At 60.3% G+C, this 57,671-nt stretch carries 50 protein-coding genes (1 of these 50 running past the window's edge); 45 read left to right on the top strand and 5 right to left on the bottom strand.

Annotation, left to right across the window (positions count from 1 at the left end; all coding sequences use genetic code 11):
- The 44 genes from rfbA to VJR90_11085 form a co-directional block, all read left to right on the top strand.
- Window positions 1-763, top strand: partial view of a glucose-1-phosphate thymidylyltransferase RfbA gene (gene rfbA / locus VJR90_11300; GenBank protein HKV98056.1) — the 3' portion only. Its footprint begins 119 nt before the window's first position; 763 of the gene's 882 nt are visible here — the last part of the coding sequence; its start codon lies off the left edge, out of view; its stop codon occupies window positions 761-763.
- Window positions 763-1,311, top strand: coding sequence for a dTDP-4-dehydrorhamnose 3,5-epimerase (gene rfbC / locus VJR90_11295; GenBank protein ID HKV98055.1), 549 nt, complete (start codon window positions 763-765; stop codon window positions 1,309-1,311). The genes rfbA and rfbC overlap by 1 nt, the downstream gene beginning before the upstream one ends.
- Entirely contained in the window at window positions 1,308-2,174 is an 867-nt protein-coding gene (gene rfbD / locus VJR90_11290; GenBank protein HKV98054.1) for a dTDP-4-dehydrorhamnose reductase, read from the top strand. Before rfbC ends, rfbD begins: the two co-directional genes overlap by 4 nt.
- Window positions 2,167-3,237 carry a dTDP-glucose 4,6-dehydratase gene (gene rfbB / locus VJR90_11285; protein HKV98053.1) on the top strand — a complete coding sequence of 357 codons (1,071 nt, stop codon included), beginning with the start codon at window positions 2,167-2,169 and terminating at the stop codon, window positions 3,235-3,237. Before rfbD ends, rfbB begins: the two co-directional genes overlap by 8 nt.
- Window positions 3,238-3,651: 414 nt before the next feature.
- Window positions 3,652-4,869, top strand: a complete 1,218-nt coding sequence (locus tag VJR90_11280) for an MFS transporter (GenBank protein HKV98052.1) — start codon at window positions 3,652-3,654, stop codon at window positions 4,867-4,869.
- Between the two features lie 359 nt (window positions 4,870-5,228).
- Window positions 5,229-5,687: a single-stranded DNA-binding protein gene (ssb, locus tag VJR90_11275; protein HKV98051.1), complete on the top strand. Its 459-nt coding sequence runs from the start codon at window positions 5,229-5,231 to the stop codon at window positions 5,685-5,687.
- A gap of 336 nt (window positions 5,688-6,023) precedes the next feature.
- Window positions 6,024-7,301 (top strand): Wzz/FepE/Etk N-terminal domain-containing protein, encoded by a 1,278-nt coding sequence (locus VJR90_11270; protein HKV98050.1) that lies wholly within the window; start codon window positions 6,024-6,026, stop codon window positions 7,299-7,301.
- A 2-nt stretch (window positions 7,302-7,303) separates the two neighbouring features.
- On the top strand, window positions 7,304-9,037 hold the full coding sequence (locus tag VJR90_11265) for a bifunctional sulfate adenylyltransferase/adenylylsulfate kinase (GenBank protein ID HKV98049.1): 1,734 nt from the start codon (window positions 7,304-7,306) through the stop codon (window positions 9,035-9,037).
- Between the two features lie 195 nt (window positions 9,038-9,232).
- Entirely contained in the window at window positions 9,233-9,376 is a 144-nt protein-coding gene (locus tag VJR90_11260; protein HKV98048.1) for an adenylyl-sulfate kinase, read from the top strand.
- 334 nt (window positions 9,377-9,710) lie between these two features.
- Window positions 9,711-10,664, top strand: coding sequence for a Gfo/Idh/MocA family oxidoreductase (locus VJR90_11255; protein ID HKV98047.1), 954 nt, complete (start codon window positions 9,711-9,713; stop codon window positions 10,662-10,664).
- Window positions 10,665-10,672: 8 nt separating this feature from the next.
- On the top strand, window positions 10,673-11,260 hold the full coding sequence (gene wbpD, locus VJR90_11250) for a UDP-2-acetamido-3-amino-2,3-dideoxy-D-glucuronate N-acetyltransferase (protein HKV98046.1): 588 nt from the start codon (window positions 10,673-10,675) through the stop codon (window positions 11,258-11,260).
- 64 nt (window positions 11,261-11,324) lie between these two features.
- The gene (locus tag VJR90_11245) at window positions 11,325-12,419 is read left to right on the top strand and encodes a DegT/DnrJ/EryC1/StrS family aminotransferase (protein ID HKV98045.1); all 1,095 of its coding nucleotides are present in this window, start codon (window positions 11,325-11,327) and stop codon (window positions 12,417-12,419) included.
- Window positions 12,404-13,852: a lipopolysaccharide biosynthesis protein gene (locus tag VJR90_11240; protein ID HKV98044.1), complete on the top strand. Its 1,449-nt coding sequence runs from the start codon at window positions 12,404-12,406 to the stop codon at window positions 13,850-13,852. Before VJR90_11245 ends, VJR90_11240 begins: the two co-directional genes overlap by 16 nt.
- Window positions 13,747-14,403 carry a DapH/DapD/GlmU-related protein gene (locus VJR90_11235; GenBank protein HKV98043.1) on the top strand — a complete coding sequence of 219 codons (657 nt, stop codon included), beginning with the start codon at window positions 13,747-13,749 and terminating at the stop codon, window positions 14,401-14,403. Before VJR90_11240 ends, VJR90_11235 begins: the two co-directional genes overlap by 106 nt.
- A gap of 50 nt (window positions 14,404-14,453) precedes the next feature.
- Entirely contained in the window at window positions 14,454-15,866 is a 1,413-nt protein-coding gene (locus VJR90_11230) for a hypothetical protein (GenBank protein ID HKV98042.1), read from the top strand.
- Window positions 15,863-16,960 carry a glycosyltransferase gene (locus VJR90_11225; protein ID HKV98041.1) on the top strand — a complete coding sequence of 366 codons (1,098 nt, stop codon included), beginning with the start codon at window positions 15,863-15,865 and terminating at the stop codon, window positions 16,958-16,960. The genes VJR90_11230 and VJR90_11225 overlap by 4 nt, the downstream gene beginning before the upstream one ends.
- Window positions 16,957-18,054 (top strand): UDP-N-acetylglucosamine 2-epimerase (non-hydrolyzing), encoded by a 1,098-nt coding sequence (gene wecB / locus VJR90_11220; protein HKV98040.1) that lies wholly within the window; start codon window positions 16,957-16,959, stop codon window positions 18,052-18,054. Before VJR90_11225 ends, wecB begins: the two co-directional genes overlap by 4 nt.
- Window positions 18,051-19,280 carry a glycosyltransferase family 4 protein gene (locus tag VJR90_11215; protein ID HKV98039.1) on the top strand — a complete coding sequence of 410 codons (1,230 nt, stop codon included), beginning with the start codon at window positions 18,051-18,053 and terminating at the stop codon, window positions 19,278-19,280. The genes wecB and VJR90_11215 overlap by 4 nt, the downstream gene beginning before the upstream one ends.
- A gap of 76 nt (window positions 19,281-19,356) precedes the next feature.
- Entirely contained in the window at window positions 19,357-19,992 is a 636-nt protein-coding gene (locus VJR90_11210) for a class I SAM-dependent methyltransferase (protein HKV98038.1), read from the top strand.
- A 318-nt stretch (window positions 19,993-20,310) separates the two neighbouring features.
- Entirely contained in the window at window positions 20,311-21,468 is a 1,158-nt protein-coding gene (locus tag VJR90_11205) for a DegT/DnrJ/EryC1/StrS aminotransferase family protein (protein HKV98037.1), read from the top strand.
- 4 nt (window positions 21,469-21,472) lie between these two features.
- Entirely contained in the window at window positions 21,473-22,090 is a 618-nt protein-coding gene (locus VJR90_11200) for a sugar transferase (GenBank protein HKV98036.1), read from the top strand.
- Window positions 22,091-22,677: 587 nt separating this feature from the next.
- Window positions 22,678-24,570 (top strand): nucleoside-diphosphate sugar epimerase/dehydratase, encoded by a 1,893-nt coding sequence (locus VJR90_11195; protein ID HKV98035.1) that lies wholly within the window; start codon window positions 22,678-22,680, stop codon window positions 24,568-24,570.
- Window positions 24,571-24,750: 180 nt separating this feature from the next.
- Window positions 24,751-26,133 (top strand): tRNA (N6-isopentenyl adenosine(37)-C2)-methylthiotransferase MiaB, encoded by a 1,383-nt coding sequence (miaB, locus tag VJR90_11190; GenBank protein ID HKV98034.1) that lies wholly within the window; start codon window positions 24,751-24,753, stop codon window positions 26,131-26,133.
- 226 nt (window positions 26,134-26,359) lie between these two features.
- Complete coding sequence (locus VJR90_11185; GenBank protein HKV98033.1) at window positions 26,360-26,599, top strand: type II toxin-antitoxin system prevent-host-death family antitoxin; 240 nt, start codon at window positions 26,360-26,362, stop codon at window positions 26,597-26,599.
- Between the two features lie 174 nt (window positions 26,600-26,773).
- Complete coding sequence (locus VJR90_11180; protein HKV98032.1) at window positions 26,774-26,995, top strand: AbrB/MazE/SpoVT family DNA-binding domain-containing protein; 222 nt, start codon at window positions 26,774-26,776, stop codon at window positions 26,993-26,995.
- A gap of 109 nt (window positions 26,996-27,104) precedes the next feature.
- The gene (locus VJR90_11175; protein ID HKV98031.1) at window positions 27,105-27,431 is read left to right on the top strand and encodes a putative toxin-antitoxin system toxin component, PIN family; all 327 of its coding nucleotides are present in this window, start codon (window positions 27,105-27,107) and stop codon (window positions 27,429-27,431) included.
- A 4-nt stretch (window positions 27,432-27,435) separates the two neighbouring features.
- A complete protein-coding gene (locus VJR90_11170) occupies window positions 27,436-28,425 on the top strand; it encodes a PhoH family protein (protein HKV98030.1) in 990 nt (329 codons plus the stop codon).
- Window positions 28,426-28,983: 558 nt separating this feature from the next.
- A complete protein-coding gene (gene ybeY / locus VJR90_11165; protein ID HKV98029.1) occupies window positions 28,984-29,382 on the top strand; it encodes an rRNA maturation RNase YbeY in 399 nt (132 codons plus the stop codon).
- A 71-nt stretch (window positions 29,383-29,453) separates the two neighbouring features.
- Window positions 29,454-30,335, top strand: a complete 882-nt coding sequence (locus VJR90_11160; GenBank protein ID HKV98028.1) for a transporter associated domain-containing protein — start codon at window positions 29,454-29,456, stop codon at window positions 30,333-30,335.
- A gap of 343 nt (window positions 30,336-30,678) precedes the next feature.
- The gene (lnt, locus tag VJR90_11155; GenBank protein ID HKV98027.1) at window positions 30,679-32,151 is read left to right on the top strand and encodes an apolipoprotein N-acyltransferase; all 1,473 of its coding nucleotides are present in this window, start codon (window positions 30,679-30,681) and stop codon (window positions 32,149-32,151) included.
- A 490-nt stretch (window positions 32,152-32,641) separates the two neighbouring features.
- Window positions 32,642-34,444 carry an O-antigen ligase family protein gene (locus VJR90_11150; GenBank protein ID HKV98026.1) on the top strand — a complete coding sequence of 601 codons (1,803 nt, stop codon included), beginning with the start codon at window positions 32,642-32,644 and terminating at the stop codon, window positions 34,442-34,444.
- Entirely contained in the window at window positions 34,444-37,029 is a 2,586-nt protein-coding gene (leuS, locus tag VJR90_11145) for a leucine--tRNA ligase (protein ID HKV98025.1), read from the top strand. The genes VJR90_11150 and leuS overlap by 1 nt, the downstream gene beginning before the upstream one ends.
- Window positions 37,029-37,544: an LPS assembly lipoprotein LptE gene (lptE, locus tag VJR90_11140; GenBank protein ID HKV98024.1), complete on the top strand. Its 516-nt coding sequence runs from the start codon at window positions 37,029-37,031 to the stop codon at window positions 37,542-37,544. Before leuS ends, lptE begins: the two co-directional genes overlap by 1 nt.
- Window positions 37,541-38,551, top strand: coding sequence for a DNA polymerase III subunit delta (gene holA / locus VJR90_11135; protein ID HKV98023.1), 1,011 nt, complete (start codon window positions 37,541-37,543; stop codon window positions 38,549-38,551). The genes lptE and holA overlap by 4 nt, the downstream gene beginning before the upstream one ends.
- A gap of 16 nt (window positions 38,552-38,567) precedes the next feature.
- Complete coding sequence (gene nadD, locus VJR90_11130) at window positions 38,568-39,215, top strand: nicotinate-nucleotide adenylyltransferase (protein ID HKV98022.1); 648 nt, start codon at window positions 38,568-38,570, stop codon at window positions 39,213-39,215.
- Entirely contained in the window at window positions 39,215-39,589 is a 375-nt protein-coding gene (gene rsfS, locus VJR90_11125) for a ribosome silencing factor (protein ID HKV98021.1), read from the top strand. The genes nadD and rsfS overlap by 1 nt, the downstream gene beginning before the upstream one ends.
- 2 nt (window positions 39,590-39,591) lie before the next feature.
- A complete protein-coding gene (gene rlmH / locus VJR90_11120) occupies window positions 39,592-40,062 on the top strand; it encodes a 23S rRNA (pseudouridine(1915)-N(3))-methyltransferase RlmH (protein HKV98020.1) in 471 nt (156 codons plus the stop codon).
- Window positions 40,063-40,372: 310 nt separating this feature from the next.
- Window positions 40,373-40,957 (top strand): Maf family protein, encoded by a 585-nt coding sequence (locus tag VJR90_11115; protein HKV98019.1) that lies wholly within the window; start codon window positions 40,373-40,375, stop codon window positions 40,955-40,957.
- Between the two features lie 30 nt (window positions 40,958-40,987).
- Entirely contained in the window at window positions 40,988-42,454 is a 1,467-nt protein-coding gene (rng, locus tag VJR90_11110) for a ribonuclease G (GenBank protein ID HKV98018.1), read from the top strand.
- Window positions 42,455-42,847: 393 nt separating this feature from the next.
- Window positions 42,848-46,705, top strand: coding sequence for a YhdP family protein (locus VJR90_11105; protein HKV98017.1), 3,858 nt, complete (start codon window positions 42,848-42,850; stop codon window positions 46,703-46,705).
- Between the two features lie 12 nt (window positions 46,706-46,717).
- Window positions 46,718-47,053, top strand: a complete 336-nt coding sequence (locus VJR90_11100; GenBank protein HKV98016.1) for a hypothetical protein — start codon at window positions 46,718-46,720, stop codon at window positions 47,051-47,053.
- Window positions 47,050-47,865, top strand: coding sequence for a carbon-nitrogen hydrolase family protein (locus VJR90_11095; protein HKV98015.1), 816 nt, complete (start codon window positions 47,050-47,052; stop codon window positions 47,863-47,865). Before VJR90_11100 ends, VJR90_11095 begins: the two co-directional genes overlap by 4 nt.
- 57 nt (window positions 47,866-47,922) lie before the next feature.
- Window positions 47,923-49,362 (top strand): metalloprotease TldD, encoded by a 1,440-nt coding sequence (tldD, locus tag VJR90_11090; protein HKV98014.1) that lies wholly within the window; start codon window positions 47,923-47,925, stop codon window positions 49,360-49,362.
- A 386-nt stretch (window positions 49,363-49,748) separates the two neighbouring features.
- The gene (locus VJR90_11085) at window positions 49,749-51,731 is read left to right on the top strand and encodes a S53 family peptidase (GenBank protein HKV98013.1); all 1,983 of its coding nucleotides are present in this window, start codon (window positions 49,749-49,751) and stop codon (window positions 51,729-51,731) included.
- A 185-nt stretch (window positions 51,732-51,916) separates the two neighbouring features.
- Here the strand turns inward: VJR90_11085 and VJR90_11080 are convergent, their stop codons facing one another.
- From VJR90_11080 to yjgA, 5 genes are all read right to left on the bottom strand, one after another.
- Window positions 51,917-52,585 (bottom strand): hypothetical protein, encoded by a 669-nt coding sequence (locus tag VJR90_11080; GenBank protein ID HKV98012.1) that lies wholly within the window; start codon window positions 52,583-52,585, stop codon window positions 51,917-51,919.
- Window positions 52,582-53,349: a nucleotidyl transferase AbiEii/AbiGii toxin family protein gene (locus VJR90_11075; GenBank protein HKV98011.1), complete on the bottom strand. Its 768-nt coding sequence runs from the start codon at window positions 53,347-53,349 to the stop codon at window positions 52,582-52,584. The genes VJR90_11080 and VJR90_11075 overlap by 4 nt, the downstream gene beginning before the upstream one ends.
- A 95-nt stretch (window positions 53,350-53,444) precedes the next feature.
- Complete coding sequence (locus tag VJR90_11070) at window positions 53,445-54,560, bottom strand: 5-(carboxyamino)imidazole ribonucleotide synthase (GenBank protein ID HKV98010.1); 1,116 nt, start codon at window positions 54,558-54,560, stop codon at window positions 53,445-53,447.
- Between the two features lie 259 nt (window positions 54,561-54,819).
- Window positions 54,820-55,308: a 5-(carboxyamino)imidazole ribonucleotide mutase gene (gene purE, locus VJR90_11065; protein ID HKV98009.1), complete on the bottom strand. Its 489-nt coding sequence runs from the start codon at window positions 55,306-55,308 to the stop codon at window positions 54,820-54,822.
- A 44-nt stretch (window positions 55,309-55,352) separates the two neighbouring features.
- Complete coding sequence (gene yjgA, locus VJR90_11060) at window positions 55,353-55,847, bottom strand: ribosome biogenesis factor YjgA (GenBank protein ID HKV98008.1); 495 nt, start codon at window positions 55,845-55,847, stop codon at window positions 55,353-55,355.
- 40 nt (window positions 55,848-55,887) lie between these two features.
- On the opposite strand from yjgA, the gene pmbA reads away from it, so the two are divergent.
- Window positions 55,888-57,240 (top strand): metalloprotease PmbA, encoded by a 1,353-nt coding sequence (gene pmbA, locus VJR90_11055; protein HKV98007.1) that lies wholly within the window; start codon window positions 55,888-55,890, stop codon window positions 57,238-57,240.
- Window positions 57,241-57,671 lie beyond the last annotated feature (431 nt).

Raw genomic sequence — 57,671 nt, 5'->3', positions numbered from 1 at the left:
CACCACCCTGATGCTGGCGGGTATCCGCGAGATTCTGGTGATCTCGACGCCCCACGATCTGCCGCGCTATCAGGAACTGCTGGGCGACGGTAGCCAATGGGGCCTCGCGTTCAGCTATGCGCCGCAGCCGAAACCCGAAGGCCTGGCGCAGGCGTTCATCATCGGCGAGCGTTTCATCGGCGCGGGACCGGTGGCGCTCGTTCTCGGCGACAACATTTTCTACGGCACCGGCCTGGCGCAGCAGTTGACGGCCGCCGCCCGGCAGGACCGCGGCGCCACGGTTTTTGCCTACTACGTCAATCATCCCGAGCGCTACGGCGTGGTGCAATTCGACGCGGCCGGCAAAGTGCTTGGTATCGAGGAAAAACCGCAGCAGCCCAAATCCAGCTACGCGGTGACCGGCCTGTATTTTTACGACCACAGCGTGGTGGGCATCGCCAAATCCCTGAAGCCCTCGGCGCGCGGCGAGCTTGAAATCACCGACGTCAACGAACGCTATCGCCGGCAAAGCAGTTTGCGCGTGGAGTTGATGGGGCGAGGGATTGCCTGGCTCGACACCGGCACCCATGAGTCGTTGCTCGATGCCGCGAATTTCATCGCCACCATCGAAAACCGTCAGGGCCTGCAAGTCGCCTGTCCCGAGGAGATCGCCTTCAGCCAGGGATTCATTGACCACGAGCAGGTGCTGAAGCTCGCCGCGCCACTGAAGCAGACCGCTTATGGCGAATATCTCCTACGCCTGGTCAAAGCGGGCGACCGCTGATGGAATTCCTGCCGACGGCTATTCCGGATGTGATTCTGGTCAAACCGCGCGTATTCGGCGATGCGCGCGGATTTTTCATGGAAACCTGGGAAGCAAAAAAATTTACTGCTGCAGGGCTGGATGTAAAGTTTGTCCAGGACAACCATAGTTTGTCAGTTAAAAATACCCTGCGCGGCTTGCATTACCAGATTCAGCATCCCCAGGGAAAACTGGTGCGCGTCGTAGCGGGCGAGGTGTTCGACATCGCCGTGGATCTGCGCCGCAGCTCGCCAAGCTTCGGCAAATGGGTAGGCATGATTTTGTCGGCCGGGAACAAGCAGCAGCTCTGGGTACCGCCGGGATTTGCTCACGGCTTCATGGTACTGAGCGATACGGCGGAGTTTGTGTACAAGTGCACGGATTATTACGCGCCGCAGCACGAACGCACGCTCCTGTGGAACGATCCGGGCGTCAAGATTGCCTGGCCGCTCGCACCCGGACAGGCGCCGATCCTGTCGGACAAGGATCAGGCGGGCAAGCCGCTGCGCACGGCGGAGACTTATCCGTGAGAGTGCTGATTACCGGCGCCAACGGTCAGCTGGGTAGCGCCTTGCTCAAGACCGCGCCGGCCGCCGCCGAGATCAAGGCGGCAGGCCGCGAGCTGGATATCTGCGCGCCGGCCGCGCTGCAAAAGGCCGTGCAGGCATTCAAGCCTGCGCTCATCGTGAATACAGCCGCCTACACGGCCGTGGACCGGGCCGAGTCGGAGCGTGAGCGGGCGTTCGCGGTAAATGCAACCGGCGTGGAAAATCTGGCGCGCACGGCACGTGCAGGCGGTGCACGCCTGATCCATGTCTCGACCGATTTTGTATTTGACGGGCACAAGTCTTCGCCATATCTGCCGCAAGACGAAATGCGGCCGCTGGGCGTGTATGGTGCCAGTAAAGCCGAAGGTGAAAAGCGCCTGCGAGCGGTGTTGGGGGACGCGGCGGTCATCGCGCGTACCGGGTGGCTCTACGCGGACAAGGGTCAAAACTTCGTCAACACCATGCTGTGCCTGATGCGCGAGAAAGACAGCCTCGGCGTGATTGCCGATCAGGTCGGCACGCCGACCTGGGCGGGAAGTCTGGCGGAAGTCATCTGGATAATTGCCGGGGATCCGAAGATAGCCGGCACGCATCACTGGAGCGACGCTGGAGTGGCAAGCTGGTACGACTTTGCCGTGGCCATCCAGGAAGAAGCGCTCGCAGCCGGATTGCTTGCTCGCGCCATCCCGATCCGGCCGCTCGCGACTTCCGAATACCCGTTGCCCGCCCGGCGCCCCGCGTACAGCGTGCTCGATAAACGCTCCCTGATTTCGGCCACCAATCTGCAGCCCGTCCACTGGCGGGTGAATCTGCGACGCATGCTCGGGGATCTTCGCCATGCGTAGGCTGCTGGTCACCGGCGGCGCCGGTTTCATCGGTGCGAATTTCGTGCACTACTGGATCGCGCAACATCCGCAGGATCGTATTGTGGTGCTCGACGCGCTCACCTATGCCGGCAATCCGGCGAGCCTCGATGCCGTGCGCGATCACCCGCAATTCCACTTCGTGCACGGCAACATCTGCGATGAGGCTCTCGTCAACGCCCTCATGGGCGAAGAGCGGATAGATACCGTAGTGCATTTCGCCGCCGAGTCGCACGTGGACCGTTCCATCACCGGCCCGGATGCCTTCGTTGAGACCAACGTGGTCGGCACGCACGTACTGTTGAAAGCTGCACGGCGCGCCTGGCTGGATACCAAGAGCGCGGCCAGGGCGCACCGCTTTCACCATGTTTCCACCGACGAGGTGTACGGCAGTCTCGGATCGGGCGATCCGCCGTTCACGGAGAGCACGCCGTACGCGCCGAACTCCCCGTATTCCGCCAGCAAGGCGGCCTCGGACCATCTGGTGCGTGCTTACCACCATACCTACGGTCTGCCGGTCACGATCAGCAACTGTTCCAATAACTTCGGACCGTACCAGTTTCCGGAAAAACTCATCCCGCTGATGATCGTGAATGCGCTGCACGCCAAGCCGCTGCCGGTGTACGGCGACGGCGGCAACGTGCGCGACTGGCTGTACGTCACCGATCACGTGCGCGGCATCGAGCGGGTGCTGGAACGGGGCCGCGTGGGCGAAACCTACAACATCGGTGGCAACAACGAACGCCGCAATATCGAGCTGGTCGAGGAGATTTGCGGGCTGCTGGATCGCGCATTCCAATCCTCACCCAAGCTGGCGGGGACTTTTCCGGATTGCCCGGCGGCACACGAAGCCAGCACGTGCGAGCTGATCACTTACGTTACGGACCGTCCCGGACATGACCGCCGCTATGCGATTGACGCCGGCAAGATTTCCCGTGAATGCGGCTTTCAGCCTGCCGGCCGGCCTGCAGCAGCACTCGAAGCCACCGTGCACTGGTATCTCGCCAACCGTCAATGGTGGCAACCGCTGTTGCAACGCGCCTGACTGCGCGGGGCACGTACGCGGAGTGGTAAAACTTTGAATGAAAATGTTTGTGGGAGCGGTGGTCCCCACCGCGATGCCTTTGACTCCCCCCCTTTGCAAAGGGGGGTGAGGGGGGGGTTGATGGTTTGGAATCGCGGCGAGTATCGCCGCTCCCGACGGGGTCGTGGTGGCAATGATTCAGTGGGAGCGACGTTCCCCGTCGCGATGCCTTTGGCTAAGAATCGCGGCGAATATCGCCGCTCCCACCAGACGGATGCTGCCGTAATGATTGGGTGGGAGCGGTAGTATTGGATTTTGTGGGAGCGACGGTCTCCGTCGCGATGTCTTTGATTCCCATCCCCCCTTTGCAAAGGGGGGCGAGGGGGGATTTTACGAACACGGCTGGCAATCGGCGTACATTTGCTTAGACGCTCCATGACAAAAACCGCTTCCATGACCGGCACCGAACGCCGCGCCGCCTTGTCGCTGGCCGGCATTTTCTCGCTGCGCATGCTCGGGCTGTTCATGATCTACCCGGTGTTTGCGCCCTGGGCCCGGACCCTGCCGGATGCCACGGCCGTCACCATCGGCCTCGCGCTCGGCATCTACGGCCTTACCCAGGCGTTGCTACAGATTCCCTTCGGTTTTCTTTCCGACCGCATTGGCCGCAAGCGCGTGATTGCCGCGGGCCTGGTGCTGTTCGTGATCGGCAGCGTGATTGCGGCGCTTTCGCCCTCGATCTACGGCATCGTGCTTGGCCGCTTGTTGCAGGGCGCGGGCGCGGTAGGCTCGGCGGTGCTGGCGCTCGCCGCGGATCTCACGCGTGCGGAACATCGTACCAAAGCCATGGCGATCATCGGCATGACCATCGGTGCGTCCTTCGGCCTGGCGGTGGTCGTGGGCCCAGTGCTGAACGGATGGATCGGGGTGCGCGGCATCTTCTGGCTGACCGCGGTGCTCGCGGCGCTCGGCATCCTGGTGCTCTACGCGCTGGTGCCGCGTCCGGCCGCCCCCAAACTGCATGCCGAGACGGAAGCGGTGCCGGCGCTCTTCAAGCGCGTACTCGCGGACCGCGAACTGCAACGCCTGGATTTCGGCATCTTCATCCAGCACGCGATACTGACCGCGAGTTTCCTGAGCGTGCCCTTCGTGCTCCGCCAGGCCGGCATCGCGCTGCCCGATCAGTGGTACGTGTATCTGCCGGTGCTTGTCGTCTCGGTGGCATTTCTTGTGCCGCTGATTATTTTGGCGGAGCGCGGGCGCATGAAAGCCGTATTCCTCGTCTCGGTCGCACTGCTGGCCGCCGGCCAGCTGCTGTTGCTGTTCGGGCGCGCGAGCCTGCCGCTGGTGGTCCTGGCCTTGCTGGTGTTCTTCACCGGCTTCAACGTGCTCGAATCGGTACTGCCGTCGCTCATCTCGCGCCGCGCGCCGGACGATGCCAAGGGCACGGCTATGGGCGTGTATTCTTCCTCGCAGTTTTTCGGGATATTCGTCGGCGGCGTGCTCGGCGGCTGGGTCGAAGGCACGTGGGGCCTGAACGGCGTGTTCGGATTCTGTGCCGCGCTCGCGGCGCTCTGGTGGCTGGCGGCCTGGTTCATGCGGCCGCCCGCAGCCAGACGCTCTCCCCCTTTGGAAAAGGGGGATGAGGCGTGAATCGCGTTTCCCCCCTTTGAAAAAGGGGGGCGAGGCGCCAAGCGCCGAGCGGGCAGCCACGACGGCTGCCCTGGACTTTCGGATGAAGCAGGGTAAGCGGCAACGCCGCGAACGCCCATGCAGGACGCATGGGCCGGACTTTTGGCGGAGCACGACTGCGCAGCCAACAAGCGAAGTCCGAAAGGGGGGATTTGCAATGTCCGGCATTTATAGTTGGCAACTTCTGCGACTCCCCATGCCATCTTTTGGCAGTGGCTTTCACCTGCATCACCTGTTCAACCCGGGGTTTTCCCGTAAAATAGCCACCCCCGGCGCAAAACAGATGCACGGTCATACTACCGACCGGCGAGGGACAAGCCATGGCACGCGGCGTAAACAAAGTCATTTTGATCGGTAATCTGGGTGCGGACCCCGAAACCCGCTACATGCCTTCGGGCGGCGCGGTCACCAACATCCGCATGGCCACCAGCGAGTCCTGGAAGGACAAGCAGACGGGCGAGCAGAAGGACCGCACCGAGTGGCACCGCATTACCTTTTATGGGCGGCTGGCGGAAGTCGCCGGCGAGTACCTGAAAAAGGGCTCCCAGGTGTACATCGAAGGCAAGTTGCGCACCCGTACCTACGAAAAGGAAGGCCAGACGCACTATTCAACGGAAATCATCGCCGACAACATGCAGATGCTGGGCTCACGCGCCGGTGCCGGCGGCGCGGAGCGCATAACCGGCGACACTCATGGTGAACCGGAGCCGGCGGCCGCGCCGGCCGGCAAGCCAGCCAAAGCCGCCAATGATTTCAGCGACGACGATATTCCGTTCTGAGAACGCCTGACAGAATGAACAGCTGTGACAAATCCCCCCGCGCGCCAAGCGCGCTCCCCCCTTTGCAAAGGGGGGCGAGGGGGGATTTGATGATTTGGGATCGCGGCGTCGCGATGCCTTTGACTAAGAATCGCGGCGAGTATCGCCGCTCCCACAGGGTCGCTGTGGTGGCAATGATTCGGTGGGAGCGATGGTCTCCATCGCGATGGTTTTGGAATCGCGGCGAATATCGCCGCTCCCACCTGACGGATGCTGGCGGTCATTGCCACTCCCACAAGCGGCGCCGCGGCGGACTCGGTCAAGGATTGAAAATTCACTTTGAAGGTATCTTTGCAGATGACTACAGATCCGAAACAATCCGATAAAACTGCCATCCAGAATCCTGCTTCTTCCCCGGTTAGCCCGCAGTCTTGGGCGGGGGATTATCCGCCCGGCGGCGAGATTGATCTCGTGGATCTGGGCGTGCTGCTCTGGCGGCGCTGGCGCCTGATGCTCACGGTGTTTGTGGTGATAGTGGTGCTGGCCATCCTTGCGGCCGTGTTCAAGAGCCCGAGTTATGAATATACGGCCGGCATCCGTCTGGGTTACCTGATCACGTCAAACGGCACCGCCGTGCCGCTCGTGTCTTCTCAGTCCGCGGTCAATGCCCTGCAGAATGTCTATATTCCGGAGGCCTCACTGCAATATCTGCAGGAACCGCAGGCATCGGCGAATATCCCCAAGTTCACGGTGAACGCGGGGACGGACACCGGCAACAGCAGCACCGTGCTGTTGACTTGCCGCAGTGCCGGAAAACTGGGGCAGGCCTGCGCCGCCATCGAGAAGCTGGCCAGCCAGAATTTCGTCCGCGACAATTCCGGCGCCGGCGCCGCGGAACGCGCAAACCTGCAGGCGGAACTGAACGGCTCCAACCTGAATTTGCAGGCCTTGCAGAATCCCGCGGTCTTCGCGGTGCAGAAGCTGGCGGCGGAAAAGGCCATCGCCGACGCCAGGAACACTCTGGCGAGCCTGAAGGCGAACGCTCAGGTGCTGGCGGTACGCAAGAGCAAGCTCGAGGCCTCCGCGGATTTGTTGACCAAGCAGGCCGCGCAATTGCAGGCGCATATTGATGCGGCGCGCAAAGCCTCGATTGCCTCGGCTCAAAACGCGACCAGTCCCACCGAGGCCATGTCCAATCTGGTGCTCAGCACCGAAGTGCAGCAGAGCGTGAATCTGCTGAATCAGACCGAGCAGCAGTTGAACGTGACGCTGCCCCAGCAGCTCGCCGGCGTGCAAAAAGACATCACCGACAATACCCGTGCGCAGGCCTTGCAGGACCAGGTGATCGTGCAGAACCAGACCGCCTTGCAGAAGCTGCTGTTCAGTCACGGCCAGGATATCCAGAGTCAGAAGAACAATATCACCAATATCCAGGCCCAGCTCGACAACATTCAGGACAACAAAGTGCTGGGCGATCCTGTGCGTTCGGTCAAACCCGTGGGTCTCGGCCGCGGCGCGATGGTGGGGCTCGGCATCGTGATCGGCACCATTCTTGCCATCTTTGCCGCGCTGGCTGCGAATTACGTCGAGCAGGTGCGTGAGCGCCTGCGTTTCACCCGGGCCGCAGGGAAGTAGATATGGCCTCCAGTCCGGCGACGGCTGCGCCCGCGACCGCAATTGATAAGGGTTCACCGAAGGATTTGTTCGTGCCCGCCGACCGGCAGGACGCACTCAAAGCGGCCGCGCAGGCCTTTCCTTCCTGGGATCTCACCCCGCGCCAGCTTTGCGATCTCGAGCTGCTGTTGAACGGCGGCTTTGCGCCGCTCACCGGTTTTCTGACACGCGCCGATTACGATCGCGTGGTGGACGGGATGCGGCTCGCGGACGGCACGCTCTGGCCCATGCCGATTACCCTGGATGTCACGCACGAGTTCGCGCGCAAGCTCACGACCGGCGGTTCCGTTGCGCTGCGCGATCCGGAGGGTGTCCTGATCGCAGTGCTCGATGTGGAGGATTGCTGGGAACCGGACCTGCAGCGCGAAACTCTTGGGGTGTTCGGCACCGAAGACGAGCGGCATCCCTCGGTGTTCTATCTCAAACATCACACCAATCCCGTATATATAGGTGGGCATCTGCAAGGCATCGAGCCGCCGACGCATTACGATTTCAAACACCTGCGCCGCACACCGGCCGAGTTGCGCCAAGTGTTCGCGGAAATGGGCTGGAAGCGCATCGTCGCTTTCCAGACGCGCAATCCCATGCACCGCGCGCACCTGGAACTCACGCACCGCGCGGCAGAGCGGGTGGGCGCGAAGCTGTTGATCAATCCGACCGTCGGCATGACCAAGCCGGGCGACATTGACCACTACACCCGCGTGCGCTGCTACGAGCACCTCATCAAGCGTTATCCGCCCAACTCGGCTTTGCTGAGCCTCCTGCCGCTCGCCATGCGCATGGGCGGGCCGCGCGAGGCGCTGTGGCACGCGCTGGTGCGCAAGAACCACGGCGCCACGCATTTCATCGTGGGGCGCGACCACGCCGGTCCCGGTAAGGACAGCAAGGGCAAGCCGTTCTATGGCCCTTACGACGCGCAAACGCTGTTCAAGAAATATCAGGACGAGATGGACATCGAAATGGTGCCGTTCCGCATGATGGTGTACGTGAAAGAGCGCTCTGGCTATGCACCGGAAGACGAAGTCAAGCCCGGTGAAACCGTCATGACCATCTCCGGAACCCAGCAGCGCCAGCTTTTGCAGGAAGGCAGGGATATTCCCGACTGGTTCACCTATCCCGAGGTCGTGGCGGAACTGCGCAAGACCCATCCGCCGCGGAGCAAGCAGGGGTTCACGGTGTTTTTTACCGGGCTGTCCGGCTCGGGAAAATCCACCATCGCCAACGCGCTCATGGTGAAACTGCTCGAGATCGGCGGGCGTCATGTCACGATGCTGGACGGCGACTTGGTGAGAAAGCACCTATCGAGCGAACTCGGGTTCTCGAAAGAACACCGCGATCTGAACATCCAGCGCATCGGCTACGTGGCGAGCGAAATCACCAAGAACGGCGGCATCGCCATCTGCGCGCCCATCGCGCCCTATGCCGCCACGCGCCGCAAAGTGCGAGAGATGATCGAGCCGGTGGGCGGATTTTTTGAAGTATACGTGTCCACGCCGCTCGAAGTCTGCGAACAACGCGACCGCAAGGGTTTGTACGCCAAGGCCCGCGCCGGAGTGCTCAAGGAGTTCACCGGCATCAGTGATCCTTATGAGACGCCGGTATCGCCGGAACTTGCGCTGGACGCGGGCCATGGAAGCGTGGATGGGGAAGCCGAAGCGATACTATCGCTGATCAAGTCGGCCGGCTTTGTCGCGTGAGCTGACGGGGAGTTGACTGGACAGCCGAAATGAAACGTTCCCACCGAATCATTGCGGCAGCCTGTGTCTGGTGGGAGCGGCGATACTCGCCGCGATTCTTAGTCAAAGGCATCGCGATGCCGCGATTCCAAACTATCAAATCCCCCCAACCCCCCTTTTTCAAGGGGGGTGAGGGGGGATTTAACGCGCGCCGGAGTGCTCAAGGAGTTCACCGGCATCAGCGATCATTATGAGGCGCCGGTATCGCCGGAACTTACGCTGCATACTGCCCAGGGAAGCATGGACGAAGAAGCCAATGAAGTGCTCAGGCTCTTGCGGGATGCCGGATTCGTTGCGTGATACCCGAAAGTTATTCTCCGAAGAGTCTGCATCAGAAGGATCTGACTTGCATCCCTGTCAGGGATGGCGGCAACACCCCTGCTCATAGCCGGGGTGTAAGGGTCCCGTCGTTCCGATGAAAGCCGATACGACGTAAAATGGAGCGACTGGAGCATTGTAGGATTGCTGAGCGATTTTCTAGGCTTGGGAAGCAGCTTGATAGGAGCTGCGCAGTAAAACGACCGGCAACAAGAACAAGTAGCTACATGACCCGGATATTTGCGAGGCCTCCATCCAGGTCCGCTCCGGTATTAGGCATAAACTGTAAATGGCTCTTAAAGCAAGGGAGTAGACAGTGAAAAATTTCGGTTTGATTGGCGCTGCGGGCTACATTGCTCCGCGCCACATGAAAGCCATCAAGGATACCGGCAACAAGCTGGTGGCGGCGCTTGATCCGAGTGACTCGGTTGGCGTCATTGACGGCTACTTTCCCGGGGCCGACTTCTTCACGGAGTTTGAACGTTTCGATCGGCACGTGGATAAGCTGCGCCGTAAAAACCACGAAAACACAATTGATTTCATTTCCATCTGCACGCCAAACTATCTGCACGACGCGCACATGCGTTTCGGTCTGCGCTCGGGTTGTGACGTGATCTGCGAAAAGCCGCTGGTACTGAATCCGTGGAATATAGACGGCCTGCTAGAGATCGAGCGCGACACGGGGCACAAGGTCAATACCATTCTGCAGTTGCGCGTGCATCCATCCATCGTGGCGCTGCGCGAGAAAGTCCGTGCGGCCAAACACGATACCAAGCACGATGTGAATCTGACCTACATCACGTCGCGCGGCCATTGGTACCTGCAATCATGGAAGGGCGATATAAAGAAGTCCGGGGGTATTGCCACCAATATCGGCGTGCACTTCTTTGACATGCTGTATTTTATTTTCGGTGACTTGCAGCAGAATATCGTTCACTACGCGTCCGAAACCCGGAACGCCGGGTATCTGGAATACGAGCGTGCTCGCGTGCGCTGGTTTTTATCGGTGGATTACGCCGACGTGCCCGCAGCGCAGAAGCTCGCCGGCCAACGCACATACCGCTCAATCACGGTGGATGGGAAGGAAATCGAGTTTTCGGGCGGTTTCACCGATTTGCACACCCGCACCTATGAGCAGATCCTTGCCGGCCATGGCTATGGACTGGAAGCCAACCGCACCGCCATTACGGCCGTATCCACCATTCGCAATGCCAAGCCAATCGGGCTGGTGGGTGAATACCACCCGTTTCTCAAGGCTGTTGCGGCTTGAGCCTGAACATGGGGTACTTCAAGCATCCGAGCGCAATCGTTGATGAAGGCGCCCAGGTTGGCGAGGGCTCACGCGTGTGGCACTTTGTGCATGTATGTGGGGGCGCACGCATCGGCAAGGGCGTGTCGTTGGGGCAGAATGTGTTCGTCGGCAACAGAGTGATCATCGGCGACCGCTGCAAGATCCAGAATAACGTCTCGGTATATGACAACGTGACGCTGGAAGAAGGCGTGTTTTGCGGCCCCAGCATGGTGTTTACCAATGTTTACAATCCGCGAGCGCTGATTGAGCGCAAGGACGAATACCGCGACACACTGGTAAAAAAAGGCGCCACTCTGGGCGCCAATTGCACCATCCTGTGCGGCATTACCGTTGGCGAATTCGCCTTCGTCGGCGCCGGTGCTGTTGTCAACAAGGACGTACCCTCTTATGCGTTGATGGTGGGCGTGCCAGCACGCCAGATCGGCTGGATGAGCGAGTTTGGTGAACGGCTTGATTTACCGGTCAAAGGTGACGGCGAAGCGGTCTGCTCCCACACACAGGCGTGCTACAGACTAATAAACGGCGTGGTCCGCAAGACTGGAGCTGCGGCGTAATTGTTTGCCCGGTGTATAAATTTTGACGGCATTTTTGCATAAATGGAAATTCTTCCTGGAAAACATGATTAACTTCGTTGACCTTCATGCCCAACAGGCCCGTATCAAGGACAAAATTGACGCCGGCATCCGGCGCGTGCTGGCCCATGGCCAGTACATTCTCGGTCCGGAAGTTGGTGAACTGGAGGAACGACTGGCGACCTACGTGGGCGCCAAGCACTGCATCACAGTGGCCAACGGCACCGACGCACTTCAGATCGCTCAAATGGCGCTGGGTGTTGGTCCTGGCGATGAGGTTATTACCCCGGGGTTTACCTACATCGCCACCGCCGAGACAGTAGCGCTTTTGGGGGCCAGGCCGATTTACGTGGATATAGACCCACGCACCTACAACTTGAATCCGGCACTGCTGGAGGCGGCCATCACACCAAGGACCAAAGCGATCATACCCGTGTCGCTCTACGGTCAGTGTGCCGACTACGATGCCATTAACGCCATTGCGAAGAAGCACCGTATTCCAGTTATCGAAGATGCCGCGCAGAGCTTCGGCGCGAGCTACAAGGGTCGCAAGAGCTGTAACCTGACCACAATTGCTTGCACGAGCTTTTTCCCCAGTAAGCCATTAGGCTGCTATGGCGACGGCGGGGCGATTTTTACTGGTGAAGACGAGTTGGCCAAGGTCATGCGTCAGATTGCCCGGCATGGCCAAGATCGCCGTTATCACCACGTTCGAATTGGCGTAAACAGCCGGCTGGATACACTACAGGCTGCCATTTTGCTGGCCAAGCTTGAAATCCTGGGTGATGAAATTGCGTTGCGTCAGAAAGTGGCGCAGGCCTATACAAAGCTATTCAGCGAAGCGGGCATTACCACCACACCCTTCATTGAAGCATACAATGTGAGTGCATGGGCGCAGTACACCATTCAGGTTGACCGGCGCGCCGCGGTACAAGAAAAGTTGAAAGCTACCGGTATCCCCACTGCCGTACATTACCCTATTCCACTCAACCGCCAGCCTGCGGTGGCCGATAGCGCAGTGACCCTGCCGGTGGGAGACGCCGTGGCCGAACGTGTAATGAGCTTGCCTATGCACCCGTATTTGGATACCGAGAAAATCCAACGAGTTGCGGAGGTCTTAGCCCAATGGGCGAGTCGGTGATGGATCGCCGCGCTGTCATCGGATTTGCGTTAGGACCTGTCGGCGTCGGACTGCTTTCGTTTATAAGTCTGCCGGTTATGGCCTGGATATTTCCTCCGGAAATGATCGGCAAGCTTTCTATGCTTCAGGTGGCGATCGGATTGTCAATCGTATCCTGCTGTTTGGGTCTCGACCAAGCCTACGCGCGCGAATATCACGAGTCGCACGACCATGGAACGCTGCTCCTAAACGCGACAGTACCTGGCCTTGCTATGTTGCTTGGTGTACTGATGTTCCTCGCTTTGTCCGACCCCCCACTTCTTTCTAAATTGTTGTTTGGCATTGACTCGGCTGTCTTGAGCGGCATTGCGGCGGCCTGCCTGGTTATCGCGTACTTGTCCCGATTTTTTTCCGTAATCCTCCGGATGCAGGATCGCGGATTCACTTACTCAATGAGCCAAATACTCAGCAAACTGGTCCTTTTATTGATCGTCTTGGGCTACGCTCTATTTACCACATCCCGAACGTTCATGATGCTGATGCTTGCCCAAGTTACCGCGCTCGCGCTCGCGCTAGTTACATTTGGTTGGAGCACCCACCAAGACTGGTGGCAGTCGATTCATGCGAAACTTGATCGCTCGCAATTTCAACGACTGCTGAGTTTTGGCTTGCCCCTAGCGTTTGCAGGCATCGCCACGTGGGGCGTTGCGACACTCGATCGGGTGTTTCTGCGCGCCATGTCTACCTACGAGGAACTCGCGATCTACTCGGTCGCCGCCAGCATTGCGGCCGGCGTGACCATTCTGGCCAGCATCTTCAACACGGTTTGGGCGCCGCTGGTCTACAGATGGGTGGCGGACGATCGAGATGCGGCGAAACGCGTGGATAGCGTTACGTCCCAGGTAATTGTCGTGATGGTGATCATCTTGTGTCTGGTCGGAGGATCCTCGTGGATCTTGGACTATGTGCTCCCATCGGCTTACGGGCGCGTGTCATTCCTGGTCGTGGGTTGTATGATCTCGCCAATGTTCTACACCCTTTCCGAGGTCACCGGAATTGGCATTGCCGTCAGCCGACGGACGGTTTTATCGCTTGCAGCATCGGGAGCGGCCGTGATTTTCAACATCGCACTTTGCTTCGTGTTGGTGCCGAGATTCGGTGCCCTCGGAGCCATGTGCGCTACCGCATGTGCGTTCTGGTTGTTTTTTGCGCTGCGTACTGAATTCTCTGCTATGACGTGGCACAGGCTCCGGCGCGTCAAAGTGCACAGTTACGCAATCTTCTGTCTGTTGTTCGCTCTTGCGTATGCGGTATTCGGTCCACGATCGCCACGCGTCGCCATTGCGGGATGGTGGGTTCTGCTAGGAATTGCAATGTTTGTCGACCGCTCAATTATTCGGAACCTGTGGATAACCTTACTTCGACAAGTCGGACCAATGAAAGCAACCGGGTAAGTACTGAAGCAATGACACTCGCTTTGAATATATGTCGAATTGTCGCGCGAAAGTGCTGGTACTTTGCAGGATGGGTACGTGCTTCGCTACTCGGAGTGCGACTGGCCGGCGCGCGAGTCAGTCCGCGGGCGGTGCTTAGGAAGACGGCCTACCTCGGCAGGGTTGAAGTGGCTTCTGGTGTGGTTATTGGCCGGGGAACCTACGTCAATTCTGGGAGCATCTTTTCGGGCAAAATCGGCGACTGGTGTTCCATCGCCTATAACGTCATCATCGGACCGACTGAGCACCGCTTGGATTCTTGGACCACATCACCATTCCGTGCTCAGGCGTCGGGGAGCATGCCGAGCACCACGACGGACAACGTCCCGCCCCCGGTAATCGGCGATGACGTGTGGATCGGTGTCAACGTAGTCATATTGAGAGGCGTAAGGATCGGCGATGGTGCCGTAATTGCCGCTGGTGCAGTCGTCGCTAAGGATGTCCCCGAGAATGAGATATGGGGTGGCGTGCCCGCAAGGTTCATTAGAAAGCGGGAACCAATAGAGCAGTGAACGTTTTGGGAGTGTCCAGCTGCATTTGTTGGTGCGATTAGCGAGGGGACATGGATAACGCAATAATATTTATTTCATTTGGCATCACCACTATCTTCTTACTCTTTTGCGCATGGCACTCAATATGCCGAGGAAAAGTGTACGGCGTTCTGTTCGGCGGACTCGCTATTTACGGTTTTTTTGCGTTTGAGCAGATCGGGACTCTTTCGGAGACCTTTTCAACAGATGTCATTGGAACTGCGGCTTTGGTCTTTGCCGTGGGGAGCGTGGTCTTGGTGCTTTCGATCGTCGCATTTGAGCAAACGTTTCCGTACCGGGAGGCGGGTAGCGCTAATCTATGGGTTCTGCGTATGTGGCGCTCGGCAAGCGATCACACGAAATGGGCCACGATTGCTAGCTGTATAGCATTGGTTCTACTCTTGCACACTCGTAGCAATCTCGGCGCTGCCTGGAACGTTGCCCGAACCACGAACGGATTTGAGACCTCTGTCGCAGCATTCTTTCTATTGCTTGGAACTCCAGGCATTGCTTCAGCAGTAATCAGGGGCAAGAAATTCCTGGCGCTTAGCTTATTTGTGATTAATATCGTCAGTTTTGTATTGTTAGGTTCGCGCGCTGCAATGCTGGGTGCGCTTGGATTTTGGGTGTGGATAGTTTTTATGCGGCAGCGGTCGCGGCTAAAACAGCTGCGCATTCTGATAATTATTGTTCTCTTAGGTTTTTGCGCCCAGGTGGCGCTGCGCTTTATTCGGGGATTTGGGTTGGATGAGTTGTTGGCGGCACTCTCGAATGGGGATATTTTTAGTTTATTCATATCCAATCCTGTAGTCAGACATATTTCTGGAGGGGAGGCGGCAATCGTGAAATATTTCATGTTCTCGATTGAATTGGCCCCGTCCGATACGTTCGGTTTTATGACATCAATACATCGCCTCGCACTGTTTTTCATTCCGTATTCTGTGCATTTGCTATCCAAGCCAATGGATGTTACCTATCAGCTCTGGGCCGCCGCCTACTCACACGGTTTGTTTGCACATGCGGCGGGTGCCGACTTACTTAGAAAATCCTATCTTAGCGGCGATTATGGATCGATACATCCGACATTATTTGGCGAAATGTTCGTATCCGGCCAATGGCCGTCGTTGATTATAAGCGTGGTGATTGTGGGTGCATTGTGTGTATTCATTGACCGATGCCTGACACACATGAGCGATACACGTGCTTTGCTCGTGTTGGGGCCTACCATTGCTGGGTTCTTGTTTGTGGCCCGAGGCAATTCGGTTATTGGGTTTGGTTACTTTATTTATTTAGCGGTTTTTGTGGTAATAGCGGGGCGGATCATAAATGTTCTGCGAATGCGAGCGCACAAATCAAGAGTCAAATTAAGGGGTAGCAGTTATGCTACACAAGTCGCGAATGCAAATGCGCGTAGCACTAGTGGGCGGATCGAAGCTTCAAAATGAAGGTTGTGCTGTTGGCGCCTGCAAGCTCCGTTCACACAATGCGTTGGGCGAATGGCTTGGCCGGGCGGGGTTTGGACGTGCATGTAGTTTCACTGCATCACGCGACACAAGCGTTCTCTCCCTCGGTGATTTTGCACGCGCTACCGTTCTGGTCGTCGGCCGGATATATAGTTGCTGCGCGAGCGTTACGAGGTTTGCTGAGTGACGTCGCCCCTGACCTGATGAATGTGCACTATGCGACGGGCTATGGTTTGTTGGCTCGCTTGAGTGGGTTTTCGCCGTTGTTGCTGTCGGTATGGGGCGCTGACGTGTACGACTTTCCTCGCAAATCACCGGTACACAGGCGCATCGTGCGTGCCAACCTCAGGTGTGCAACGCAGATAGCCTCGACCAGCCACTGCATGGCACGCATGGTGCGCAGAATCTATCCTGCAGCTCGCGTCGCAGTGACTCCTTTCGGTGTGGACGAGGAGCAGTTTCAGGAAATTCCACAGGTAGCCGGACAGCACTGCCTGACGGTTGGTACCGTGAAAACGCTGACTCCCAAGTATGGCGTTGATACCTTGATCCAAGCATTCGCCCGTTTGCGGCCAAGGGCTGGTGTGCCTGCGCTCAGGCTCGAAATAACAGGTGACGGACCAGCGCGTCAAGAGTTGGAGTCGTTGTCACGCGACTTGGGCTTGGGTTCGGCCGTCGTCTTTCACGGTGAGGTAAGCTACGATCGGGTGCCGTCTATGCTTGCTCGATTGGATATTTTTGTAGCGCTCAGTCGTCTTGACAGTGAGAGTTTCGGCGTTGCAGCCGTTGAGGCCGCGATGTGTGCCTTGCCTGTAGTGGTTTCCGATGTCGAGGGCTTAGCGGAAGTGGTTGAAGACGGCACGACCGGCTTTGTTGTACCTCGCGACGATCCAGATGCGGCCGCGCAGAGTTTGGATCGGCTGATAAGTTCCGCGGAACTCCGACGACAAATGGGCGATGCCGGTCGTGAACGTGCCCTGAAACTTTACACTTGGCGCAAATCACTCGACATTATGATCGAAACTTATAAGCAGACAATCGCTATGCGTGCCCAGTGCTCAAGTCATCGGGTATGACGAAAATCGTTACAGTATTGGGAGCGCGCCCACAGTTTGTCAAAGCGAGTGTTGTGTCTGCCGTCATGATAAAAGACGGTCGCATGAACGAGGTACTGGTGCATACTGGACAGCATTTTGATCCAAATATGTCTGAGGTGTTTTTCACCGATTTGGAAATGTCGGATCCCAAGTATCATCTGGGCATTAGCGGCGGCAATCACGGCGAGATGACCGGACGCATGCTTATTGAAGTAGAAAAGGTGCTGCTGTCTGAGAGCCCCGACATAGTCCTCGTGTACGGGGATACCAATTCCACACTCGCCGGAGCCTTGGCAGCTGCAAAACTGCACATTCCCGTCGCTCATGTCGAGGCTGGTTTGCGCTCGTTCAATATGAGCATGCCAGAGGAAATTAATCGTATCCTGACAGATCAAGTATCGAAATGGCTTTTCGCGCCCACCGACGGAGCTGTTACTCATCTGCAGCGGGAAGGTATCAATCCGTCGCGGGTTCATCAAGTGGGCGACGTGATGTATGACGTGGCCCTGCAACATGGCGAGCGCGCCAGTCGGATGAAGACCAATGCAGTGATGCGGTTGGGGCTGCAGGACAAGCATTATGTGCTGGCCACTATCCATCGTGCAGAAAACACCGATGACCCAGAGCGCCTGCGGGTAATTGTGGACGCCTTTATCGAAACAAGCCGGCATTTACCAGTGGTATGGCCCCTCCACCCGCGCACGCGGGGCGTGCTGAGCCAGACCGGCATGTTGCCGGCGGTGGAACGCGCAGTGCTCCTGACCGAGCCGCTCGGCTACCTGGAGATAGTGCAGTTGGAACGCTCGGCGGCCGTTATTGCCACCGATTCTGGTGGAGTACAGAAGGAAGCGTTTTTCCATCGCGTGCCATGTGTCACTCTGCGCGATGAAACCGAGTGGGTCGAATTGGTGTCAGCCGGTTGGAACGCCCTTGCACCTCCAGTCAGCCCGGAAGCAATTCAATTTGCTATCGAGGCGGCTGTGGGTAGGCAAGGCGCAAATGTAGAGCCTTACGGGCGGGGGGACGCTGCGCAGCGGATCGTACGCTGTTTGGCCGACGGCTTGGCCAAATGAATATTGTTCTTATAAATCACTACGCGGGATCCCTGCGTCATGGCATGGAGTTCCGCTCCTATTACCTGGCTCGCGAATGGGCGCGTACAGGGCATCGGGTTGCGATACTGGCGGCATCTTACTCACATTTACGGAGTCACCAGCCGGGACTCGATGGGCAAGCGATACGGGATGAGGTTATCGACAGCATAGCGTACCGGTGGTATCGCACGCCCGAATACCGAGGTAACGGACCTGGGCGTGTTAAAAACATGTTGGCATTCCTTTACGCAATATGGCGCGATGCGCGGTATATCGCGCAAGCCATGAAACCGGACGTAGTAATCGCCTCAAGTACCTACCCCATGGATATCTGGCCAGCGAGGCGCATTGCGCGATTGGCTGGCGCGAAGCTTGTATATGAAGTACACGACCTTTGGCCACTGACGCCGATTGAACTGGGCGGTATTCCAAAGTGGCATCCGTTTATATTGTGGGTACAGTGGGCTGAGAATTATGCCTACAGGCGTGCCGATATCGTGGTATCTATGTTACCCAACACCCTTGAATACATGGTCTCAAAGGGATTGAATTCTTCAAAGTGGCATTACGTGCCGAATGGGGTTGACGAGAGCGAGTGGCGCAATTTTGATCCTTTGCCGGACAAAGTTGCCGCGGAGTTGAACCGTGTCCGCGGCAGTGGGCTGCCCATTGTCGGTTACGCTGGAAGTCACGGATTGGCCAATGCCTTGGACACGTTGCTCGATGCGGCTAAATCGATGCAATCCAAAGCTGAGGTCGTGATGGTGGGTACGGGACCGGAGCGCGAGCGGCTGATGCAGAGGGTTCGGGATGAAAACATTCGGAACATCACGATGCTGACAGCGATTCCAAAATCTGCGATTCCGACCTTCTTGGACAAGATTGATATCGCATTCATCGGATTGCAGCAACAAAGGCTGTTCCGGTTCGGGATTGCCCCCAACAAATTAATGGATTACATGATGGCGAAAAAGCCGATCGTGATGGCGATCGAGGCGGGCAACGATCCCGTGACCGAAGCAGGTTGCGGCCGCACTGTACCGCCAGAAGACCCCGCTGCGATCCGACATGCCGTTCTTGATCTTGCACGTCTGTCGCCAAAGCAGCGTGCATCGTTGGGCGAACGCGGACGCGCATTCGTTCTGGAAAATCACCTTTATCCGGTGTTGGCCAAGCGGTTTATCGAGGCAATATCCGGTGCCTGAAAATTCGTCAGAGACCGAGCGCATTGCCGCGCATTATGGGCGGCGCCGTGCATTGGGCAACGATGCACGTTATAGCATGCTGAATCCGGCCGTCTGGCAAGGTGTGCAGGAGCGGCAGCGTGCCTTGATCGAACTATTGACCCGTCACAGTACGGCGGAGCTGAAGGACCTGCGGCTGCTGGAGATAGGGTGTGGCAGCGGGGGCAACCTGCTGGAGCTTCTGAGACTGGGGTTCGATCCACGCAATTTAGTAGCCAACGAGCTGCTACCGGAACGCGCAGCCTTCGGGCGTAGGCGTCTTCCGGATGCCGTGGTGTTGCACGAAGGGAATGCGTTAGAGCTCGATTTGCCGGCGAATAGTTTCGACATTGTGTATCAATCTACGGTATTCACATCAATTCTTGATAACGCTTTTCAGGCCAATCTTGCGCGGCGCATGTGGGAGTGGGTACGGCCTGGGGGGGGGGTGCTGTGGTACGACTTCACCTTCGACAATCCCAGTAATCCCGACGTGCGCGGCGTCCCGCTCCGTCGGGTAAGGGCTTTGTTTCCGGAAGCGTCAATTGATACACGGCGAGTGACACTGGCGCCTCCAATCAGCCGTATCGTGTGCAGGCTTCATCCGATCTTATATAGTGTGTTCAACGTTTTCCCATTCTGGCGAACGCACGTGTTGTGCTGGATAGGGAAGCCCTTGGAGGACGGTGGCTGACAGCGTGGCGATGTTTGGATGCATGGCGAGGGTGACGGCAGCAATAGGACTTGCAGGTGCGGGTCACCGGGGCACCGATTCCGTATCGGCCGTGACGAGCGACGCGTCGGCACCGGGTGGTTGTGGCTCTCGTGACTGCGCGGCTCTGCCGCTAAGCTGGATTTAATCGGACGCACTAACAGCGAGGATGCGATGCAGTAGGTACCGGCGTATCGCATTCCATGTATGGGCTTTATGCTTGGGGATGCATTTCGCGATAAAGCGGTCGCGACCTTGAGTGGTGCACGGACGCCCTTGTGTGAATAGGTGAAAATTAAGATGCGTGATCATTTTCTTTTATTCTCTCCTCCTTCCATAGGGCAGGAAGAGATAGATGAAGTCGTGGATACCTTGAAGTCCCAATGGATTACCACTGGGCCGAAGACTCAGCGCTTCGCGAAAGAATTCATGGAGTTTGTGCATGCGCCCGCCGCGCTTCCGCTGAATTCTTGTACGGGTGCATTGCATCTTGCGTTGGCGGCCACGGGTATCGGTAGCGGAGACGAAGTCATCACGACACCCATGACCTTTGCCGCTTCAATCAACGTAATTGAGCACGTGGGTGCCAAGCCCGTTCTGGTAGACGTGGAGCCAGATACCTTAAATATTGATCCCGATCAGATTCGCCGAGCTGTCACCTCAAGAACGAAGGCGATTCTGATTGTGCATTACGCCGGACATCCGGTAGAGCTGAATAGAGTAATGGCTGTCGCCAATGAGTATCAATTGACAGTCATTGAAGATGCAGCGCACGCGTTACCCGCCAGATACCATGGCCAGTTTGTGGGTTCGAGTGGTAACCCGACTGCGTTCAGCTTTTATGCCACGAAAAATTTGACTACGGCCGAGGGGGGGATGCTCACTGGTACACCCGAGTTTGTGGAGAAGGCCCGTGTGTTGAGCCTGCATGGCATGAGCAGAGATGCGTGGCAGCGGTACGGTAAGGGAGGCAGTTGGTATTACGAAATAACCATGCCGGGCTTTAAATACAACATGACGGACATCCAGGCGGCGATGGGGCTGGTACAGCTAGGCAAACTAAGGGACTTCCAAGCGCGCCGGTGCCAAATAGTTAAACTTTATAACGAGGCCTTCTCTGATATCCCGGCATTACAGGTTCCTACAGAACGCAACTATGTTGAACACGCTTGGCACCTTTATGTTTTGAGGCTCAACCAGGAGAGCTTAACTATTGGACGCGATCAGTTTATCGAAGAACTCAGGCAACGGAACATTGGTTCCTCAGTGCATTTTATTCCGCTGCATCTGCATCCATACTATCGAGATAAATATGGGTACCAGCCAGAAGATTTTCCGGTGGCTTACTCAAATTACCAGCGGTTGTTAAGTTTACCGCTCCATCCAAAATTAACGGACGATGACGTAGCGGATGTCATCGAAGCGGTGTGCGATGTTGTGCGGAGCCACCGGCGTTAAAAGAATGCGTCGCGGGAAACGCGCTTTTGACCTGGTAATTAGTTCTGTTGGTGTTGTAATACTCACACCAATATTTATGATCATTATCTTGCTAATTCTGTTTTCCGATGGAGCGCCAGCGCTTTTCCGTCAAGAACGCGTTGGGTTTCGCGGGCGGCATTTTCACATTTTGAAATTTAGGACCATGGTACGTGATGCGGAGCGCCTCGGGCACGTGCTGACTGTAGGGCGCGATCCGAGAATTACTCGTGTTGGCCGTTGGCTCAGGAAATTCAAGATTGACGAACTACCACAGCTGGTCAATGTCATCAAAGGGGAAATGAGTTTGGTTGGACCACGACCGGAAGTGCCCAGCTTCGTGGCCCTATATTCCCATGAACAGCGCAAGGTATTAGAGCTAATGCCTGGCGTCACCGATCCAGCCTCTATTGCTTTCCGCGACGAGGCCGACCTGCTGGCGGGCTGCGAAGACCCCGAACGGATCTATGTGGAGCGCATCATGCCGGAGAAAATCCAATTGAATCTAGACTATGCTGCAAGATCGGGGCTGGTGGCCGATGTGGGAATTATTTGGCGAACTTTGAAAGCCGTGTACGCAGGTACGACGCTTGATACGCAATGAAATTAGCTGAGTTGAATCTCAAAGCCTCAAAAAATAGAAGGCCAAGCATCTTTTCCGGATGTAAGGGGCAGAGCGTTTTGACCTTGCCACTATGGGAGATAGGGCGCATAGGGAAGTGAATAAGAGATTGTCGAGACCGCCGCTATTCTTTGCACATGACGTTGCAAGTGTATCCCAATGTATTCTGTGCGCCTACTGGTCCCGCCTGAATCTGGACGTGATTCCACAGGATTGGTTACACGCGATTGTGGATCGCGTGACAGTTGCCTCAGTTCGACACCGATTAAAGTTCTGGTTTGTCGATTGGTGCCAGCGTAAGCTGGGGATCCGCTTCTATTCCCGGTTTGTTCCAACGGCGAGATGTACATGGCGGCGATTTGAATCCGTCCATCGAGGATTACCAGGCCTAGAGCGCTTAACTACTACGATAGCCATACAAATTCTTTGCCAACGCGAAGGTCTTCGCGAGGCCGCGTAGTCTTTGAGCGGGCTACGCCGTAGCTTCTGACAAAATGTCAAAAAGGCGTATAATGCGTCCCCCGCTTTTAGGGGATCATGAAAATTCAAATGATTTGGGGAACGAAGGAATGAAGATCAACACGAAAGGAATGCGTGGGCGTCTGACTGTCTTTATCCACGACGTGTCCTGGGTTCCGATCGCTATTCTGGTGGCCTACTGGTTGCGCCTGAATCTGGACCTGATTCCGACGCGTTGGTTCGATGGAGCCGTGGAATTCATGGTGGTTGCCACGGTTCTGCACGGTTTTACCTTCTGGGCCTTTGGCTGCTACCGCGGCATCTGGCGGTTCGCATCCATTCCCGATTTGTTCCGTCTGGGTAAGGCCGTTCTGGTGGGCGCGGTCGCCACGATCATCGTGTGTTTCATGCTGCAAAGGTTATGGAATGTTCCGCGTTCAGTGCTGATACTGTATCCGGTCTTGCTGCTCGGCTTCGTGAGCGCCATGCGGGTCGGGTATCGCGCGTACAAGGATCGCGGTCTCAATTTGGATTCACAAGACAAGACCCGCGCCTTGCTGGTCGGCGCCGGGCGCGCCGGGGAGATGCTGGTACGCGACATGGTGCGTAACGGGGATTTCTACCCCGTGGCCTTTGTTGACGACGATGCTGAAATGCGTGGTCATGAGGTCCGTGGTATACGTGTACTCGGCACACTGGCCGACATTCCAACACTGGTTCAGGACCTCGCCGTCAAATCGGTGTTAATCACCATGCCATCTGCGCCGCACAAGATCATGGACCAGGTGGTCAGGGCCTGTGCAGAGCTCGGTGTCCAGTGCCGCACTTTGCCGTCGCTTGCCGAACTGGCCGATGGCCGCGTCGAAGTTTCCCGCCTGCGCGCGGTTACCGTCGAGGACCTTCTGGGACGTGAGCCGGTAGTCTTCGATCGGCACGCGGTGCACGATTTCCTGCGCGGCAAGCGCGTGCTGGTTACCGGTGGGGGCGGATCCATCGGTTCCGAACTTTGCCGCCGGATCGGTCAGCACGAGCCAGGGTTGCTGACAATACTGGATAACTGCGAATACAACCTATATCGCATTGATCGGGAATTGAGCGAGAAATGTCCCGCTGTCATCTTCAGCAGTCTTCTTGGCGATGTGCGTGATGAGCGTGCCGTCAATAATTTATTCGAGCAGATGAAGCCGCAGGTAATTTTTCACGCCGCCGCCTACAAACATGTGCCCATGGTGGAAGACAACATCATCGAGGGAATACGCAACAACGTAATTGGAACCCGGGTGGTGGCGGATGCGGCAATTCAACATGGTGTCGAAACGTTTGTGCTGATATCCACGGACAAGACGGTGAATCCCACCAATGTAATGGGGACGACGAAACGCGTGGCGGAACTGTATTGCCAAGGACTGAATGGATCCGGAAGCACGCATTTCATTACCACACGATTTGGTAACGTACTCGCCTCGACCGGTTCCGTGATCCCGTTGTTTGAACGCCAGATTGCCGCCGGCGGGCCAGTGACGGTTACACACCCGGAGATCACGCGTTACTTCATGACCATTCCCGAGGCCGCCACGCTGATTCTGCAGGCGTCTGCGGTTGGCACGGGTGGCGAGATCTTCGTACTGGACATGGGAGAGCCCGTGCGCATTGCGGACCTGGCACAGAAAATGATTCAGCTGTCGGGTCTTCAAGTGGGGCGCGATATCGAGATTGCCTACACCGGTTTGCGCCCCGGAGAAAAGCTGCATGAAGAGCTGTTTTACTCGCAAGAAAAGCTCAGACCCACTGTGCATCCCAAGCTCCTGCTGGCCGAGTGTCGCCCGATCGAACCGGGACAGCTTGAGCGTGGCATGGAGAGTCTGAGTGGCGCGATTGGCGCGCTCGACGCGGACCGGGCGCTGCGCGATCTCAAAGCCATCGTGCCGGAATTCAATCCGAATGCGTCGCAGGAAGAGCGCAAACGGCGCCGCGTACGCGCGGCAATCAGGCTGGTCAAATAGGTGCCGGATCGCAGCCAGCAAGAGTGCGGCGAGGTGGCGGACGACAAATTTCCAGTCAGGAGTGTCGCCTGCTGAGAGAAGGTAACTCAAGCCGGCTCTATAATGCAGGCCGGGTTTCGCCGGCCTTGCACTTCCCATGCGGATCATGATCACCGGATTCGGTTCAGGCTGAAAACCGTTATGCTTCCGAAGCTGTTCATCAAAACTTTCGGCTGCCAGATGAACGAGTACGATTCGGGCAAGATGGCTGACGTGCTGCGTGCCGCGCGCGGCTATGAGTTGACCGACCGCGCCGAGGACGCCGACGTGATTCTCCTGAACACCTGCTCGGTGAGGGAAAAGGCCCAGGAGAAGGTGTTCTCCCAGCTTGGCTGGTGGCGCGAACTCAAGCAGCAGCGCCCGGAGCTGGTGATTGGCGTCGGGGGCTGCGTGGCGAGCCAGGAAGGCGAGGGTATCGTCAAGCGCGCGCCGTTTGTGGACCTGGTGTTCGGGCCGCAGACGCTGCACCGCCTGCCGCAGATGCTGGACGAGACCCGCCGCATGCACCGGCCGGTGGTGGATATTTCCTTCCCGGAAATTGAGAAGTTCGACAATCTGCCGCCGCCGCGCGCCGAGGGCGCGACGGCGTTCGTGTCCATCATGGAAGGCTGCAGCAAGTACTGCAGTTTCTGCGTGGTGCCTTACACGCGCGGTGAGGAAGTCAGCCGGCCGTTCGACGATGTGATTGCCGAGATCGCCGAGCTGGCGGAGCAGGGCGTGAAAGAGGTCACGCTGCTCGGCCAGAATGTCAACGCTTATCGCGGGCCGATGCTCGACGGGTCCGTCGCCGATCTGGCTCTGCTCATCGAGTACATGGCGGCAGTGGACGGCATCGAACGCATCCGCTTCACCACATCTCATCCGCTGGAATTCGGTGCCCGTCTGATCCGTGCCTATGCGGAGCAGCCGAAACTCGCCAATTACCTGCACCTCCCGGTGCAGAGCGGCTCGGACCGGATTCTCGCGATGATGAAGCGCAATTACACCGTGTTGGAATACAAGGACAAGATCCGCAAGCTGCGCGAAGTGCGCCCGGACATCAGTCTGTCCTCGGATTTCATCGTCGGGTTCCCGGGCGAAACCGACAGGGATTTCGCGGCAACCATGACGCTGATCGAGGAGGTCCAATTCGATCAGGCCTTCGCGTTCATCTACAGCGCCCGGCCGGGGACGCCGGCCGCGAAATTCCCGGATGGCGTGGCGCACGAGGAGAAGGTGCGGCGGCTGGAGCGCTTGCAGGCCCGCATTCATGATTTCGGGCAGCTATACATGCAACGGCTCAAGGGAACGGTGCAGCGGGTGCTGGTGGAGAAACACGCGACGCGCGACGCGAGTGAGCTCGCCGGACGCACCGAATGCAATCGCTGGGTTAACTTCGCGGGCGATGCGTCCCTTATCGGACGCTTCGCCGACGTGCTGATCAGCGACGTGAAACAGAATTCCCTGCGGGGAACATTGGCGAAACCGACAGAATCCCTTCTGCCTCAACGGAAGCAGCAAATGCATCCTCTATCTTGTGCTTGACTGAGTGGATAGAGGCGATTGTCACTGCAGTAACTGTTACACGAATATGATCGCGGCGAATATCGCCGCTCCCACGCAGCCAGTACCTTGGTTTTGTAGGAGCGACGGTCTGTGGGAGCGGTCGTCCCGACCGCGATGATTTAAGGAATCGCGACGATAGTCTGGTGCTTGTGTTCCATTGTTCTTTTATGTACACATCATTGTGTACACAACTTATGGCGGTCACATGGAAAAAGTTAGTGTGCGCGAGGCGCGGGAACGTTTGTCCCATCTCCTTGATTCGGTTGCCTTGGGGCAGGAAGTTGTCATTGTCCGGCGAGGCAGGGCGGTGGCGCGCCTGACTGCTGTGCGCAAATCTAGTTGGCCAGGATTCCCGGATCGCAGCGCCTTGCGTGCGTCGTTGTCCAAATCGGCGCGCGGTGCTGCTGATAGTGTACGCAAGCTCAGAGACAGTGAACGTTTCTGATGTTCGGTACCGACTCCGGCGACAGCGCGCTACACACGGCGGCAGCAGTGTTTGGCGTAACCGTATTTGCCTTTTTTCACGGCTGCGAAATCAGGGCGTGAGCGTCAGGGATTCGGAACTGCTTGCACGATTTAAATCCTTTTTGTAAGGTTTCCTTACATCAAGGAGCGCTGTATGCTTGCCAAGAAAACCTCCAAGAACCAGATTACCCTGCCGAAGGCGGTCATCAGCCGTTTCCCCGCAGTGGAATACTTTGACGTGCGCGAGGAGAACGGGCGTATCGTGCTGGCGCCCGTGAAAACCAGCCGCGCGGAAGCGGTGCGGGAGAAATTGCAGGCACTCGGCATTACGTCCGCGGATATTGAAAAGGCCGTTGCCTGGGCCCGTAAGCAGTGAACCCGCGGGTCGTTTTTGATACGAACGTCGTCATTCCGCATTGCTCTTTCCAGCGGTGCGGGTAGTATGGCTACGGCAGGCGTGGCACGGCCAGGCAGCGGTTCCCCTGGTGAATAAGGTTACGATGCAGGAACTGTATCGTGTTCTGTCTTATCCGAAATTTGCATTATCCGAATCTGATCGGGAAGAATTGCTGAGGGACTACCTGCCGTTTGCAGAATTGGTGAAAATGCCGGCCAGACTTCCCAATCTTTCCAAATGCCGAGATCCGCATGATCAAAAGTTCATTGAACTCGCTGCGGTTGCAAAAGCGGATATGCTTGTAACAGGTGATCGGGATCTGCTGGCGCTGACCGGGAAATTGCAGTTCTCCATTTGTAGCGTCGTCGAATTACAGGCCCATCTTGAGGCAAGTGGACAGTCCCGCGGGCCTTGATGCTGTGAGCACGCAGCCACTTTCCGTTGATGTTTCGCTGGAGCCCGCCGACAACGCGCGGCTCGCCAACCTCTGCGGCCAGTTCGACGAGCATCTGCGGCAGATCGAGCAGCGTCTCGGCGTCGAGATCAACAACCGTGGCAATCAGTTCCGGGTGATCGGCGATGCCGAACCGGCGCGCGTCGCCGTTGCCATCCTGAAGGAACTGTATGCCGCGACTGCGCATGAGCGTATCCGCCGCGAGACCGTGCACTTGATGCTGCAGCAATCCGGAATCAATGACCTGCTGGACGACGCGGGCGGCGCGCAGGTGGCCGACGAGATCGTGATTCCCACCAAGGAAGGCCGGGTGCACGGCCGCGGTCCGAACCAGCGGCGCTATCTGCAGAACATCGCGCGCCACGATCTCACCTTCGGCATCGGCCCGGCCGGCACCGGCAAAACCTATCTGGCGGTGGCGAGCGCGGTGGCCGCGCTCAACAATGATCGCGCGCGCCGGCTGGTGCTGGTGCGCCCGGCGGTCGAGGCCGGAGAGCGGCTGGGGTTTCTGCCCGGCAGCATGGCGGAAAAGGTGGATCCCTATCTGCGGCCGATCTATGACGCGCTCTACGAGATGCTCGGCTTCGAGCGCGTCAGCCGTTTGCAGGAACATGGCGTCATCGAGGTGGCGCCGCTTGCCTTCATGCGCGGGCGCAGCCTGAATGATGCCTTCATCATTCTGGATGAGGCGCAGAACACCACCATTGACCAGATGAAGATGTTTTTGACGCGCATCGGCTTCGGTTCCAAAACCGTGGTGACCGGCGACATCACGCAGGTGGACATTCCGCGCCACCAGCGTTCCGGTTTGCGCGACGCGGTGGATTTGCTGCGCGACATGCAGGATGTGAGTTTCACCTTCTTTACGGCGGCCGACGTGGTGCGCCATCCGCTGGTGCAGCGCATCGTGACTGCCTATGAGCAGCGCGGGTCGGCGGAAGATCCGGATCGATAAGAATCCGTGTGAGCGGCGATTTTGTTGAAGCGGTAAGTTTGTGGAATCTGTTGTGTTTGTGGGAGCGGTGATTTTTTTGGAGTGGTGATATTGTGGGAGCGGCGATATTCGCCGCGATTGATACCTAGGAAAAGAGTATCGCGGTCGGTACGACCGCTCCCACAGAGAATCGCTCCCACAAGAGGCTGGTCTCGGGTTTGTTAGAGTGCCGGTTTTGTGGGAGCGGCGATATTCGCCGCGATCAAAATTCTGGCAGGGGAATCGCGGTCGGGACGACCGCTCCCACAAGAGTGCAGTTGGATTGGGACCGGCAGGGGAATCGCGGCCGGTACGGCCGCTCCCACAGAGAATCGCTCCCACAAGAGGCTGGTCTCGGATTTGTTAGAGTGCCGGTTTTGTGGGAGCGGTGATATTCGCCGCGATCAAAACTCTGGAAGGAGAATCGCGACGGGTACCGTCGCTCCCACAAGACCGCTCCCACAGTGTGGAAAGATAGCGATGAGAGTAGATGTCACAATCCAGCGCGCCACGCGTCTACGCGGTCTGCCGAGCGACGCAATGTTTCGCCGCTGGGTGACAGCAGCGCTTGCGGGCGCCGGCCACCGGCGCGCCACGGAGCTGACGATCCGGCTGGTGAATGAGGCCGAGGGCCGGCGGCTCAATCACCGCTGGCGGCGGCGGGATTACGCCACCAATGTGCTGTCCTTCCCGGCGGAGCTTCCGAGCGGCCTGCGCTCCCCGCTGCTCGGAGATCTCGTGCTTTGCGCGCCGGTGGTGCAGCGGGAGGCCAAAGCGCAGCACAAGACATCGAAAGCACACTGGGCGCATCTCACGGTGCACGGCACGCTGCATCTTCTCGGTTATGATCACGTGGGCAAGCGCAAGGCGGCGAAGATGGAATCCCTGGAAACGGCCATTCTCGGGAAACTCGACTTTTCGGACCCTTACGCGGCCTGAATTGCCGCGGTTTGGGCAGTCCGACCGCAGCCGGTAAAATAGCGACCTTTCCACCTGCGTACCCACGAAATATGCCTAACGAAGCCACGGATTCCGATCGAAGCAATCGCTTGCGCCCCTGGTTCGAGCGCCTGCGCCAGGCGCTGGCCGGCGAGCCCCGCGACCGCGAGGAACTGCTCGAGCTGCTGCAGGATGCACGCGAGCGCAACCTGTTCGACGCGGAAGCCCTGGCGATGCTGGAAGGCGTCCTGCAGGTGGCTGACATGCAGGCACGCGACATCATGATTCCGCGCGCGCAGATGGTGGTGCTGGAAAAGGACGCCGAGCTGCGCGTTGCGCTCGGGACCGTGGTGGACTCCGGCCACTCGCGCTTTCCGGTGGTGGGCGAGAGCCGTGACCAGGTGGTCGGCATCGTGCTCGCCAAGGACCTGCTGGAGCACTTTCTGGAGAGTCCGGAAGGCCAATTCAATCTGCGCGAATATCTGCGGCCGGCACCCGTGGTTCCGGAGAGCATGCGGCTCAACGTGCTGCTCAAGAACTTCCGGGTCAGCCGCAACCACATGGCCATCGTCGCCGACGAATACGGCAACGCCGCGGGGCTGGTGACCATCGAGGACGTACTGGAGCAGATCGTCGGCGACATTGACGACGAATACGACGTGGATGACGAGGCGCGCATCCTCAAGCACACCGACAAGCGCTACACGGTCAAGGCCCTGACCCCCATCGGGGATTTCAACGAATACTTCGGGACTTCGTTCAGCGACGCGGACTACGCCACGGTCGGCGGCCTGGTCACGCATGCCTTCGGCCACCTGCCCAAACGCGGCGAGAAAACCCTGATCGGCAACCTGCGCTTCAAGGTGCTGCGCGCGGACAGCCGGCGCCTGCATCTGCTGGAAGTCCTGCGCAAAGACGGCGGTGCACCCGCCGTTCCAGAACCCGCGGCATGAGTGCCGCGGTGAAGAAGAGTGTGGGAGCGGTGATATTGTGGGAGCGGTGATATTGTGGGAGCGGCGATATTCGCCGCGATTAAAACTCAAGCAAGAATATCGCGGCCGGTACGACCGCTCCCACAAGAGCGCAATTGGATTGGGACCGAAAGTGTGGGAGCGGTGATATTCACCGCGATTAAAGCTCTGGCAGGAGAATCGCGGCCGGTACGGCCGCTCCCACATTGTGGAAAAACATAAAGCGATGAGCCCAAGAGACATTGTTCCCATCTTTGGAAAGAGAGGGCGAGTCGCAATCCTGCGTGCTTGGGAAAGCCGCATTCGTCAGGGGAAGATTGGCGATTTGCTGGCGCTCATTCTCGGCGCGCTCACGGTGTTTGCGTTTGCGCCGTTCAACGTTTATCCGCTGGCCGTGCTTACGCTTGCGGCGCTGTTCTGGCTGCTGAACGGCGTCAGTGTGCGCCGCGCTTTCTGGCGCGGATTGCTGTTCGGCATTGCCGAATTCGGTTTCGGACTTTACTGGCTCTATATCAGTATCCACAGCGTGAGCGGCGCGCCGGTATGGGCGACGATGCTCGTGATCGTCGCGGTGGTGGTCGCCATGGCGCTGTACAGTGCGATTGCCTGTGCGCTGGCTGTCTGGCTGCTGCCGCGCGCGAGTGCCTGGCGCTGGGTCCTGCTGCTGCCCGGTCTATGGGTATTGCTGGAATGGCTGCGCGGCTGGGTGCTGAGCGGTTTCCCGTGGCTGAGTCTCGGCTACAGCCAGATCGGCAGCGCCTTGAAAGGCTACGCACCGTTGCTGGGCGTGTACGGTGTGAGTCTCGCGGTAGCGGTATCCGCCGGCCTGTTGCTGAGCGTGTTGCTGTCGGCCGGGTGGCGCGTCCGGATTGTGACCATCGCCGTGCTCGCCGCGGTCTGGGTTGCCGGCGGAGTTTTGGCGACGGTCTCGTGGACCCGACCCGCGGGCGCACCGATCCAATTCAGCCTTATACAAGGCGACATTCCGCAGAGCCTCAAATGGGATCCGCAGGAATTTTCCGTGACGCTGGAGCGTTATCTGCATCTCACGGACGCGCACTGGTCGAGCCGCGTGATTATCTGGCCCGAGGCGGCGATCCCGGCGTATGCCGATCAGGTCCAGAAGGATTACCTGGACCCGATTGAGAAGGAGGCGCGCGCTCACGGCACGGACATGCTGCTCGGCATCCTGACCGAGAATCTGTCGAACGGCGACGCCTATAACAGCGTGATCAGCCTTGGGGGGCATGACGGGGTGTACGACAAGCGCCACCTTGTGCCCATGGCGGAGTATTTTCCGGCGCCGGCGTGGGTGACCGCGTGGCTGGAAGCGCACAATCTGCCGTATGCGTCGTTCACGGCGGGCGCCGCGCGTCAACCGTTGCTGAAAGTCGCGGGTTATCCGGTGGCGACGTCCATCTGTTACGAAGATGCCTTTGGCAGCGAGATCATGCGGGATTTGCCGGAGGCCGCGTTTCTCGTGAACGTCACCAACGACGCCTGGTTCGGCGATTCGATTGCGCTGCCGCAGCATTTCGAGATTTCGCGCATGCGGGCACTGGAGGCGGGGCGCTACCTGCTCCGGACTACCAATACGGGCATCACGGCCGTGGTGAACCCGCACGGCGGCGTGGTTGACCGCCTGCCGGAAGATCAGGTCGGCGTGTTGACGGTACGCGCACCACCGTATGCCGGCAGTACGCCCTATGTGCGCCTTGGGAATGTCGTGATCGTGGTAATCAGCATGGTGTTGGTTCTGGTGGGGAGCCTACAGCGCCTGAAGAGACGACAACGGTGACTACCAGGCACTCAAAATCCCCCTCTTTCGCACTTCGCTTATTGGCTGCGCTTGTTGGCTGCGCTTGTTGGCTGCGCAGTCCTGCTTCGCCAAAAGTCCGGCCCATACATCCTGTATGGGCGTTCGCGGCCTTGCCGCTCACCCTGCTCCGCCAAAAGCCCAGCCCATGCGTCCTGCATGGGCGTTCGCGGCGTTGCCGCTTACCCTGCTTCGCCAAAAGTCCAGCCCATACATCCTGTATGGGCGTTCGCAACATTGCCGCTCACCCTGCTTCGTCCGGAAAGTCCAGGGAGGCCTTCCTGGTCTCCCGCTCGGAGCTGCGCTCCTCACCTCTTTTACACAAGGGGGAAGCAATCTGCATAGGGGCAGTAGTTGGAAACTTACGACTCAAAATCCCTTTACCCCCTTTTGTAAAGGGGGTAAGCGCGCTTCGCGCGTGGGGGATTTTCCGTGAAAGTGCATTTTGTCAGGTGCTCTCAGGGAGAATCTGGTGGCAGTAAAGACCGACACGCAAGCAACAACGCTGCCGACGCAGGAGCGTAAGCCGCAAGAAACGATTGACAGCAGTTCAAGGGGCGATATCCCGCTGCGCTGGTTCACCTCGATTCTGCTCTTGGTATTTCCAACCGCGACGCTGTTCGTGAATCGCGGCGACAGTTACGTGCTCGGGTTCCTGACCCTGATCGGGATTTGGGTGTGGTTGCGGGACGGCGCCCGCCGCTGGCTGGATCGGCCAACTGCGCTGCTCTGGATTGCGTTCGTGCTGTTCTTCGCGGTTGCCCTGCTGTCCTACCTTCTGGGCACGCAAACCGATGCCGGCTTTCGTTTTCTGGGGCGTTACCTGCGGTTCCTGCTGATCGCGCCGGTGTATCTTGCACTGCGCCGCTACCCGCCCGCGGCGAAAACCGTGTTCCTCGGGCTTGCCTTGGGCGCGCTGGTGAGCGGGATACTGGCGGCACTTCAATTCCTGCACGCGACGATCCCTATACGCGTGCAAGCTACGACCGGACTTTCGATCATCTTCGGCGATCTGGCCACCACTATGGTGATAGGTACGGTGGCAGGCTTTGGCTTAATGACGATTTCGAAACACAAATGGGTGATAGCGTTGTTGGCTTTGTGTGTGGCGGGTGGAGGGGTGGCCACCCTACTTTCCGGTACACGTGGTGCTTGGTTGCCTCTGCTATTGCTAATTCCAGCGTTAGTTACTGCACCTAGTGTTTTTAAGCGTCGTTATCAGTTGCTAATCTTCGTAACGATTATCACCATATTCTCAGCAAGCTACTTTATTGCGCGTACAGACACACGCGTACGGCTCATTGATGGCTTTAAAAATACAATAAATTATTTTGTTGCACTTAATACCCTCGACCATTCCAATCTGAATTCACAGTCACGGTTTCAATGCAGTAATACACAGAAATTTTTAGCAGCGTGGATAGATGTGGGAGCCGCAAATTCATCTATGCTACATGCGCAGGTCGTGAATGATGCAACACTGATCCATAACAATATATGCCGCTTGCCTTATGCAGTCAGGATTGACAATAGTGGTAAATCTGGATTGCTGAGATTCGATTTACCACGTGTATCACAGCGCGGCGATGGAGCTCAGCTAAGTAAAATTCTTATCAAAGGCAGCGGCATGATTAGGATTGGCTGGTCAACATCTCCTCCAAAAGAATTTAATGAAGTACAGTACGCGCCGTTTATTTTAAATGAAAAAGCAGGCGCCGCCTTTAGCATTAGTATTTATGTTCCACAAAAAAGTGTGGTTAAATTGGTGCCACTCAACAATTTTTTTGGTGAGTACACGTTTTCCATTGCTGATAATTCGGTAGGTAAGAGATTCGAAATGTGGCGCGCCGCATGGAAGATGTTTCTTGGGCATCCACTTCTCGGAGTGGGAATGGGGGCGTACCAGATGTACTCGCAACGCTTGATTCTGACCGACGAGATAGCTCCGTTTGTGCAAGATTATGATCATCCGCACAACGATTATCTGAATGCGCTCGCCAGTTCCGGTGTTGCAGGATTTCTGGCGTTGCTTGCCATTCTGGTCGTACCCGTTGTGCGCTTCTGGCGCGCAGTGCGTAGCAAGGATGCGGTGTCTCATGCGATCGGCCTGGCCGGCGCATTGACCGTGCTCGGATTCGCCATTTATGCTCTCACCGATACCATTTTTCTGCATTCCATGATGATTACCTGGTATGTCGTCTATATGGCGCTGTTCTACGCGTTGCAAGACGTGCAGGCCAACAAGTTGGCGAAACCACCCCTTCCGATACCATGATGCAACTGCAATATCAGCCGCAGGAAATCGAATCCAACGCCCGCCGCATCTGGCAGGAAGGCGGTTTGTTTGACGCCGCCGAACGCGGCGACGGCGGAAAGTACTATTGCCTGTGCATGCTGCCCTACCCCAGCGGCCGCCTGCACATGGGGCATGTGCGCAATTACACCATCGGCGATGTGATTACCCGCTTCCAGCGCATGCATGGCCGCAACGTGTTGCAGCCCATGGGCTGGGATGCCTTCGGCCTGCCTGCCGAGAATGCCGCCATCAAGAACCAGGTGCCGCCGGCCCAATGGACTTACGACAACATTGCCTACATGCGCGGGCAGTTGCGGTCAATGGGTTTCGCGATTGACTGGTCGCGCGAGCTGGCCACCTGCGATCCGAAGTATTACCGCTGGAACCAGTGGCTGTTCCTGCGCATGCGCGAGCGCGGCCTGGCCTACAAGACCACGGGCACCGTCAACTGGGACCCGGTGGACCAGACGGTGCTCGCCAACGAGCAGGTGATTGACGGCCGCGGCTGGCGTACCGGCGCGCTCGTGGAAAAGCGCGAAGTGCCGATGTACTACCTGCGCATCACGGACTATGCGGAGGAACTCCTGGCTGCGCTCGACGCTCTGCCCGGCTGGCCGGAGCGTGTCAGGACCATGCAGGCCAACTGGATCGGCAAAAGCGAGGGCGTGGAAATCGGCTTTCCATACGAAGGCGGTGTGCTAAAGGTGTTCACCACGCGCGCTGATACTTTGCTGGGCGCCACTTACGTGGCCGTGGCGGCGGAGCATCCGCTGGCGCTCAAGGCTGGGGCACAGAATGCCAAGGTGGCCGCGTTCGTCGAGGAGTGCCGCAAGGGCGGTGTGACCGAAGCCGAACTCGCTACCCAGGAAAAGAAGGGTGTGCCGACCGGGCTGTTCGTCCGCCACCCGCTCACGGATGAAAAGCTCCCGGTGTGGGTGGCGAACTATGTGCTCATGGGCTACGGCGAAGGCGCGGTGATGGCGGTGCCCGCCCACGATCAGCGGGATTTCGAGTTCGCGCGCAAGCACGATCTGCCGCTCAAGGTGGTGGTGCGGCCGGCGGAGAGTGAAGCGGCGAGCGCTTCGGAGATGCCGGCGGCATTCATCGAACACGGCATCATCGTGAATTCCAGCCGCTATGACGGGCTGACATCGGAACAGGCCATGGATGCGATTGCCGTTGATCTGAAGGCCAAAGGCCTGGGACAGAAGCGCACGGTGTACCGGCTGCGCGACTGGGGCATTTCGCGCCAGCGTTACTGGGGATGCCCGATTCCGCTGATTCACTGCGCGCGCTGCGGTGAAGTGCCGGTGCCGGACGATCAGCTCCCGGTCGTATTGCCGGAAGACCTGGCGCCGGACGGCAGCGGCAATCCGCTTGCGAAGTGCGAAGCCTTCGTCAACGTTGCCTGTCCGAAGTGCGGCGGGCCGGCGCGACGCGAGACCGACACCTTGGACACCTTCGTGGATTCGTCCTGGTACTTCATGCGCTACGCCTGCCCCGACAGCGATGGCGCCATGGTGGACAGGCGCGTGAATTACTGGCTGCCGGTGGACCAGTACATCGGCGGCATCGAGCATGCCATCCTGCATCTGCTGTACTCGCGCTTCTGGACGCGCGTCATGCGCGACCTAAGGCTCGTGAAATTCTCCGAGCCGTTCACGCGTCTGCTGACGCAGGGCATGGTGCTGAACCATATCTTCTTCCGCAAGGGCGCGGCCGGCGGCATCAGCTATTTCAGCCCCGAGGATGTGGAGATTGCGCGTGACGCCGACGGCCGGATTACCGGCGCCACGCTGAAGGCCGACCGCCGGCCGGTCGAATACGGCGGCATGGGCACCATGTCCAAGTCGAAGAACAACGGCGTGGACCCGCAGGCGCTGGTGGACAAGTACGGCGCCGATACCGTGCGGCTGTTCATGATGTTCGCCGCGCCGCCCGAGCAGACGCTGGAGTGGTCTGAAGCAGGCGTCGAAGGCGCACAGCGTTTCCTGAAGCGGCTGTGGAGAGCAGTCGCCGAGCATGTGAACGCCGGGCCCGCGCCGCGGCTCGACGCCGCCGCTTTGAACGCCGCGCAGCGTGAGTTGCGCCGCCAGGTGCATGAAACGACAGCCAAGGTGGGCGACGACGTCGGTCGCCGCTATACCTTTAATACCGCGGTGGCGGCCGTCATGGAACTCCTGAACGCCGTGACGCGCGACGCCGACGCCAGTGCCGGCGGCCGTGCGGTCCGGCAGGAAGCCTTCGAGAGTATCGTGCTGTTGCTTGCGCCCTTTGCACCGCACGTCTGCGAAGCACTGTGGCAAGAGCTGGGCCACGCACAGTCCATCATGCGGGTGTCGTGGCCGCAGGTGGACAATGCGGCGCTGGTGCGCGAGAGTGTGGAAATCGTGGTGCAGGTCAACGGCAAGCTCCGTGGCCGCATCAGCGTGCCGGCCGAGGCGGAGCGCAAGCATGTGGAACAGGCCGCCTTGGCTGAGCCTAACGTGCGCAAGTACGTCGAGGGCAAACCGGTCAGGAAAATCATCGTGGTGCCGGGCAAACTGGTGAACGTGGTGGTGTGATGCGATACGTGCCTCATCCAGCCTGCGTGTTGGCGTTCGCGGTGGTATTACTGGCCGGCTGTGGATTTCACTTGCGCCAGCCCGCGCATCTGCCCACCGCCATGCAACGTACCTATATAAGTGATGCCAGCGGCACCATCGAACTGGTGCGCCAGTTGCGCCGCAGCCTGATCACTCCCGCCACCCAGGTAACCGACGATGCCACCACCGCCACGGCCACGCTCAATATCCTCAGCGCCCGGCAGTTTCAACGCGTACTGTCGGTGAGCAACGTTGGCCAGCCGCTGGAGTATCAAGTGGCCTATCAGGTGCAGTTTTCCTTGACGGATGCTCACGGCAAAACCCTGATTGAGCCCCAGACCCTGACCCTGACGCGCAACTATGCCTACGACATCGCCAATACGCTGGGAGATACCGAGCAGGCGAACGTGCTCTACAAATCCATGGAGGACAACATGGCGCAATTGATCATGTTCCGTCTGCAGGCCCTGGGCCGTTCCGCAGGCAGCCATTGAAACTCAGTCCGGACAGACTGGATTCGCACCTGCGCACCACGCTCGCGCCGGTGTACCTGATCGCGGGCGATGAGCCCCTGCAGCGTGAGGAAGCGGCGGACAGTGTGCGCGCCGCGGCGCGTGCGCGCGGATACACAGATCGCGAGGTGTTTTTCGCCGAGCGCGGCTTCGACTGGAACCAGCTCGCGCGTGCCGCCGCGAGTTTGTCGCTGTTCGCCTCCAAACGCATCCTGGAATTGCGTCTGCCGACCGGCAAACCCGGCGATGACGGCGCCGAGGCGCTTAGTGCTTATGCCGAAGCGCCCGCGCCCGATACCGTGTTGATCGTGATCAGCGCCAGGCTGGAACGCGGCGGCGGCCGCTGGGGCGCGGCGCTGGAGCGCGCCGGCGTGCTGCTGCAGGTGTGGCCGGTGGAGGCGCGGGCCTTGCCGGCCTGGATCGAGCGCCGCATGCGCGCGTGCGGTTTGCAGGCGACGCCCGAAGCCGCGGCGTTTATTGCCGCGCGCGTGGAAGGCAATCTGCTCGCCGCCGTGCAGGAAATCGAAAAACTCCGGCTGCTGCAGGGCGAGGGTGCGGTGGACATCGCAGCGGCCGAAGCCGCGGTCGCGGACAGCGCGCGTTACGACGCCTTCAAGCTCGTGGATGCGGCGCTTGCCGGAGACGGCGCGCGTGTCGCGCACATACTCGATGGGCTGCGTCAGGAAGGCACCGAACCACCGGTGATCCTGGGAGCGCTGAATTACACGCTGCGCGATTTGGCGACCAAAGCCTGGCAAATCGAAGCCGGTACACCGGCTGCACAGGTCCTGTCAGCCGGATGGCCGCAGCGCCGCCCGCTGATCGAGCGCGCAATCAAGCGCGGGCGGGCAAGCGATTGGCAACACTTGCTGCAACGTGCGGCGCGCGTCGACCGTGTCGTCAAAGGTCAGGCGCCGGGGCGCGTGTGGGACGAGCTGCTGGCCCTGTCGGAAGGTCTGGCGGGCTTGCGGCTACCGGCCCGGGCCTAGGATCAGCCCCGCACGTATGCGCAAAATCGGAATCTTCGGCGGCAGCTTCGACCCGGTGCATTTCGGGCATCTGCGGCCGGCGTTCGAGATCCTGCAAACGCTGGCGCTGGATGAAATCCGTTTGGTGCCGGCGGGCAAGTCGCCGCTCCGCGATCCTCCGGTGGCGCCGGCGGCCCTGCGGCTGCAGATGCTGCAGGCCGCGGTGCATGATGCCGCGCATTTCATTGTGGACGAGCGCGAATTACGCCGCCCCGGACCGTCCTACACGGTGGACACACTCACCGAACTGCGGCAGGAGTTTCCGCAGGCACAGCTGGCGCTGATCGTCGGCATGGATGCGTTCCTGGGTTTCACCGAGTGGCACGAGTGGCGCAGCCTGTTCAAATATGCACACATAATCGTCGCACACCGGCCCGGATGGGAACTTCCGGGCGGCAGCGCGCTGACTGAACTGCTGTGCGAGCGGCGCGTGGATTCCGCCGCCGGGTTGTGGACCGAGGCCGCGGGGCGGGTGCTGCTGCAGCCGGTGACGCAACTCGAGATTTCCTCGACCCGCATCCGCGCGGCGATTAGCGCCGGCGGCGACCCGCTGTATTTGGTGCCGGAGCCGGTACGCGATTTGATCCTTAATTCCCATTGTTATACCCAAGCCGTGGTGCACTGATGCAGCCCGACGCATTACGTAATCTCGTCACCACCGCGTTGCAGGACATGAAAGGCGTGGACATCCGCGCGCTGGATGTGCGCGGCCTGACCGCGCTCACGGACTTCATGGTGATCGCGAGCGGCACTTCGGACCGGCACGTGAAATCGCTGGCGCGCAACGTGCAGGACGAAGCACGCCGCGCGGGCGTCAAACCCATGGGCGTCGAGGGCGAAGCGGAAGGCGAGTGGGTGCTGGTGGACCTGCGCGACGTGGTGGTGCACGTGATGCGCCCGCAGGTGCGGGATTTCTACAATCTGGAAAAGCTCTGGAGCATCGGGCCCGAAGCGGAACAAACTCCGCCGGCGCGCACCGCGTCCCGCGAGCGCGGCTGAACATGCGCATCCATCTGCTGGCCGCGGGCACGCGTCAGCCGGCGTGGATCAATGCCGGGTACGGGGAATTTGCCAAGCGCATGCCGCCGGAGTGCGCGCTGCGCCTGCATGAGATTCCACTGAGCACGGCCCGCAAAGGCCATGACGTGGCGCGCGCCATCGGTGACGAGGGCCGCAAAATGCTGGCCGCATTGCCGCGCGACGCCGGCATCGTGGCGCTGGATGTGGCCGGCCGCAGTTTCACCAGTGAAGCGTTCGCGCGCCAACTCGGCCGCTGGCTGCAGGATGGGCGCGATCTGGCGCTGATGATCGGCGGACCGGACGGTCTTTCGCCGGAGTGCCTGGCGCGCGCGGAGCTGAAGTGGTCGCTGTCGCCGTTGACGCTGCCGCACGGACTGGTGCGCGTGCTGGTGGCCGAGCAACTGTACCGCGCCTGGACGATTCTGAAAAGCCATCCTTACCATCGGGCATGAAGAACGTGCTGCGTGCTGCGTGCTGTGCGCGGCGCGCGGAGTTGCGCCGGTCTTCCTGGAGCGCTGACAAAATGAACTCGGCTGACAAATCCCCCCGCGCGCCAAGCGCGCTCCCCCCCTTTGCAAAGGGGGGGATTTAATGTGGGAGCGGCCGTACCGGCCGCGATTCGGGATCATCGCTGGGATCATCGCGGCGGAGACCGCCGCTCCCACAGCAGCGGTCATGAACAAAGATTTCATTTCAATTGTGGGAGCGGTCGTACCGACCGCGATTCGTGCTGCGTGAGGAGTGAGGAGTGAGGAGAAGACCTTGATCCCTGTATCTATATATCTTGCTTCCCAATCCCCGCGGCGTGCGGAGTTGCTGCGCCAGTTGGGGCTGCGATTCGAGGTGCTCGATGTCAGCGTGGATGAAACACCCCAAGTCGGCGAAGCGGTCGAAGCCTGCGTCACACGCTTGGCACGCGCCAAGGTCGAGGCGGCGCGCAGACGGCTGGGTCCTGGGTCGTCACCTCCGATCCTGGGCGCGGATACCGCCGTGGCCCTCGATCAGGCGATTTTCGGCAAGCCCCGCGATCGAAATGAGGCTTTGGAGATGCTCGCGCGCCTGTCCGGCCGCAGTCATCGGGTATTATCGGCGGTGGCGGTATGGGGCGCGGATGCGTTGCACACCGCCCTGAGCGTCAGCCAGGTCACTTTCCGCGCCATCAGCGCGGCCGAGGCAGCCGCTTACTGGGAAACGGGCGAGCCCAAAGGCAAGGCCGGCGGCTATGCCATCCAGGGACGCGGCGCGGTGTTTGTCGAACGCCTCGAAGGCAGTTATTCCTCTGTCATGGGACTGCCGCTGTATGAGACCGCGCAGCTGTTGCGCGCAGCGGGTCTGCGAATTCTGTAATTGGAGCACGGCTCGGGCCGTGCGCAGGTAATGAGCGAAGAGATTCTGATCAACGTCACGCCACGCGAAACGCGCGTCGCGCTGCTGGACAATGGCGTGGTGCAGGAGCTGTACATCGAGCGCCTGCAGCGGCGCGGGCTGGTCGGCAACATATATAAGGGCAAGGTGTCGCGTGTGCTGCCCGGAATGCAGGCGGCCTTCATTGACGCCGGCCTGGAACGCACCGCATTCCTGCACGCCGCCGATGTCCTCAAATCCGCCTACGAGGATCACAACAGCGAGCCGGCCGCGCCGCCCGACGTGCGTGCGCTGCTGCACGAAGGCCAGGAGCTGCTGGTGCAGGTGCTCAAGGATCCGCTCGGCACCAAGGGCGCAAGGCTTACCACGCGCATCAGTATTCCTTCGCGCTACCTGGTGTTCATGCCCGAAGGCACCGGTATCGGGCTGTCAAACCGCATCGAGGAGGATACGGAGCGCAACCGCCTGCGTGATCTGGTGCAGACCTTTGCCGAGAGCAAGCGCGGCGGCTACATCGTGCGCACCGCGGCCGAGGGCGCACCCGCGGAAGCGCTGCGCGCCGACATGCTGTATCTGGAGAAATTGTGGCAGACCGTGGCAGCGCGTGCCGCCGATACGCCGGCGGGCCAGCTGGTACACGCCGATCTGCCGCTGTCCGTGCGCATCCTGCGGGACTTGTTCGGCAGCGTGGTCGAGCAGGTGCGCGTGGATTCGGCAGATGCGTACGCACGCATGCGCGAATTTGCCACCATGTTCGTACCGGAGATGGCGCCGCGCATTCAACTGTACGACGGTGCGCGTCCGATCTTCGATCTGTACGGCATCGAAGATGAAATCCGCAAGGCCCTGGAACGCAAGGTCACACTCAAATCCGGCGGTCATCTCGTCATTGACCAGACTGAAGCCATGACCACCGTGGACGTGAACACCGGCGCCTATGTCGGTCACCGCAATCTCGAGGACACCATCCTCAAGACCAACCTCGAAGCCGCGCAGGCGATTGCCCGGCAATTGCGGCTGCGCAACCTTGGCGGCATCATCATCATTGATTTCATCGACATGACCGATTCCGACCACCGCCAGCAGGTACTGCAGGCGCTGCACCAAGCGCTTGCCAGGGATCGCGCCAAGAACCAGGTGAGCGAAGTGTCGGCGCTCGGGCTAGTGCAGATGACGCGCAAGCGCACGCGCGAAAGCCTCCAGCATGTGCTGTGCATGCCCTGCCCGGTGTGTCAGGGGCGCGGCGCACTGCGCACGCCGGAAACCGTGTGTTACGACATCTTCCGCGAAATCCTGCGCGTCACGCGCCAGTTCGAAGTGCGCGAACTGCGGGTGCTCGCCGCGCAGGAAGTCGTGGGCCGGCTGCTCGACGAGGAATCCACCGGTCTCGCGGAACTCGAGGCGCAGATCGGCAAGCCCATCCGCCTGCAGGCGGAAACGCTTTACAGCCAGGAACAATTCGACGTGGTACCGTTGTGAAGATTCACTTTGAGCGAGGCGCTCCGGCACGGTCCTGTTCTGCAGATCTTGCTGGCGTTCAAGTTTCGGGTATCCGCCTTTGGGAAAGGGGGATTGAGGGGGATTTTGAAAATCCTCCCCCTTTCAGGCTGCGCATTCCGGCTTCGCCTGAAAGCCCAGGGTTGCCGTCCCTGGCAACCCGCTCGCTGCTTCGCAGCTCGCCCTCCTTTTTCAAAGGAGGGGGGAACCTACACCGTGACACGGCGCTCGACCGGATTGCAATGCCGCCGACATTCCAATGAAAGTCAGAGTCTCACCCTCTGGCGCCATCCTTGTTGCCAAGGAGGGAGCAGACACGCTCATCGAGAGGCCGTGCGAGTTCAGCGTGAAAGCGGTGGTGTCAGGTGCCGGCCGATGAAAATGAAGCGCTGGCATCACATTACCTGGAAATCCGCGCTCGGCGTGGTGGCGGCACTGGTGCTGGTGCTGGCTGCCGCCGCCGGATTGTTTCGCGCGCTTGCGCCGCTGGTGCCGACGTACCGTGCAGAAACGCAGACTTGGGCGAGCCGCGTGTTGGGCCGGCCGGTGGAAATCGCCTCCATGGGTGCGCGTCTCGGACTCGTCGGTCCGGAATTGACGTTGGGACACGTGGCGATCCTGTCGCGCGATGGCCACTACGTGGTCATCGAAGCGCGCGAGCTGCGCCTCGGGCTCAGCTTGCGCGCCGTGCTGCACGGCCAGTTCTCGCGCCCCAGCCGCATCGTTCTCATACAGCCGCAACTGGTGCTGGAGCGTGAAACCGACGGCCGTTACGCGGTGCGCGGTCTCGAAGGCAGTCTCAATCCGGGCGCCCGGGAAACCGACTGGCGCGCGACCGCGGCCGAGGCCTTCGCACAGAACGCCGCTCTGCGCGTGCGCGGCGGCCAGGTGACCCTGATAGACATGCGCAGCCCGGCCGCACCGCTGGTGTTCCGCAATCTGCAGCTCAACCTCGACAACAGCCGCGACGATCACCGCCTGTCCGGGCGCGTGCAGTTGCCGGTCGAGTTCGGCCGTAGCCTGTCATTCAGCACGCAGGTGCAGGGCGGGGGCCTCGATCCTGCGGCCTGGCAATGGCAGGCGCAGGCTGAGGGAGATTCCCTCGACCTCGCGCAATGGCTGGAATACTGGCCAGCAGCGCAAGCACGCTTTCGCGGCGGCAACGTGGACGTGCGCGCCGCTCTGACGGGTGTAGGCACGCGCGTGGATCACGCCGAAGCGCGCATCAGCGCGCGCAAGATTGTGCCGGCAGACGCGTCGTCGAGTCTGGATTTGCTTGCCGGCACGCTGAACTGGACGCGCAGCGCTGCGGGCTGGACGCTCGCCGGCCGCGATTTGCAGTTGCGTCGCGGCGCGAATATCTTGCCCGTCAGCCAGTTCGATCTGCGTTATGCGCGTGCGGCGCCGGATTCCACAAGCTGGTCCGGCGATGCCAGCTTCCTGCGCTTGCAGGATATTGTGTTCCTGAGCACTTGGTTGCCTGCGGATTTCAGCGCCGCTACCGCGCGTCTGCAGAAACTCGCGCCCAGCGGTGATCTGAAAGACGTGCAATTCGCCGCGCAACGCGCAGCGGGGTCTTTCGGCCCATGGGCGTTAAGCGGGCAGTTTGACAATCTGGGCCTGCGCGCCGATGGCGACATCCCGGGTTTCAGCGGCCTGAGCGGCGCGCTCGACGCCAATCAGGATGGCGGCACGCTGACGCTTGCCGGCACGAATGCCACGGTGAATTTCGCACACCTGTTCCGCGGTCCGCTGACCGCAACCACGCTCAAAGCCGATGTGCAATTCCACCACGACGCCCAGGGCTGGTTGTTCACCCTGAAGGATCTGGCGGCGGCCAATCAGGACGTGCAGCAGGCCAGCGCCACGGGCACGCTGTTGCTGCCCGCGGATGGCAGCTCGCCGGTGATTGATCTGCAGGCCAGTGTGCAGAACGCCGATGCGCGCAGCAAATCAACTTACTTTCCGGTCGGCATTATGCCGAAAGAAGTGGTCGCGTGGCTGGACAGTGCCATCGTCGGCGGTCAGGCGCCGAGCGCCAGCCTGATTTTGCGTGGCAAACTCGCCGATTTCCCCTACGACCACGGGCTGGGCTTGTTTGACATCCGCTTTCACCTGCTCCACGGGCAACTGGATTTTGCGGATGGCTGGCCGCCGATTAAGGACTTGGATGCCGACGTGGAGTTCAAGAATCAGGGAATGTACGTGACGCTGCGGCAGGGGACGCTGCTCGGCGACCAGATCGGCGGCGCCACCGCGGATTTTGTGGATTTGCGCAACGGCATGCTGCACATCCAGGGTGACGCGCGCGGTGATGCCTCCGCGGCACTCACGTTCCTGCGCAACGGCCCGCTCAAGACGCGTTTTGGCCACGTGCTCGATGGACTGAGCGCAACCGGCGGCGCCGACATTGATTTGAATTTGCAGCTGCCGGTCGAGCACGTCGAGAATTACCGGCTCGCTGCCAATGTGCAGTTGCAGGATGTCGGTCTCACGCTGGTCTCGCTGCCACACTGGCCGGTGCGTGGACTGCACGGCACGGTCAAGATCACGCAGGACGGTGTGAGCGCCGAGAAACTGCAAGCCGCGTTTCTCGGCGCGCCGCTGAGCATCAGGCTCAGTCCCGGCACACGTCCGGACACAACACGCTTCACCGTCAACGGCGGCGCTCAGGCAGGGCCGTTGGCGGCGATGTTGCCGGCCGCATTCAAACCCGCGCTGAGCGGCGTGACAGCGTGGCAGCTGAGCGGAGCATTGCCCAACAAGCCGGCTGAAAGCAGCGCCGGTCTGTCGCTCACGTTGCAATCGGATCTGCGGGGTTTGGCCCTGGATCTGCCGCCGCCGTTCGCGAAGACCGCGGACGACGCCGTGCCTCTGCAGACCGTGCTGAATTTCGACGGCAACAAACTGAACCTGCGGATGGCTTACGGCACGGTGATGCACGGCGTGTACCGATTGCACGACGTTGACGGCGCCTGGCGTTTCGACCGCGGGAACCTCGTGTTCGGCGGCGGTACGCCCGCGTTGCCTGCCGCTCCCGGATTGATGCTCGACGGCGAGTTGCCGGAATTTTCATTGACTGACTGGAAAGGATTTTTGCCGACCGGGACGACTGCGGCTCCGGTGGCCCCGGTGTTGCCGCTCTGGTTGCGGGGTGCCGATCTGACCATCGGGCAATTTGCGGGCTTCGATCAGCGTATCCAGAACCTGCATCTCGGCCTCGCACGCGCGGCCGATCACTGGACGCTGGCGCTGTCCAGCCAGCCGATCGCCGGCACGATCAACTGGCCTTTCCAGCCGGACGCGCAGCACCCGATTGCCGCCGACATGCAGCGCGTCACGCTGCTGCGCAAGCCGCAGGTCGGCAACGCTGCGCATCCGCCAGCCAAGCTGGATCCGCACGCGATACCCCCGCTACAGATCGACATCAAGCAGTTCCGTTACAACGACATCGCGCTCGACAATCTGCATGTTGAACTGGAGCCGCAGGCGGAGGGCGTGAACCTCAAGTCCCTGACGGTGGCCAGTCCCGGCCTGGAGCTGCATGCCAGCGGTCAGTGGACTGTGCAGCCCGATGCCGGCACGCACACCGTGCTCGACGTGCAGTTGCAGAGTCAGGACGTCAAACAGACCCTGCAGGCTTTTGGTTTTGCGCCCGGGATCAGCGGCAGCCGCGGCGAGATGCAGGCCGAACTCAACTGGCCGGGCGGTCCGCTGGTCGAGATCCTGCCGGTGCTGAACGGCAAACTGCACGTCAAGCTGCAAAACGGCAGCCTGCTCGAATTGAAACCCGGAGCGGGCCGCGTCTTCGGCCTGCTGAGCATCAATGCGCTGCCGCGCCGGCTGCTGCTCAACTTCAGCGACGTGCTCGGCAAGGGCTTCGCCTACGATTCCATCGAGGGCACGTTCACCATCCAGAACGGCGACGCCTACACCAGCGATCTCACGGTCTCCGGACCCGCGGCCAAGATCCACATGGTGGGGCGCACCGGCCTGGTCACGCATGATTTCGACGAGGCCGTGGTGGTGGTGCCGAGCGTGGGTTCCACCCTGCCGGTAATCGGTGCGCTCGCCGGCGGCGTGGGCGTGGGCGCGGTGGTGTTCCTGCTCACCGAAATTTTCAAGAAGCCGCTCTCGGCGGTGGGTGAAACCCGCTACCACCTTTCAGGAACGTGGGATAATCCCAAGCTCACGGCAGTCGCCCCGCCCAAACCCGCCCCCGCCAAACCCTGAGCCGTCTGACGCATGCAGCGATTCATCAGCCTGTTGATATTTGCCGCGGCACTCACCGCAGCCGCGGATGCGCGCGCCACCGGCTACACCATCACGCCGGAAATGTGGATGCAGCCGCGCAGCGGTGAGGTCATGCTGCAGATGGCGCCGGTGCGCGCGGCGGTGCAGGACTGGATCAAGCACCCCGGCGCCAAGCTCGTGATCCTGCATTCCGGCGACGACATGGGCAGCCTCTGGGCCAGCGAGGTTCAGGACTGGCTGGTGTCCCTCGGCATTCCCTCAGCGGACATCGTGAAGCAGGTAAGCGGCCAGGACGAGAACGCGGTGACGCTGGAAGTCACGCCGTGACGCTCCACCAGGTCGCCGCCATCCAGATGAATTCCGGCACCGACGTCGCGGTGAATCTGCGCGAAGCCGGCAAGCTCATGGCCAAGGCCGCGGCCCAGAGTGCGGAATTGATTGTGTTGCCGGAGAATTTCGCGCTTATGGCGCGCACGGACGCCGAACGGCTCACGGCCGGTGAACTCGACGGCAGCGGCCGCATCCAGGATTTCCTCGCCGACAAGGCGCGCAATCTGCGCGTGTGGATCGTCGGCGGCAGCATTCCGGTGCTGGCCGGTGACGACAAGGTGTATGCACGCTGCCCGGTGTACAATTCCGGCGGCGAACGCGTCGCGTGCTACGACAAGATGCACCTGTTCGATGTCACCGTGAACGCGGCGGGCGAGTCCTATCACGAGTCGCGCGGCATTTCGGCCGGCGCACGCGCCGTGGTGGCGGACACGCCGTTCGGCAAGCTCGGCCTGAGCGTATGCTACGACCTGCGCTTTCCGGAACTGTACCGTGAGCTGGCCGCACAAGGCGCCACGCTGTTCACGGTGCCCTCGGCCTTTACCCGCACCACCGGCGCGAAGCACTGGGATTTGCTCATTCGCGCGCGCGCTGTCGAGAACCTGGCATTCGTGGTCGCGGCGACGCAGACCGGCCGGCACGCAAACGGGCGCGAGACCTGGGGCCATTCCATGATCGTGGATCCCTGGGGCGAGGTGCTGGCGCAACGTGCACGCGATCCCGGCGTGGTCATGGCGACCATTGACGGCGTCGCACAGCAGCGCCTGCGCCAGCGCTTCCCGGTCCTTGAGCACCGCCGGCTGGAGTAGTATCCCGATCCCGTAAAATTCATTACATTGAAGATGCAACGCTTACACAAGTCATCCATGGAAAATCCGCTGCAAATCGCCCGGCAGAACCTGCTCGCCCCCGGCGGGCTCGACGAACAGGCTATCGCGCGCACGCTGGATCACATGCTGCGCTACCGCGTGGACGATGCCGAGCTTTATTTCCAGTTGGCGCGTCATGAGTCCTGGTCGCTGGAAGACGGCATCGTCAAGGAAGGTTCGTACAACATCGAGCAGGGTGTGGGCGTGCGCGCGGTGTCCGGCGAGAAGACCGGCTTTGCCTATTCCGACGAAATCGTACTGCCGGCGCTGACGCGCGCCTCGGACATGGCGCGCGCCATTGCCAAGTCCGGAGGACAGAACGGCTTGCAGGTTTGGCGCGCCGCGGCGCCGCAGCGGCTGTATGCGCCGCTCGATCCGCTGCCGACGCTCAAGGACGAGGACAAGGTCAAGCTTCTGGAAGACGTGGACCGCGCAGCGCGGCGTCTCGACCCGCGCATCAAGCAGGTGATGGTGAGCCTATCGGGTGTGCACGAAGTGATGTTGGTGGCCGCGAGCGATGGCACCTTCGCGGCCGACGTGCGCCCGCTGGTGCGCTTCAACGTGAGCGTGATTGCGGAACACAACGGCCGGCGCGAGCAGGGCTACGCGGGTGCCGGCGGACGTTTCGGCTACCGGTATTTTCTCGAATCGGAGCGCGCGCAATCGCTGGCGCGTGAGGCGGTGCGTCAGGCGCTGGTGAATCTGGACGCCGGCCCGACGCCGGCCGGCAGCATGACCGTGGTGCTCGGACCGGGCTGGCCGGGAATCCTGCTGCACGAAGCCATCGGTCACGGCCTGGAAGGCGATTTCAACCGCAAGGGCACCTCGGCATTCTCCGGCCGTATCGGCAAGAAAGTCGCCTCCGAACTCTGCACCGTGGTGGACGACGGCACGCTTGCCGATCGCCGCGGCTCGCTCAATGTGGACGATGAGGGCACGCCTGCGCAGTGCACCGTACTCATCGAGAACGGCATTCTCAAAGGCTACATGCAGGACAAGCTGAATGCGCGCCTCATGGGCGTCACGCCCACCGGCAACGGTCGGCGGGAATCCTTCGCGCATCTGCCCATGCCGCGCATGACCAATACCTACATGCGCGCCGGCCCGCACGATCCGCAGGAAATCATGCGCTCGGTGAAAAAAGGTTTATATGCTGCGAATTTCGGCGGCGGTCAGGTGGACATCACCAACGGCAAGTTCGTGTTCTCGGCGAGCGAGGCCTATTTGATCGAGAACGGCAAAGTCACGCGGCCGGTCCGCGGCGCGACCTTGATCGGCAACGGTCCGGACGTGCTCACGCGCGTGTCCATGGTGGGCAATGACCTGAAGCTCGACGAGGGCGTGGGCACCTGCGGCAAGGAAGGCCAGAGCGTGCCGGTCGGAGTGGGGCTGCCGACGATCCGGGTGGATGAGCTGACCGTAGGCGGAACCTCCTGAATATATAACGACGTTCTCAGGAAACTCTGATCAATTCCGTTCGTGCTGAGCCTGTCGAAGTGCAGACGGAATTGCGCCTTGAGATTCGGGGGGGCTGCCGTTCACCCTTCGACTTCGCTCCGCTACGCTCAGGGCGAACGGGGTATAAATAAGAGGTTCCCTCATATTGAAAAATTCCGTTTATCTGCTAAACCTAACAACACACCCGGAACGCGCGTTCAACAGCTGATCCTGGCCGGCGTGGAGCGTGCGTACCCGGGCATTGACGTCGCGGCCTGTTCCTCTCTTCCTCACGGAGTGAGGGCACAGAAAATCAATAATGTCGTGATTGCACTGCGGGTTGCCGCGTGCAATTGAGGCGGCTTTCACTTTCCAGGGGTAAACACATGTTTTCCAAGAACAGATTGGTTCGGGCAGCCGGTTCGGTCTTGTTGGCTCTGGCGGCGGGCGTTTGCTTTTCGGCAAACGCGGCGCCACCCGCAGCGGGGCCTCTGGATGCCGGGCCCACGGACACCTCGCAACTCATCACCACCTCCATCATTCTGAATGTCACCGATCCTCAGGGACTGGCGAACTACGTGCAGGCGGCGCTCACGCCCGGCGACCGGAATTACCACCGTTTTCTGACGGTGGGCCAGTTCCGTCAGCGGTTTGCGCCCTCGAACCAGGAGATTCGCCAGTTCGTGCGCTATCTGGAATCCTTCGGCATCACCATAAATAAAATCTACGCGGACAATCTGGACATCACGGTGACGGGTACCGCAGCGCAGTTGAACGCCGCGTTCTCCACCGAGTTGCGTGACTACACGAAGAACGGCCGGCGGTTTCACCGGCCCGCTGCCAAGTTCAGCATGCCCGGCAGCTTCGCCCAGCTGGTGCTTGCCGTGCCGGGACTCGACAGCCAGTCCGGCCGGTTTCGTCCGATGAACCTGCGGATGCTGCCGGCGGTCGGCGTTCCGGGCCAGCCGGCGGGCAAGTACCCGGCAATGACCTGGCCGCAGAACAGCACGGCTACGGGTATACCCGGCGAATACACGGTCGGCGATGTGGCGAACTTCTACCAGGTCAATCCGCTGTATCAGGCCGGCATCAAAGGCCAGGGCCAAACCGTGGGCATCATGACCTTGGCCAATTTCAGCGAAGCCGATGCTTACGCCTATTGGCAGGATATTGGTCTCAAGGTAAAGGCGAACCGCATCACCAAGGTTCCTGTGGACGGCGGCATACCCGTGGCGACCGGCGTCGGCGATGACGAGACGTCACTGGACGTGGAGCAGTCCGGTGGCTTGGCGCCGCAGGCCAAGGTCCGGGTGTACATCGCGCCCAACACCAACGACGGCTTCATTGATCTTTTCTACACCGCCGCTTCGGAAAATGCGGCGGACACCGTGTCCATCAGTTGGGGCTTGCCGGAAGAGTTCTATTTCGCCGCCGCCAACGGCGGCGTGGACTTTACCGGCCAGATGCTTGCCATAGACCAGGCGCTGATGGAAGCCGCGGCCCAGGGCCAATCGGTATTTACCGCCGCGGGCGATTCCGGGGCCTACGACGTAAACCGCAGCTTGCCGGTACCTTACTTCAACCCGCAACTGAGCGTGGACTATCCGGCCTCGGACCCGTACATCACGGCTGCAGGCGGCACCACCATGCAGGGCTTGCAACAGTATGGTTTGCCGGATGGCTCCACGCTCAATATCAATATCGCGAGCGAACAAGTGTGGGGCTGGGATTACCTCGATCCGTTGTGCATCGCACTGGGCCTGGATCCAGTCAGTTGTGGCATCGAGTTTGGCGGCGGAGGCGGCGGTGTCAGCTCCTTCTGGCCGCTGCCGTATTACCAGCAATTCACGTCCGGCATCACCCAGACCCAACCCGGCCAGAGCCTGACCTGCAACACCGCCGGAGCCTGTGCGGCACTCGGTTTGACCGGCACGCCGCCGCAGACCCTGCTGACGCTGCCGGCGGGCTTCGTCGGCCGCAATCTGCCGGACCTGTCACTGAATGCCGATCCGCAGACCGGCTACGTACTGGTGGACTGCACGGACTTTCCGGAGCCCGCCAATCCCGGTTGTGCGGCGACGTTTTTCGGCGGCACCAGCTTCGTGGCGCCGCAATTGAACGGCATCACCGCGCTGGTGAATCAGGCTTCCGGTGGACGCGTCGGCTTGCTGAATCCGGTGATCTACACGCTGCAATCGGTGTTCGGCTACGGCAAGTACACGGGGTTCAATGACATCACCGCCGGTGATAACTGGTTCTACCAGGGCATCCCCGGCTATGACAACGGTGCGGGCATCGGCACGCTCAATGCCACCAACCTGGCGCTGACTTACGTGTTCCTGAACTCGCGCCAGCACGGCGGGCACTGATTTCGAGTTCAGTTCAACAAGCCCCTTGCCGGCCATCCGGCAAGGGGCTTTTTTATGTGTCCAGGCCGGGAGAATTCTTCAGGCGTTTGAGAACTTCCTTGCGTGACTTGCACACCAGCGTGGCGTGACCGAGCTTGCGGTTGGGGCACGCGAGGCCGTATTGAATCATCATGTTGGAGTGCAGGCTACTCAGGCAAATCCTGTAGCCAGGTTTGCAGTACGTGTTTCATGTCGGCGGCCTTGGCGAGTCGGCGTAGACGTTGTAGGTTCAATAATTCCATATCCATGTCTGCATGCGGCGGCCAGGTGCGATGACTGCGCGGGCTGGCCGCGAGATATAGCCAGTCGAACAAGGCTTTTTCCGGCGTGGCGCGCGGATGGTCGTACTGTTCCGCACGGCTGAGCCGGTCTGCGGCTGCACCGGCTTCGAGAATGCGGCGCGGCAGGCCGAAGAAATGCAGGCTGCCAGCCCGGGTGCGCTGCCGGCCGAGACGCGGCGGCGGCGCTCCCCGATCCAGCGGCACCACGGCAGTGACGGTATGGGATGGATTGTTGAGTACTCCGGCATCGCCCAGCACGGTGTTGAGTGACACCACGGCATCGGTGCGCAACCAGAATGCCGCGTCCGCCAGTGTGCCAGCGGGGCGACGCCAGCGGTTCAGGAACAAGCCACGCTGCACGGCTTGCAATTTACCGCGGGCTTTGCCGGTTTTGAGCCAGTAACTGAGACTGCTGGGTGCGACCGGGCAGCCCTTCGCGGTGCGCGCGAAGCGCGCCAGCAACGCGCGGTTCAGTACCGCAGGCGCATCCGCGGCGGCCAGGTGCTCCTCAAGAATGGCGCGCCAATCTTTCATGGCGGGAGTCTGCGTAACTGCCTTTCTGCGTATTCCCGCACACGCTGCTTCAAGGCGGTCCATTCGGTTTCGTCGAGGCGTGTGGCCACCTCAGGAGGAAGCGCGTCGCGTAACTCCGACATAAAGCGCGGCCAAGTCAAGCCCTCAAGGTGGGCGCGCAACACGGTGACAGGATTCGTGCCTTCCAATTTGGCGCGTTTCACGGCCCAAGTCACCTGTTCGGCTGAGGGCTGCTTGTCAGTGTGATGGAGCAGATCAAGGTCGTAAACGTCGCGTGGCACGCTGCGGCCGAGCAGGGCGGCCAACTTGCCGGCAATCAGCGCGGGTTCATCGTAAATATCCACCCAGAATCGTGCGATGCCTTTTGCCGCGCGCGGCGTAAACGGGTGCTGCACAACGGCACCCGGCACGGCCCGCGCGGAATCACGCGAAACCTCGATTTCAACATGTTGGCGGCGACCGTCGGCATCCTCGAAATTCACTTTCCAGCGCGGGCTGGCTTCAGCCTTGCCAGGTGCGGAAATTGTGAGATTGCGGAACGGCAGACCGCGTGCCGCTCCCTCGATGGCGTGTGCGATGCTGTGATGCAGGGAATCGGCGCTGCGATTTGGGTTGATGAAATCCAAGTCAATGTCTTTGGTGAGCCGCTGCTCGCCGAACAATGCGCGCAGCGCCCCGCCGCCTTTCAGCACAAAACCGCTGCCCCGTTTGTGGAAGATCTCGCGGGTCAGACGTTCCAGAAACTGCTCACGCAAATTGTCCACGGCAGGATTTCGCATGAAGTCTGTAATGCCAATAATCTTAGCATAATAAACTTCATCAATGAGACAGGGAGGGCGGTGATTACGTTACGGCAGGGTTACTGATCAAGGCCGGGGAAATTTTTCAAGCGCGCCAGCAGTTGCTTGCGGCTTTGACACACCAGCGTGGCGTGACCGAGCTTGCGGTTGGGGCGGGCTTCCTTGCCGTAGTCGTGATAATGCGCGCCGGGAATGTTGAGCACTTCCTTAAGCGGCGGCAGCGCGCCGATGAAATTCACCATCGCTGAATAACCGCTGGCGGAAGTGTCACCCAGCGGCAGGCCGACGATCGCACGCACGTGGTTTTCGAACTGGCTGGTCACCGCGCCCTCGATGGTCCAGTGGCCGGAATTATGCACGCGCGGCGCGGTTTCGTTGGCCATTAGCCGGCCGTTTTTCACGAAGAACTCCACGGTAAGTACACCGGCGTAATCGAAGTGCTGCAGGATGCGCCGGAGATAGAGTTGCGCACGCGTTTGCAGCTTGCGGTCCGGGTAAGGCGCGAGCGACAGGCGCAGAATGCCGTCGCGGTGGCGGTTTTCGGTCAACGGGTAAAAGCGCAAATCCCCGTGGCGGTTGCGCACGCCGATAAGGGACACCTCGCGCTCGAACTCGATGAACTCCTCCAGGATCAACGGCACGCCGCCGAGTGCGTTGAAGGCGCTGCCGAGTTCCGCCGGGCTGCGGATGAAACGCTGGCCGCGGCCGTCGTAACCGAGGCGCCGGGTCTTGAGTACCGCGGGATAACCGATGGCATGCATGGCCTCTTCGAGATCGGCCATGCTGTCCACGCTGCGGTACTTCGGCGTGGGGATTTTCAGTTGGCCGAACAGTTGTTTTTCCGAGAGCCGGTCCTGGCCGGCGGAGAGCGCCGCCACCGGTGGCAGGAACGGCTTGTCCTTCGGCAGCCCGGCAAGCGCCGCCACCGGCACGTTTTCCACATCGTAGGTGAGCAGGTCCACACGCGCGGCGAGTGCTGCGATTTTCTGCGCGTCGCTGAATTCGCCGAGAATAATTTCGCCTACCTGCGCGCCGGGGGCGTCCGGAGTCTTGTCGAGAAAGATGAACTTCAATCCGAGCGGGTAACCTGCGAGCGCCAGCATGCGCCCGAGTTGGCCGGCGCCCACGATGCCGATGGTTTTGACGGCGGTTGCCGTGGTGTTCTGCGGATTCATGCGCACTTTAAGCGATTCGATGCCGATGCAACGGCGAGTGACACCCCGCAGTAAGTATGGCCGCTGAAAAATCCCCCCGCGCGAAGCGCGCTCCCCCCTTTGCCAAAGGGGGGAGAGAGGGCGGCAGCGGCGACCAAAATCGCTATCGATAGCATGCTCCCCCCTTTGGCAAAGGGGGGAAGGAGGGATTCCATCGCCCGTTTGAAGTGCATAGCGAGATTCCAATGGACGCTCATGCGCGCAGGCCGGAGCGTGGAATTTATTTTGTTGGATCCGGTTTGGCGAGCACCGCTTCGGTTTGCTTCCGGCGGTACGCATCCAGGCGTTCCCGGATTTCGGCGTGCTTGTTGCCGAGAATCGCCGCGGCCAAGAGCGCAGCGTTGACCGCGCCGGCTTCGCCGATGGCGAGCGTGCCCACCGGCACGCCGGCCGGCATCTGCACGATCGAGAGCAGCGAGTCCACGCCCTTGAGCGCTTTGGATTTCACCGGCACACCCAGTACCGGCAGCGAAGTCTTGGCGGCGGTCATGCCCGGCAGGTGCGCGGCGCCGCCGGCGCCGGCAATAATCACTTCCAGTCCGCGCCCGGCGGCGGAGGCGGCGTATTCGAACAGCAGATCCGGGGTGCGGTGCGCCGATACCACCCGGGTTTCGTAGGGAATGGCGAGCGCGTCCAGGGTTTTGGCGCTGTGCTCCAGCGTCTCCCAGTCGGAGCGCGAGCCCATGATGACGCCGACGAGTGGCTTCATCGGGCTATTCTACCCGCGAGCAGAGGCCGGATAAACCGCCGGGTTCAGCGCAAGCCGTGGATATAGCGGAACAATTCGCGTGCATGCTGCGGCGATCGGCCGTCGGCTGTGTCCCGTGCGGCCTCGCGCAGCAGACGCCGCAGATGCGGGCGGTCGGCCTGCGGATGGCGCGCCAGAAATTCCTCGAGTGCGGCATCACCCTCCTGCAACAGGCGGTCGCGCCAGCGTTCGGTATCCTGAAAGCGCGCGCGCGATACCCGGTCGGCGCCGCGCAGTTCCTCGAGCCGGGCGCGGATGGGCGCCGCGTCCACGTCACGCATCAACCGGCCGATGTACTGGCGCTGGCGCTTGAGCGCGCCATGGCTGGTGATGCGGCGCGACTGCACCACGGCGTCGTGCAATTTCTCCGGCAACGACAGTGAGGCCAGCTGCTGTTCCGGCAATTCGGCCAGTTGCTCGCCGAGTTTCTGCAACGCTTCGACTTCGCGCTTCAACTGCGAGCGGCTGAGCGCTTCCGGAATGTCGTCTTCGCGGTTCATGGGCTTACAATACGCAGCCTTGTCTGGAAGTGAAACCGGGATGCACGCACGCGCCAAACATGATACTACGGGCTATTCCCGCGACCAGCTCGACGCCTGCGTCGAGCAGGTGCTCGGCGAGGCGCGTGTACAGGGCGCGAGCCAGGCGGAAGCCGGTGTCAGCGTCGACTCGGGACTGACGCTCACGGTGCGCCTGGCTGAAGTCGAAACCCTGGAGTACCAGCGCGACCGCGGCATCGGCGTAACGGTATATTTCGGCCAGCGCAAAGGCTCGGCGAGCAGTTCGGATCTGTCTCCGTCGGCGCTTAAAGAAACCGTGCGCGCCGCGTGCAGCATCGCACGTTATACCGCGGAGGACGACTGCGCCGGTCTCGCGGATGCGTCACTCATGGCGAAGGATTTCCCCGATCTGGATTTATGCCATCCCTGGGACTTGGCGCCCGAGCAGGCCATCGAAATTGCCGCGCGCTGCGAAGCGGCCGCACGCGGTTTCGATGCCCGCATCCGGAATTCCGAAGGCGCCACCGTGACCACACATCAGGGCTTGCGCGTGTACGGCAACAGCCATGGATTTCTCGCGGGTTATGCCAGTACCACTCACAGTCTCACCTGCGTTGTGATCGGCGGTGAGAGCGGCGGCATGCAGCGCGATTACTGGTACAGCACCGCACGCGATCCGCAGGAACTGGAAAGCGTGGAAGCGGTGGGCGTGAAGGCCGCGGAGCGCACTGTGGCGCGGCTCGGCGCGCGCAAACTCGGAACGCGCCGGGCCGCGGTGCTGTTTACGCCAGAAGTGGCGCGCGGTCTGATCGGTCACTTTCTCGGCGCCATGCGCGGAGGTGCCCAGTACCGCGAAGCGTCGTTCCTGTTGAAAGCCGCTGGACAGCAGGTGTTTCCCGATTTTGTGCAACTTTCCGAGCGGCCGCATCTGGAGAAAGCGCTGGCGAGCGCGGCCTTCGACAACGAAGGCGTAGCGACGCGCGATGCCGAGATTGTGGATCACGGGGTGGCGACTACCTATCTGTTGGACAGCTATGCGGCGCGCAAACTCAAACTCACAAGCACCGGCCACGCCGGCGGTGTGCGCAACCTCATCGTCAAATCCGGCGCACTGGACTACACCGGCCTGCTGAAGCACATGGGCACGGGCCTCGTGGTCACGGACCTCATGGGGCAGGGCGTGAATCATGTCACCGGCGATTATTCGCGCGGCGCCGCGGGCTTCTGGGTCGAGAACGGCGAGGTTGCCTACCCGGTCGAGGAAATCACAGTCGCCGGAAACCTGCGCGACATGTACAAGAACATGGTCGCGATTGGTAACGACGTGGATTTGCGCGGCAGCATCCGGACGGGATCTATACTTGTTGGAGAGATGACGATAGCGGGGGAATAGATTGTGCGGCTGCTCCGCAGCCGCCGTCATTCGTCATTCCGGCGGAAGCCGGAATCCAGAGCGGAATTGTGCGGCCGAAGGCCGCATGTGTTTTTCAGAGCGGGTTCCCGCACCCGCGGGCGTGGCACTTTCGTTTCGGCGAAAGTGCCCAAAGCCATTCCCCCGGAGCGCGGGTCGCCGGAAACCGCGACTGCCCTGCGCGCTTCCTTCGCTGCGGAGTCCCGCCGACAGGCCATCCCTGGCCTGACGGCGGGAGCGCGAACATCCTGTTCGCGCCCCTTCGGGCTTAGCCTTGCTCAGTCCAGTGCTCGGCTCGCGCTACGGGTACAAGAATCAACGCATCGACATCCAGTGCCTCTTGCTCTTCAGGCCCCCGTGGATTGCGCCGAGCGCGCAGCGCCCGCAGGGAAGAGCCTGCGAAGCAGGTCGGG

This window comes from Gammaproteobacteria bacterium, from assembly GCA_035279405.1.
Lineage (GTDB): Bacteria > Pseudomonadota > Gammaproteobacteria > Natronospirales > REEB76 > REEB76.
This window is presented reverse-complemented; position numbering and strand designations above follow the sequence as displayed.

Bases quoted from the DNA above. Each gene is read 5' to 3' on its own strand.
- rfbC (HKV98055.1), top strand. From the start codon at position 763: ATGGAATTCCTGCCGACGGCTATTCCGGATGTGATTCTGGTCAAACCG.
- rfbB (HKV98053.1), top strand. From the start codon at position 2,167: ATGCGTAGGCTGCTGGTCACCGGCGGCGCCGGTTTCATCGGTGCGAAT.
- VJR90_11280 (HKV98052.1), top strand. From the start codon at position 3,652: ATGACAAAAACCGCTTCCATGACCGGCACCGAACGCCGCGCCGCCTTG.
- ssb (HKV98051.1), top strand. From the start codon at position 5,229: ATGGCACGCGGCGTAAACAAAGTCATTTTGATCGGTAATCTGGGTGCG.
- VJR90_11270 (HKV98050.1), top strand. From the start codon at position 6,024: ATGACTACAGATCCGAAACAATCCGATAAAACTGCCATCCAGAATCCT.
- VJR90_11265 (HKV98049.1), top strand. From the start codon at position 7,304: ATGGCCTCCAGTCCGGCGACGGCTGCGCCCGCGACCGCAATTGATAAG.
- wbpD (HKV98046.1), top strand. From the start codon at position 10,673: ATGGGGTACTTCAAGCATCCGAGCGCAATCGTTGATGAAGGCGCCCAG.
- VJR90_11245 (HKV98045.1), top strand. From the start codon at position 11,325: ATGATTAACTTCGTTGACCTTCATGCCCAACAGGCCCGTATCAAGGAC.
- VJR90_11240 (HKV98044.1), top strand. From the start codon at position 12,404: ATGGGCGAGTCGGTGATGGATCGCCGCGCTGTCATCGGATTTGCGTTA.
- VJR90_11235 (HKV98043.1), top strand. From the start codon at position 13,747: ATGGTGGGTTCTGCTAGGAATTGCAATGTTTGTCGACCGCTCAATTAT.
- VJR90_11230 (HKV98042.1), top strand. From the start codon at position 14,454: ATGGATAACGCAATAATATTTATTTCATTTGGCATCACCACTATCTTC.
- VJR90_11225 (HKV98041.1), top strand. From the start codon at position 15,863: ATGAAGGTTGTGCTGTTGGCGCCTGCAAGCTCCGTTCACACAATGCGT.
- wecB (HKV98040.1), top strand. From the start codon at position 16,957: ATGACGAAAATCGTTACAGTATTGGGAGCGCGCCCACAGTTTGTCAAA.
- VJR90_11215 (HKV98039.1), top strand. From the start codon at position 18,051: ATGAATATTGTTCTTATAAATCACTACGCGGGATCCCTGCGTCATGGC.
- VJR90_11210 (HKV98038.1), top strand. From the start codon at position 19,357: ATGCTGAATCCGGCCGTCTGGCAAGGTGTGCAGGAGCGGCAGCGTGCC.
- VJR90_11205 (HKV98037.1), top strand. From the start codon at position 20,311: ATGCGTGATCATTTTCTTTTATTCTCTCCTCCTTCCATAGGGCAGGAA.
- VJR90_11200 (HKV98036.1), top strand. From the start codon at position 21,473: ATGCGTCGCGGGAAACGCGCTTTTGACCTGGTAATTAGTTCTGTTGGT.
- VJR90_11195 (HKV98035.1), top strand. From the start codon at position 22,678: ATGAAGATCAACACGAAAGGAATGCGTGGGCGTCTGACTGTCTTTATC.
- miaB (HKV98034.1), top strand. From the start codon at position 24,751: ATGCTTCCGAAGCTGTTCATCAAAACTTTCGGCTGCCAGATGAACGAG.
- VJR90_11185 (HKV98033.1), top strand. From the start codon at position 26,360: ATGGAAAAAGTTAGTGTGCGCGAGGCGCGGGAACGTTTGTCCCATCTC.
- VJR90_11180 (HKV98032.1), top strand. From the start codon at position 26,774: ATGCTTGCCAAGAAAACCTCCAAGAACCAGATTACCCTGCCGAAGGCG.
- ybeY (HKV98029.1), top strand. From the start codon at position 28,984: ATGTTTCGCCGCTGGGTGACAGCAGCGCTTGCGGGCGCCGGCCACCGG.
- VJR90_11160 (HKV98028.1), top strand. From the start codon at position 29,454: ATGCCTAACGAAGCCACGGATTCCGATCGAAGCAATCGCTTGCGCCCC.
- leuS (HKV98025.1), top strand. From the start codon at position 34,444: ATGCAACTGCAATATCAGCCGCAGGAAATCGAATCCAACGCCCGCCGC.
- lptE (HKV98024.1), top strand. From the start codon at position 37,029: ATGCGATACGTGCCTCATCCAGCCTGCGTGTTGGCGTTCGCGGTGGTA.
- nadD (HKV98022.1), top strand. From the start codon at position 38,568: ATGCGCAAAATCGGAATCTTCGGCGGCAGCTTCGACCCGGTGCATTTC.
- rsfS (HKV98021.1), top strand. From the start codon at position 39,215: ATGCAGCCCGACGCATTACGTAATCTCGTCACCACCGCGTTGCAGGAC.
- rlmH (HKV98020.1), top strand. From the start codon at position 39,592: ATGCGCATCCATCTGCTGGCCGCGGGCACGCGTCAGCCGGCGTGGATC.
- rng (HKV98018.1), top strand. From the start codon at position 40,988: ATGAGCGAAGAGATTCTGATCAACGTCACGCCACGCGAAACGCGCGTC.
- VJR90_11105 (HKV98017.1), top strand. From the start codon at position 42,848: ATGAAAATGAAGCGCTGGCATCACATTACCTGGAAATCCGCGCTCGGC.
- VJR90_11100 (HKV98016.1), top strand. From the start codon at position 46,718: ATGCAGCGATTCATCAGCCTGTTGATATTTGCCGCGGCACTCACCGCA.
- tldD (HKV98014.1), top strand. From the start codon at position 47,923: ATGGAAAATCCGCTGCAAATCGCCCGGCAGAACCTGCTCGCCCCCGGC.
- VJR90_11085 (HKV98013.1), top strand. From the start codon at position 49,749: ATGTTTTCCAAGAACAGATTGGTTCGGGCAGCCGGTTCGGTCTTGTTG.
- VJR90_11080 (HKV98012.1), bottom strand. From the start codon at position 52,585: ATGAAAGATTGGCGCGCCATTCTTGAGGAGCACCTGGCCGCCGCGGAT.
- VJR90_11070 (HKV98010.1), bottom strand. From the start codon at position 54,560: ATGAATCCGCAGAACACCACGGCAACCGCCGTCAAAACCATCGGCATC.
- purE (HKV98009.1), bottom strand. From the start codon at position 55,308: ATGAAGCCACTCGTCGGCGTCATCATGGGCTCGCGCTCCGACTGGGAG.
- yjgA (HKV98008.1), bottom strand. From the start codon at position 55,847: ATGAACCGCGAAGACGACATTCCGGAAGCGCTCAGCCGCTCGCAGTTG.
- pmbA (HKV98007.1), top strand. From the start codon at position 55,888: ATGCACGCACGCGCCAAACATGATACTACGGGCTATTCCCGCGACCAG.